49 protein-coding genes and 1 pseudogene (2 of these 50 running past the window's edge) are annotated in these 56,661 nt (G+C 74.4%); 26 read left to right on the top strand and 24 right to left on the bottom strand.

Annotated elements, in window-relative coordinates:
• Window positions 1-29 carry the beginning of an LVIVD repeat-containing protein gene (locus DEJ46_RS34625; RefSeq protein WP_190623306.1) on the bottom strand. Its footprint begins 1,402 nt before the window's first position, so 29 of the gene's 1,431 nt are visible here — the first part of the coding sequence; its start codon is at window positions 27-29; its stop codon lies off the left edge, out of view.
• A gap of 272 nt (window positions 30-301) precedes the next feature.
• Here DEJ46_RS34625 and DEJ46_RS34620 point away from each other — a divergent pair, with 272 nt between their 5' ends.
• On the top strand, window positions 302-952 hold the full coding sequence (locus DEJ46_RS34620; protein WP_150272707.1) for a DUF305 domain-containing protein: 651 nt from the start codon (window positions 302-304) through the stop codon (window positions 950-952).
• A gap of 4 nt (window positions 953-956) precedes the next feature.
• Here the strand turns inward: DEJ46_RS34620 and DEJ46_RS34615 are convergent, their stop codons facing one another.
• Window positions 957-1,316 carry an ArsR/SmtB family transcription factor gene (locus DEJ46_RS34615; RefSeq protein WP_150272705.1) on the bottom strand — a complete coding sequence of 120 codons (360 nt, stop codon included), beginning with the start codon at window positions 1,314-1,316 and terminating at the stop codon, window positions 957-959.
• 136 nt (window positions 1,317-1,452) lie between these two features.
• On the opposite strand from DEJ46_RS34615, the gene DEJ46_RS34610 reads away from it, so the two are divergent.
• Window positions 1,453-2,535: an NADH:flavin oxidoreductase/NADH oxidase gene (locus DEJ46_RS34610; protein WP_150272703.1), complete on the top strand. Its 1,083-nt coding sequence runs from the start codon at window positions 1,453-1,455 to the stop codon at window positions 2,533-2,535.
• A 172-nt stretch (window positions 2,536-2,707) separates the two neighbouring features.
• Window positions 2,708-3,790, top strand: coding sequence for a WD40/YVTN/BNR-like repeat-containing protein (locus tag DEJ46_RS34605; protein WP_150272701.1), 1,083 nt, complete (start codon window positions 2,708-2,710; stop codon window positions 3,788-3,790).
• 46 nt (window positions 3,791-3,836) lie between these two features.
• Here DEJ46_RS34605 and DEJ46_RS34600 read toward each other — a convergent pair whose 3' ends face one another.
• The gene (locus tag DEJ46_RS34600) at window positions 3,837-4,514 is read right to left on the bottom strand and encodes a uracil-DNA glycosylase (RefSeq protein WP_150272699.1); all 678 of its coding nucleotides are present in this window, start codon (window positions 4,512-4,514) and stop codon (window positions 3,837-3,839) included.
• Window positions 4,515-4,607: 93 nt separating this feature from the next.
• Here DEJ46_RS34600 and DEJ46_RS34595 point away from each other — a divergent pair, with 93 nt between their 5' ends.
• Both DEJ46_RS34595 and DEJ46_RS34590 read left to right on the top strand, forming a co-directional pair.
• Window positions 4,608-5,753 (top strand): N-acetylglucosamine kinase, encoded by a 1,146-nt coding sequence (locus DEJ46_RS34595; protein WP_150272697.1) that lies wholly within the window; start codon window positions 4,608-4,610, stop codon window positions 5,751-5,753.
• 50 nt (window positions 5,754-5,803) lie between these two features.
• Window positions 5,804-6,727, top strand: coding sequence for a sirohydrochlorin chelatase (locus DEJ46_RS34590; RefSeq protein WP_150272695.1), 924 nt, complete (start codon window positions 5,804-5,806; stop codon window positions 6,725-6,727).
• Window positions 6,728-6,824: 97 nt separating this feature from the next.
• On the opposite strand, the gene DEJ46_RS34585 is transcribed toward DEJ46_RS34590, so the two are convergent.
• The 4 genes from DEJ46_RS34585 to DEJ46_RS34570 all read right to left on the bottom strand — a co-directional run bounded on the left by DEJ46_RS34585 (window position 6,825) and on the right by DEJ46_RS34570 (window position 11,802).
• Entirely contained in the window at window positions 6,825-7,883 is a 1,059-nt protein-coding gene (locus DEJ46_RS34585) for a lactonase family protein (protein ID WP_150272693.1), read from the bottom strand.
• 246 nt (window positions 7,884-8,129) lie between these two features.
• Window positions 8,130-9,638 carry an FUSC family protein gene (locus DEJ46_RS34580; RefSeq protein ID WP_150275019.1) on the bottom strand — a complete coding sequence of 503 codons (1,509 nt, stop codon included), beginning with the start codon at window positions 9,636-9,638 and terminating at the stop codon, window positions 8,130-8,132.
• A gap of 314 nt (window positions 9,639-9,952) precedes the next feature.
• A complete protein-coding gene (locus tag DEJ46_RS34575; RefSeq protein ID WP_190623038.1) occupies window positions 9,953-10,885 on the bottom strand; it encodes an alpha/beta fold hydrolase in 933 nt (310 codons plus the stop codon).
• A gap of 254 nt (window positions 10,886-11,139) precedes the next feature.
• Entirely contained in the window at window positions 11,140-11,802 is a 663-nt protein-coding gene (locus tag DEJ46_RS34570; RefSeq protein ID WP_150272690.1) for a ThuA domain-containing protein, read from the bottom strand.
• 47 nt (window positions 11,803-11,849) lie between these two features.
• On the opposite strand from DEJ46_RS34570, the gene DEJ46_RS34565 reads away from it, so the two are divergent.
• A complete protein-coding gene (locus tag DEJ46_RS34565; RefSeq protein WP_223835531.1) occupies window positions 11,850-12,515 on the top strand; it encodes an alkyl sulfatase C-terminal domain-containing protein in 666 nt (221 codons plus the stop codon).
• A gap of 10 nt (window positions 12,516-12,525) precedes the next feature.
• On the opposite strand, the gene DEJ46_RS34560 is transcribed toward DEJ46_RS34565, so the two are convergent.
• A complete protein-coding gene (locus tag DEJ46_RS34560; protein WP_150272688.1) occupies window positions 12,526-13,143 on the bottom strand; it encodes a hypothetical protein in 618 nt (205 codons plus the stop codon).
• Window positions 13,144-13,325: 182 nt separating this feature from the next.
• Here DEJ46_RS34560 and DEJ46_RS34555 point away from each other — a divergent pair, with 182 nt between their 5' ends.
• The 5 genes from DEJ46_RS34555 to DEJ46_RS34535 all read left to right on the top strand — a co-directional run bounded on the left by DEJ46_RS34555 (window position 13,326) and on the right by DEJ46_RS34535 (window position 18,529).
• Complete coding sequence (locus tag DEJ46_RS34555) at window positions 13,326-14,285, top strand: serine/threonine dehydratase (protein ID WP_150272686.1); 960 nt, start codon at window positions 13,326-13,328, stop codon at window positions 14,283-14,285.
• A gap of 89 nt (window positions 14,286-14,374) precedes the next feature.
• Entirely contained in the window at window positions 14,375-15,457 is a 1,083-nt protein-coding gene (locus tag DEJ46_RS34550; protein WP_150275017.1) for a magnesium and cobalt transport protein CorA, read from the top strand.
• 117 nt (window positions 15,458-15,574) lie between these two features.
• Window positions 15,575-16,054, top strand: a complete 480-nt coding sequence (locus DEJ46_RS34545) for an Lrp/AsnC family transcriptional regulator (protein WP_150272684.1) — start codon at window positions 15,575-15,577, stop codon at window positions 16,052-16,054.
• A gap of 109 nt (window positions 16,055-16,163) precedes the next feature.
• Window positions 16,164-16,562 (top strand): molybdopterin-binding protein, encoded by a 399-nt coding sequence (locus DEJ46_RS34540; RefSeq protein WP_150272682.1) that lies wholly within the window; start codon window positions 16,164-16,166, stop codon window positions 16,560-16,562.
• A gap of 5 nt (window positions 16,563-16,567) precedes the next feature.
• Complete coding sequence (locus DEJ46_RS34535) at window positions 16,568-18,529, top strand: ABC transporter permease (RefSeq protein ID WP_150272681.1); 1,962 nt, start codon at window positions 16,568-16,570, stop codon at window positions 18,527-18,529.
• Window positions 18,530-18,585: 56 nt separating this feature from the next.
• On the opposite strand, the gene DEJ46_RS34530 is transcribed toward DEJ46_RS34535, so the two are convergent.
• Window positions 18,586-20,649 (bottom strand): SpoIIE family protein phosphatase, encoded by a 2,064-nt coding sequence (locus DEJ46_RS34530; RefSeq protein WP_150272679.1) that lies wholly within the window; start codon window positions 20,647-20,649, stop codon window positions 18,586-18,588.
• A gap of 298 nt (window positions 20,650-20,947) precedes the next feature.
• Between DEJ46_RS34530 and DEJ46_RS34525 the strand changes: the two genes are divergently transcribed.
• A complete protein-coding gene (locus DEJ46_RS34525) occupies window positions 20,948-22,750 on the top strand; it encodes a hypothetical protein (protein WP_150272676.1) in 1,803 nt (600 codons plus the stop codon).
• Window positions 22,751-22,803: 53 nt separating this feature from the next.
• Window positions 22,804-24,459, top strand: a complete 1,656-nt coding sequence (locus DEJ46_RS34520) for a serine/threonine-protein kinase (RefSeq protein ID WP_411757843.1) — start codon at window positions 22,804-22,806, stop codon at window positions 24,457-24,459.
• Here DEJ46_RS34520 and DEJ46_RS34515 read toward each other — a convergent pair.
• Window positions 24,441-27,386: a helix-turn-helix transcriptional regulator gene (locus tag DEJ46_RS34515; RefSeq protein ID WP_150272672.1), complete on the bottom strand. Its 2,946-nt coding sequence runs from the start codon at window positions 27,384-27,386 to the stop codon at window positions 24,441-24,443. The genes DEJ46_RS34520 and DEJ46_RS34515 overlap by 19 nt on opposite strands.
• Before the next feature lie 537 nt (window positions 27,387-27,923).
• Between DEJ46_RS34515 and DEJ46_RS34510 the strand changes: the two genes are divergently transcribed.
• The 6 genes from DEJ46_RS34510 to DEJ46_RS34485 all read left to right on the top strand — a co-directional run bounded on the left by DEJ46_RS34510 (window position 27,924) and on the right by DEJ46_RS34485 (window position 38,366).
• The gene (locus DEJ46_RS34510; protein ID WP_150272670.1) at window positions 27,924-29,642 is read left to right on the top strand and encodes an FAD-dependent monooxygenase; all 1,719 of its coding nucleotides are present in this window, start codon (window positions 27,924-27,926) and stop codon (window positions 29,640-29,642) included.
• A gap of 52 nt (window positions 29,643-29,694) precedes the next feature.
• Complete coding sequence (locus DEJ46_RS34505; protein WP_263411767.1) at window positions 29,695-31,380, top strand: flavin monoamine oxidase family protein; 1,686 nt, start codon at window positions 29,695-29,697, stop codon at window positions 31,378-31,380.
• Window positions 31,377-34,670 carry a ferritin-like domain-containing protein gene (locus tag DEJ46_RS34500; RefSeq protein WP_150272668.1) on the top strand — a complete coding sequence of 1,098 codons (3,294 nt, stop codon included), beginning with the start codon at window positions 31,377-31,379 and terminating at the stop codon, window positions 34,668-34,670. Before DEJ46_RS34505 ends, DEJ46_RS34500 begins: the two co-directional genes overlap by 4 nt.
• 4 nt (window positions 34,671-34,674) lie before the next feature.
• The gene (locus tag DEJ46_RS34495) at window positions 34,675-36,432 is read left to right on the top strand and encodes an FAD-dependent monooxygenase (RefSeq protein ID WP_150272666.1); all 1,758 of its coding nucleotides are present in this window, start codon (window positions 34,675-34,677) and stop codon (window positions 36,430-36,432) included.
• Window positions 36,429-37,730 carry a cytochrome P450 gene (locus DEJ46_RS34490; RefSeq protein ID WP_150272664.1) on the top strand — a complete coding sequence of 434 codons (1,302 nt, stop codon included), beginning with the start codon at window positions 36,429-36,431 and terminating at the stop codon, window positions 37,728-37,730. The genes DEJ46_RS34495 and DEJ46_RS34490 overlap by 4 nt, the downstream gene beginning before the upstream one ends.
• A gap of 99 nt (window positions 37,731-37,829) precedes the next feature.
• On the top strand, window positions 37,830-38,366 hold the full coding sequence (locus DEJ46_RS34485) for a carboxymuconolactone decarboxylase family protein (RefSeq protein WP_150272662.1): 537 nt from the start codon (window positions 37,830-37,832) through the stop codon (window positions 38,364-38,366).
• Here the strand turns inward: DEJ46_RS34485 and DEJ46_RS34480 are convergent.
• From DEJ46_RS34480 to DEJ46_RS40230, 7 genes are all read right to left on the bottom strand, one after another.
• A complete protein-coding gene (locus tag DEJ46_RS34480) occupies window positions 38,320-38,667 on the bottom strand; it encodes an ArsR/SmtB family transcription factor (protein ID WP_150272659.1) in 348 nt (115 codons plus the stop codon). The genes DEJ46_RS34485 and DEJ46_RS34480 overlap by 47 nt on opposite strands.
• Window positions 38,668-38,788: 121 nt before the next feature.
• Window positions 38,789-39,175: an STAS domain-containing protein gene (locus DEJ46_RS34475; RefSeq protein ID WP_150272657.1), complete on the bottom strand. Its 387-nt coding sequence runs from the start codon at window positions 39,173-39,175 to the stop codon at window positions 38,789-38,791.
• Window positions 39,176-39,282: 107 nt separating this feature from the next.
• Entirely contained in the window at window positions 39,283-39,864 is a 582-nt protein-coding gene (locus DEJ46_RS34470) for an isochorismatase family protein (RefSeq protein WP_150272655.1), read from the bottom strand.
• 51 nt (window positions 39,865-39,915) lie between these two features.
• On the bottom strand, window positions 39,916-40,803 hold the full coding sequence (locus DEJ46_RS34465) for a hypothetical protein (RefSeq protein WP_150272653.1): 888 nt from the start codon (window positions 40,801-40,803) through the stop codon (window positions 39,916-39,918).
• On the bottom strand, window positions 40,803-42,026 hold the full coding sequence (locus tag DEJ46_RS34460) for a DUF2306 domain-containing protein (RefSeq protein ID WP_223835325.1): 1,224 nt from the start codon (window positions 42,024-42,026) through the stop codon (window positions 40,803-40,805). Before DEJ46_RS34460 ends, DEJ46_RS34465 begins: the two co-directional genes overlap by 1 nt.
• 127 nt (window positions 42,027-42,153) lie before the next feature.
• Window positions 42,154-42,669, bottom strand: a complete 516-nt coding sequence (locus DEJ46_RS34455) for a PadR family transcriptional regulator (RefSeq protein ID WP_150272651.1) — start codon at window positions 42,667-42,669, stop codon at window positions 42,154-42,156.
• A gap of 51 nt (window positions 42,670-42,720) precedes the next feature.
• On the bottom strand, window positions 42,721-43,077 hold the full coding sequence (locus DEJ46_RS40230; RefSeq protein ID WP_317852205.1) for an ABC transporter permease: 357 nt from the start codon (window positions 43,075-43,077) through the stop codon (window positions 42,721-42,723).
• 36 nt (window positions 43,078-43,113) lie between these two features.
• Here DEJ46_RS40230 and DEJ46_RS40225 point away from each other — a divergent pair.
• Window positions 43,114-43,442 (top strand): annotated as a pseudogene (locus DEJ46_RS40225) (response regulator transcription factor); the annotation flags it as partial.
• On the opposite strand, the gene DEJ46_RS34445 reads toward DEJ46_RS40225, so the two are convergent.
• Window positions 43,391-43,777 carry an STAS domain-containing protein gene (locus DEJ46_RS34445; RefSeq protein WP_150272649.1) on the bottom strand — a complete coding sequence of 129 codons (387 nt, stop codon included), beginning with the start codon at window positions 43,775-43,777 and terminating at the stop codon, window positions 43,391-43,393. The pseudogene DEJ46_RS40225 and the gene DEJ46_RS34445 overlap by 52 nt on opposite strands.
• A 266-nt stretch (window positions 43,778-44,043) precedes the next feature.
• On the opposite strand from DEJ46_RS34445, the gene DEJ46_RS34440 reads away from it, so the two are divergent.
• Window positions 44,044-44,667, top strand: coding sequence for a GNAT family N-acetyltransferase (locus tag DEJ46_RS34440; RefSeq protein WP_150272647.1), 624 nt, complete (start codon window positions 44,044-44,046; stop codon window positions 44,665-44,667).
• Entirely contained in the window at window positions 44,664-45,584 is a 921-nt protein-coding gene (locus tag DEJ46_RS34435; RefSeq protein WP_150272645.1) for a PaaX family transcriptional regulator C-terminal domain-containing protein, read from the top strand. Before DEJ46_RS34440 ends, DEJ46_RS34435 begins: the two co-directional genes overlap by 4 nt.
• A gap of 25 nt (window positions 45,585-45,609) precedes the next feature.
• Here DEJ46_RS34435 and DEJ46_RS34430 read toward each other — a convergent pair whose 3' ends face one another.
• Window positions 45,610-47,025, bottom strand: coding sequence for an aminopeptidase P family protein (locus tag DEJ46_RS34430; protein ID WP_150272644.1), 1,416 nt, complete (start codon window positions 47,023-47,025; stop codon window positions 45,610-45,612).
• 196 nt (window positions 47,026-47,221) lie between these two features.
• On the opposite strand from DEJ46_RS34430, the gene DEJ46_RS34425 reads away from it, so the two are divergent.
• Window positions 47,222-48,205, top strand: a complete 984-nt coding sequence (locus tag DEJ46_RS34425) for a LuxR family transcriptional regulator (protein ID WP_190623034.1) — start codon at window positions 47,222-47,224, stop codon at window positions 48,203-48,205.
• Between the two features lie 24 nt (window positions 48,206-48,229).
• Here DEJ46_RS34425 and DEJ46_RS34420 read toward each other — a convergent pair whose 3' ends face one another.
• The 5 genes from DEJ46_RS34420 to DEJ46_RS34400 form a co-directional block, all read right to left on the bottom strand.
• Window positions 48,230-50,263 carry a prolyl oligopeptidase family serine peptidase gene (locus DEJ46_RS34420; RefSeq protein WP_150272640.1) on the bottom strand — a complete coding sequence of 678 codons (2,034 nt, stop codon included), beginning with the start codon at window positions 50,261-50,263 and terminating at the stop codon, window positions 48,230-48,232.
• Between the two features lie 4 nt (window positions 50,264-50,267).
• On the bottom strand, window positions 50,268-50,816 hold the full coding sequence (locus DEJ46_RS34415) for an FABP family protein (RefSeq protein WP_150272638.1): 549 nt from the start codon (window positions 50,814-50,816) through the stop codon (window positions 50,268-50,270).
• Between the two features lie 82 nt (window positions 50,817-50,898).
• Window positions 50,899-52,965, bottom strand: a complete 2,067-nt coding sequence (locus DEJ46_RS34410) for an iron ABC transporter permease (protein ID WP_150272637.1) — start codon at window positions 52,963-52,965, stop codon at window positions 50,899-50,901.
• 4 nt (window positions 52,966-52,969) lie between these two features.
• Window positions 52,970-53,947 (bottom strand): iron-siderophore ABC transporter substrate-binding protein, encoded by a 978-nt coding sequence (locus tag DEJ46_RS34405; RefSeq protein ID WP_150272635.1) that lies wholly within the window; start codon window positions 53,945-53,947, stop codon window positions 52,970-52,972.
• Window positions 53,944-54,744: an ABC transporter ATP-binding protein gene (locus DEJ46_RS34400; RefSeq protein ID WP_190623032.1), complete on the bottom strand. Its 801-nt coding sequence runs from the start codon at window positions 54,742-54,744 to the stop codon at window positions 53,944-53,946. Before DEJ46_RS34400 ends, DEJ46_RS34405 begins: the two co-directional genes overlap by 4 nt.
• Window positions 54,745-54,851: 107 nt before the next feature.
• Here DEJ46_RS34400 and DEJ46_RS40995 point away from each other — a divergent pair, with 107 nt between their 5' ends.
• From DEJ46_RS40995 to DEJ46_RS34390, 3 genes are all read left to right on the top strand, one after another.
• On the top strand, window positions 54,852-55,028 hold the full coding sequence (locus DEJ46_RS40995) for a putative leader peptide (protein WP_359683959.1): 177 nt from the start codon (window positions 54,852-54,854) through the stop codon (window positions 55,026-55,028).
• A gap of 122 nt (window positions 55,029-55,150) precedes the next feature.
• A complete protein-coding gene (locus tag DEJ46_RS34395) occupies window positions 55,151-56,296 on the top strand; it encodes an LLM class flavin-dependent oxidoreductase (protein WP_150272631.1) in 1,146 nt (381 codons plus the stop codon).
• A gap of 7 nt (window positions 56,297-56,303) precedes the next feature.
• Window positions 56,304-56,661 carry the 5' end (the start) of an NAD(P)-binding domain-containing protein gene (locus DEJ46_RS34390; RefSeq protein ID WP_150272630.1) on the top strand. 788 nt of this gene lie beyond the right edge of the window, so only the first 358 of its 1,146 coding nucleotides appear in the window; its start codon is at window positions 56,304-56,306; its stop codon lies beyond the right edge, outside the window.

Raw genomic sequence — 56,661 nt, 5'->3', positions numbered from 1 at the left:
GTGGCGACCGAGGGTCCGGCCGCCAGCATCGTGGCCAGCAGGCCGGCGGCGGCCGACGCCACACCCAGGCGTCTGATCCGTGCACGCGGGCTACGCGGGGTACGCGATATTCGCAACGAAGTCACTCCGTCCTCGCTGGTATCCGTTCAGCCTTGAACGGATGTTGGACCCCGGCAGTATGGTCCTTGGCGTGCGCATCTCAACAGATGGCAACACAGACGTAATGAAGGAATCTGATCGATCCCTCCGGGAAAAGTGCTAGGAACGGTCACTGTCCCCGCAAGAACATCTGGAGGTCGCGTTGTTGATCCGCCGTCACCGTGCCGTCGTCGCCGTGGCCCTGTCAGCCGTCGCCGTACTCGCCCTGGGCGCCTGCGAGTCGGGATCCGGCACGGCCGCACCGCGGGCCGAGGCCTCGGCCGGAGGCTCGGTGGTGGCCCCGGGGAAGCCCGGCGAGCCGGCCAAGCGGATATCGCCGGAGGAGGCCGCCAGGCTCCTCCCCGACGAGAGCCCGAACAGCGCCGACTTCACGTACGCGCAGATGATGATCGTCCACCACCGCCAGGCGCTGACCATGACGGAACTCGCCCCGCAGCGGGCGGGATCCCCGATGGTGAAGAAGGTGGCCGAGCGGATCGCGGCCGCGCAGCAGCCGGAGATCGCCGCGATGGAGGGCTGGCTGAAGAACAACGGCGGGCCGCGCGAGCAGAGCGGCCACGACCATCACTCGATGCCGGGCATGGCGACCGAGGCCCAGCTGAAGGAGCTGAAGGGCGCGAAGGGCGAGGCCTTCGACACGCTGTTCCTGAAGCTCATGATCACGCACCACGAGGGGGCCGTGACGATGGCGGCCGAGGTGCTGAGCGAGGGCAACAACGTCCTGGTCGAGGAGATGGCCAACGACGTGATCGCCCAGCAGACCTCGGAGATCAACCGGATGCGGTCGCTGTAGGGGCTCAAGCCCCTTCGGCGGCGTCCCGGCGGCCGGCCTGCGCCTCGGCCGCCGTCAGGACGGTGTCCAGGAGGCCGGGGAAGAGGGCGTCCAGGTCGTCCTTGCGCAGGGCGTTGAGCTTCGCCGTGCCCTGGTACATCTGCTGGATCACGCCACTCTCGCGCAGGACGCGGAAGTGGTGCGTCGTCGTGGACTTGGTGACCGGGAGGTCGAAGTACGAGCAGCTCAGCGCGTCGCCCTCGCGTGCCAGATCCCGCACGATGCGCAGTCGCACGGTGTCCGAGAGCGCGTGGAGCACCCCTTCCAGGCCGATCTGGTCCCGCGTGGGGTGTTCGAGCGCGCGAGGGCTGGCGGCGGTCGACATGGCGGCGGCTCCGCTTCATCCGGTGGGGCCTCATTGACGGAGCCCCATTGTACGAGAACTCTCGTAGTTTGACAGGTGCCGTACTACGATGAGTATCGTACGAGCATCCTTCGAGGCCCCCGAAACGGAGTCCGTCATGAGCGTCGCCCTGTTCCAGCCCTACACCCTGCGTTCGCTGACCGTGCCCAACCGGGTCTGGATGGCGCCGATGTGCCAGTACTCGGCCGAGATGACCGGGCCGAACGCGGGTGTGGCCGGAGACTGGCACTTCGCCCACTACGCCTCCCGGGCCACCGGCGGCGCCGGGCTCATCCTCGTCGAGGCGACCGCCGTCGCCCCCGAGGGCCGGATCAGCCCCGCGGACCTCGGCCTGTGGAACGACACCCAGACGGAGGGCCTGCGCCGGATCGCGGACTTCCTCAAGGAGCACGGCACCGTGCCCGGCATCCAGATCGGCCACGCCGGACGCAAGGCCTCGACCAACCGCCCCTGGCAGGGCCGCGGTCCCGTCGCGCCGGGCGGGCCCGGCTGGCAGCCCGTCGGCCCCAGCCCGGTCGCCTTCGACGAGGGGTACCCGGTGCCGACCGAGCTGACCGTCGAGCGGATCCGCGAGATCACCGGGCAGTTCGCGGACGCGGCCCGCCGCGCGCTGGACGCCGGCTTCGAGGTCGTCGAGGTGCACGGTGCCCACGGCTACCTCATCGGCGAGTTCCTCTCCCCGCACAGCAACCACCGCACCGACGAGTACGGCGGCTCCTTCGAGAACCGGACCCGGCTCGCCCTGGAGGTCGTCGACGCGGTGCGGTCCGTGTGGCCCGAGGAGCTGCCCGTCTTCTTCCGGATCTCCGCCACCGACTGGCTGGAGGAGCAGGGCTGGACGGCCGACGAGACCGTGCGGTTCGCGGCGCTGCTGCGCGAGCACGGCGTCGACCTCCTCGACGTCTCCAGCGGCGGGAACGGCGGCCCGGCGCGGATCCCCGTGGGTCCGGGCTACCAGGTGCCGTTCGCAGCCCGGGTCAGGGCGGAGACCGGACTGCCGGTGGCCGCCGTCGGCCTGATCACCGAGAGCGAGCAGGCCGAGAAGATCCTCGCCAACGGCGAGGCCGACGCGGTCCTCCTCGGCCGCGAGCTGCTCCGCGACGCCTCCTGGCCCCGCCGCGCGGCCCGCGAGCTCGGCGCGGAGACCCATGCCCCTGCGCAGTACGCCTGGGCGATCTGAGAGGCAGGGCAGGGGTCGTCCCCGGGCCCGGCGTCCGGGGTGGTCCCGGACCGTGTCCGGGGCCGCCCCGGGCCGGTGTCCCGGGGCCTCAGGTGTGTCCGGGGGCCGTTGTCAGTGGGCGGGTGCAGACTGGCCCGTATCCGCGACAACGGCGTCCTGGAGGTACCAAGCCATGCCTGACGTACTCCTCACCGTAGGCACCCGCAAGGGGCTCTTCATCGGCCACCGGCACGACGGCCGATGGGAGTTCGACGATCCGGCCTTCCCCGCGCAGGCCGTCTACTCGGTCGCGATCGACACCCGACGGCCGGTACCGCGGCTCCTCGTGGGCGGGGACAGCGCCCACTGGGGACCCTCCGTCTTCCACTCCGACGACCTCGGCAAGAACTGGACCGAGCCCGCGCGGCCCGCGGTGAAGTTCCCCGAGGACACGGGCGCCTCGCTGGAGCGCGTCTGGCAGCTGCACCCGGCGCCCGGGCACTCCCCCGACGTCGTCTACGCGGGGACGGAACCGGCGGCGCTGTTCCGCTCGGCGGACGGCGGGGAGTCCTTCGAGCTCGTCCGCCCGCTCTGGGAGCATCCCACCCGGGGCAAGTGGGTGCCCGGCGGAGGCGGCGAGGCCGTCCACACCGTCGTCACCGACCCCCGCGACCCGGACGCGCTCACCGTCGCGGTGTCGACCGCCGGGGTGTTCCGCTCCCGGGACGGCGGGGCCGCGTGGGCGCCGTCCAACCAAGGGGTGCCCGCGGTCTTCCTGCCCGACCCGAACCCCGAGTTCGGGCAGTGCGTCCACAAGATCGCCCAGGACGCGGCCGACAAGGACCGGCTGTACCTCCAGAACCACTGGGGCGTCTTCCGCAGCGACGACGGGGGCGGCAGCTGGTCCGACATCGGCGCCGGACTCCCCTCCGACTTCGGCTTCGCCGTCGCCGCCCACCCGCACCGCCCGGACACCGCCTACGTCTTCCCCATCACGGCGGACTCCGACCGTGTCCCGGCCGGCCGACGCTGCCGCGTCTACCGGACGAACGACGCCGGAGCCAGCTGGGAACCGCTGAGCCGGGGCCTGCCCGAGGGCGACCACTACGGCACGGTGCTGCGGGACGCGCTCTGCACCGACGACGCGGACCCGGCGGGCGTCTACTTCGGCAACCGCAACGGCGAGTTGTACGCGAGCGACGACGACGGGGAGAGCTGGAGACTCCTGGCGGAGCACCTGCCGGACGTCCTGTGCGTGCGGGCCGCGGTGATCTGACGGCCCGCTCCGGACGGCGGCCGGGCGCCCGCCCGCCGCGTACGGATCAGGGCAGGCGCCAGTCCACGGGCTGGGCGCCCTGCTCCAGGAGGAGTTCGTTGGCGCGGCTGAAGGGGCGGGAGCCGAAGAAGCCCCGGTCCGCCGACATCGGAGACGGGTGCGCCGACTCGATCGCCGGGAGGTCCCCGAGGAGCGGCCGGGCGTTCCGGGCGTCCCGTCCCCACAGGATGGACACCAGGGGCTTGCCCCGGGCGGCGAGGGCGCGGATGGCCTGCTCGGTCACCTCTTCCCAGCCCTTGCCGCGGTGGGCGGCCGGCTTGCGCGGGGCCGTGGTCAGGGCCCTGTTGAGGAGCAGGACGCCCTGACGGGTCCACGGGGTCAGGTCGCCGTTCGACGGCCGGGGCAGCCCGAGGTCGGTGTTCAGCTCGCGGTAGATGTTCTCCAGGCTGCCCGGCAGCGAGCGGATCTCGGGGGCGACCGCGAAGCTGAGGCCGATCGCCATCCCCGGTGTCGGGTAGGGGTCCTGACCCACGATCAGGACCCGCACGTCGTCGAATGGCTGCTGGAAGGCCCGCAGGACGTTCGGCCCGGACGGCAGGTACGTCCGGCCCGCGGCGATCTCCGCGCGCAGGAAGTCGCCCATCTCCGCCACACGGCCCGCGACGGGGCTCAGAGCCTCCGCCCAGCCGGGCTCCACCAGTTCGTTCAAGGGTCGCGCTGTCACGGTCCGTCACTCTACCGGCCTACAGTGACAACCCGGTCCGCCCGGACCGCCGCCCTCTAGACTCCCGTCACCCGCCCGCCCCTTGTCCCTCTCATGTCAGGACGGTGCACCGTGGATTCCGTGGATTCCGTCGATTCCGTGAACGAACCCGCCGAGGGGCTCGTCATCGGTGTGGACTCCGGTGGGTCCGGGCTGCGGATCGCGCTGGCCGCGGCCGCGGACGGCACGGTCCTCGGCACCCTCGCCACGCGGGAGCCGGTCGGGACCGGGCCGGGCGGCATCTCGGCGGCCCACTTCCTGGAGCAGGTCCTCCCCGCCGTCCGCGAGCTGCGCGAGCGCGCCGCGACGGGGGCGGCAGCCGGCCGGCCGGTCCGCGCGGTGGCCGTGGGCGCCGCGGGGATGGCGACCCTCGGGCGCGAGCTGCGGGCCGAACTGCCGGGCGCCTTCGCCGGGGCGTGGGGCGTACGACGGCTCGCGCTCGCGGCCGACGCCGTCACCGCGTACGCCGGGGCGCTCGGACAGCGGCCGGGTGCGGTCGTCGCGGGCGGCACGGGGATGATTGCGCTCGGTACGGATCTGGCGTCCTGGCGCCGGGCCGACGGCTGGGGGCACCTCCTCGGCGACTGTGGCAGCGGGGCCTGGATCGGCCGGGCGGGCCTGGAGGCGGCGATGCGCGCCCACGACGGGCGGCGCGGCGGTTCGGCGGCGCTCCTCGCCCGCGCCGAGAAGCTGTTCGGGCCGGCGGCGGGCCTGCCGGGCGTGCTCTACCCCCGTACGGACCGGCCCGCCGTACTCGCCTCGTTCGCCCCGGAGGTGGGGGCCTGCGCCGCAGCGGGCGACCCGGTCGCGGCGGAGGTCCTCGGCCGCGCCGCGGCGCATGTCGCGGACGCCGCCGAGGCCGTGTGCCCGGCCGCCCCGGGGGCCCTGGTCGCCCTGACGGGCGGTCTCTTCAGGATGGGCGACCCCCTGCTCGTACCCCTGCGGGCCGCGCTCGCGGAGCGGATCCCGCACGCCCGGACGGTCCCGCCCGCGGGCGATCCGCTGGCCGGGGCGGTCGCCCTCGCCTCGGCACTCGCCTCCGGCACGCTGCGCCTGCCGGAGGACCCGTCGCTGCTGCGCCTGTTCGACGGCATGACGGCGCAGCCGACGGCATCCGCCCAGGTCGGGCGTGGTGCGGAGGCACGAGAGGGGCCGGGAGCGGACACGGAGACCGGACATACAGGGACAGACGACGCGTGATCGCACCTCACCGAACAGCGTGTCCGACGAAACCAGTAGCATGCGGCGCCATGAGCTCCCCCACTGGGCCTGCTTCCGGCCTGCCTGTACGAATGCCTCGACCCCGCCAGTCCGGGCGGCACCGTCGCCCCGAACCCGCGGCGGCGCCCGAGGGCGCTCCCGCACTGGTTCTCGCCGTTCCCGGTGTGCCGTCGGCCGCCATACGCTCGCTGGCCGAAGAGGTCGTGAGCATCGCCCGCTCGGAGCTGCCCGGCCTGGAGGCCGTGATCGGCTTCCTGGACGGCGACGACATCGAGTACCCCGCGCTCGCGACGGTGCTGACGGCCGCCGAGGCGCTCCGCGCCCAGCGGTACGAGCTGGCCCTGGCCGCCGGCCGTGAGGTCGCCGCCCCGACCGGCCCCGCCGCCGTCGTGGTCCCGCTGCTCGCGGGCCCGGACAGCGCCCTGATGCGCCAGGTGCGCCAGGCCGTCATGGACAGCGGCAACACCGCCGAGCTGACCGAGGTCCTCGGCCCGCACCCGCTGCTGGCCGAGGCGCTGCACGTGCGCCTGTCGGAGGCCGGGCTCGCCCGTGCCGACCGCGCCCGGCTGTTCACGGTGGCGACGGCCGCCGACGGCATCATCCTGGCCACCGTCGGTGGCGAGGAGGCCGTGCAGGCCGCCGGGATCACCGGCATGCTGCTCGCCGCGCGCCTCGCGGTGCCGGTGATGGCCGCCGCGCTCGACCAGGAGGGTTCGATCACCTCCATCGCCGAGCAGCTGCGCGCCTCGGGCTCCGCCCAGCTGGCGCTCGCGCCGTACCTGATCGGCCCGGAGCTGGCCGAGGGCCTGCTCGACGAGGCCTCCAAGGAGGCCGGTTGCGCCGCTGCCGAGCCGCTGGGGGCCTACCCGGCGATCGGCAAGCTGGTGCTCTCGCAGTACACCTCGGCGCTGGGCATCCCGCCGCAGCAGCCGCAGGGCGCTCCGTCGCTCTGAGGCGCTACACGAGGGGAAAGGGCCCGCACCGGGAAGATCCGGTACGGGCCCTTTCTGGTGCGGCCCCGCCTCTCGTACGGCTCCGCTCGTGTACGGCTCAGCCGAAGACGACGCAGGAGGCCGCCGGGACGTCGATCGCGCCCGCCCGGGCCGGCACGCCGGTCTCCGGGTCGAGGTCGAACCAGGTGACGTCGCCGGAGCGCTCGTTGGCCGCGTACAGCCGCCGCCCGGAGGGGTCGAGGGTCAGGTCGCGGGGCCAGGTCCCTCCGCAGGGCACAGTGGCGACCAGGTCGGCCTTCGCGCCGTCCGGGCCGAGGGCGAGGACGGCGAGAGTGTCGTCGCCGCGGACGGCGGCCCACAGGAAGCGGCCGTCGGGGGACGCGACGACCTCGGAGGGGTAGCTGGGGCCAGGGGTGCCCTCGGGGACGACGGGGGTCTCGCCGAGCGGTTCGAGGACGCCCGCCGCCGCGTCCCAGCGGCAGACGGTGAGGGTGGGCTCCAGCTCGTTCAGGACGTAGGCGTGGGTGCCCGCCGGGTGGAAGGCGAGGTGGCGCGGGCCGGTGCCGGGGCGCAACGCGGTCTCGCCGTGGAGGGTGAACGCGCCCGTCGCGGGATCGAGGGCGCAGATCCGTACGGAGTCGGTGCCCAGGTCCACGCTGACGACCCAGCGGCCGGAGGGGTCGGGGAGCACCTGGTGGGCGTGGGGGCCGCTCTGACGGCCGGGGACGGTGCCGCGGCCCTCGTGCCGCAGGACGGCCGTGGCGGGGCGCGGGGTGCCGTCCTCGGCCAGCGGCAGGACGGTGACGCTGCCGGAGGTGTAGTTCGCCGTGACGAGGTGGCCGGCGGCGAGGGCGAGATGGGTGGGGCCCGCGCCGTCGACGGGCACGGGGTCGCCGAGCGGCCGGGGCGCGGGGCCGGTGACCTCGAAAGCGGCGACGGCGCCGGGCTCGGCCTCGGAGACCGCGTGAAGCACGGGGCCGGCGAGGGCGAGGAAGGAGGGGTCGACGACGGCGTCGCTGGCACCGGTGACGGTCAGCGCGCCCGTCTCCGGGTCGACGTCGGCGGCGAGGACGCCGCGACCGCCCGCCGAGGTGAACGACCCGATGTACGCGCGCGGCCCGCTCCGGCCCCCCTGCACCGCCCGTGTGTCGCCCATGACGCCTCCCCTGTCCCGGGGCCGGTCACGGACGACCGGCCGTCGTTCCGGCCGACGGTAGCAGGCGGTCTAGACCAACGGCGTCGAGTGCGGCCAGGACGGACGGGGGCCGGGTCGCCTCGGACCGGATCCGATCGTGCCGGTCCGGATCCGAGCTAGGGCAGGCCCCTGATCAGCGCCCCGCCGGGACCAGCAGGGCGCGCGGTGAGGTGCGGGCGGGGCCGTCGGATCGACGGGGGTGCCCTCTCAGGAACGGACCACCCACGCGCCGGGCGGAGTCCGCAGCGGAGCGTCCAGCTCCGTGAGAACGCGAGCGAGTCCCCTCGCATGGGCGAGAGCCGGCGCACCCGCGTGGGCATCGCCCTCGGTCCGGAGGTGCCCGTCCGGCTCCACCACAGTCCCTTCGCGAGAAGTGAGGGCCTCCACGGCGGCTTCGACGCGCCAGCAGGCGGCAGCCAGACGAGCGTCGTGGCTGGCGTCCGGGTCGGCGGCGACGGCAACCAGTCCGCGCACCTCGCGGGCCGCTTCGTCGAGGAGCACGAGGACGCGCCGCGCCCGCTGCTTCCTGCCCAGGAAGGGGGTCAACGGATGCACGAGCGGAGCCAGCGAGAGCCGCACGCGCCCGAGGAGCGCCTCCAGCTCGGCAGCGTGCGGCGCGGGGTCGGCGGCTTCCTCGCCGGCGAGACGGCGGACGGACGCCGAGGTGGCGGACCGGACGCAAAGGAGCGCTCGCTGGATCCACGCGTCGTTCGTCGTGTGCGTCCGGACGGGAAGGACCAGCGTCACGGCAAGGCCGGCGCACACGGCCCCGACACCGGTCTCGGCCACGCGCAGGAGGAGCAGCGCGCCGTCCAGCACGCCGAGCAGCCCGTAGAGCAGGCTGGCCATCACGGTGACCGCCAGGATCATCCAGCTGTACGAGACGGCGGCGGTGTAGAAGATCCCGAACACGCACACGGCGACCAGCAACGCCGTGACGACGGGCGCGCCACCCAACGGGATGGCGACGAGGAATCCGCCCGCGATGCCGGTGACGGTCCCGAGGACACGGCGGAAGCCCCGCACGAGCGTCTCCCCCCGTGAGGCGGTGTTGACGAAGATCCACCAGACGGTGCCGACGGCCCAGTACCAGCGCTCCTCCGAGAGGAACTGCCCGATGACGAGGGCCGCCCCCGAAGCGACGGCGACCTGTACGGCCTGGCGGGTGGTGGCCCGGGCGAGCCCAGCCCCGGGCAGGGGGGCGGGCGCCGCCGGCGGCGGAACCCGACGCTCGATGGGCCACAGCACGAAGCGCACGAGCGCGACCGCGCCCAGCGCGATGCCGATCGCCGCGTACAGCTCGGGGAGCTGGGCGGGGAGTGCGTGGAGGAACTGGGTCACGAAGAACTGCATGAAGGCGAAGATGCCGAGCGCGTGTCCGCGCGGCCCCCAGCGGCGCGCGTAGACGCCGGCGAAGATCACGAGCAGCCAGGCCGTGTCGCGCGCGAGCGGCATGCCGTGCAGAAGGGTCGCGAGGGCCAGCACGGGGAAGCCGACCGTCGGCAGAAGTGCGGTGGTGACGACCTGACGGCGCACCGTGGAGTCACCCACCGTGAAGAGCGCGAGCAGCGCGGCGAGTCCGGCGGTGATGGACGCGACGAGGGACAGGCCGAGCAGCTCGGCCAGGGCGACCGCGAGCGCGACGCCGAGGACGGCGCGGAGCGAGACCCTGAGCCGGACGCGCCCCGGATCCGGGGCCGTCACGTATTTCTGCAGCTTCTGCACGGCGGCCAATCCCGCCCCCCTTGTTCCTGTTCCTCGCCGCACATGAGGCTCCCCGGGGGTGGTGGGGGCTCGGACACGACGAAAGCACCGCGGGCCGGTCCGGCCTCGTCGCCGGACGGCGCTGCGCGGCGCCGAGAATGTGTGATGGCTACAAGGATAGACCGAAGGGGGTGCAGCGGCTCAACCGACAGGGGAAGGGCTGGGCCATTGGCCCAGCCCTCTGGTGTCACGAGTGACCGGACGGAGCCATTGGCTCACGCGGCCGGGGGTGGGGTCCTCCAGAACGTCGACCAGGCGGCCCTCGCTCAGGCGGGCATCCTTCCTGGCCCCCCTCCCGGCACCGGGCCGACGGCACGAGGTCCCGGGAAGGGGCTCGACGGGAGCTGCTCGACCCTCGTGCAGTAGGGCAGTCCGTGCAGCGGCTCGTCGGACAGGAAGCGGGTCACCAGGTCGGTGATCTCCGCCGGCCGTTCCAGGAAGAGCATGTGGTCGCTCTCCGCGACTTCCGCGAACCAGCCCGTGCCGCACGCCAGCGCCATGCGACGGCACTGCGCCGGGGTGGTGAAGGCGTCGTGCTCCCCCGTCACGGTCAGGGTCGGGGCCGACACCGGCACGCTCGTGTCGAGCTCCGCGTGCCGGAGCAGACGCAGCGTGTTGGTGCTCACCTGAACCACCTCGGCCTCGGAGAGGGCGGCCAGGCGCCGCAGGAGGAAGCGGCGGACGCGCGCGCCGTTGGTGATCCCGTCGAGGCGCCCCGGGTTCATCATGATGTCGACCGCGGCACGGGCGTACTCGTCCATCCTTCCGGCGTCGAGGAAGGCCAGCGCTCGGTGCATGGCCTGTCGGGAATGCTCGGGGATGGCCGCCATCGTGCCGACCAGGACCATGCGCCCCACCCGGTCGGGGTGGCGCTGGGCGATGCGGTACGCGATGGCACTTCCGTAGGAGCCACCCACCACGTTGACCTGCCGCAGACCGCTCTCGTCGAGTATGTGGCAGACAGCGTCCGCCAGTACGTCCACTCTCTTCCCCGGGGGCAGGGGGTCGGCAGCGCCCCAGCCGGGCGGGTCGACGGTGAAGACGTCCATGTTCGCCAGGAAGAGCTTCTCGCAGCGCCCCCAGGTCTCCTTGCTCTGGAAGGCGCCCCCGATCAGCAGCACCGGGCCCAGCCTCGGGGCGGCCGCCCGGACCAGGCGCGACTCGCAGCGCAGTCCGTCCCAGCGGTGCCGGCGCACCACCTCCGGCCGCTGTAACGGCTGCGACCCGACCGGAGGGGGCGGCGATGAGAGGCGCATGGCGGGGGTCCTTTCAGGTGGGCGAAGGAGCCGTACGGAAGGGGCGATGAACGCTGCCGCCGCCCGGACCCGGTCGCTCGACCGCCCGAGCCTTCCCGTTGGCACCTTTTGTCCTGCTCTCAGGACTCAACGAGCCTCGACGTGCAAGGGCACGCCGCCCGCCCGGCCCTGATCCGACCTGATCGGCAGGACACCCCCTAGCGGCGCGCGGCCCAGCGGAGGGCTCCGGCGAGGTGCGCCCGGAAGTCGGGGGAAGCGTACGACCCCGACGTGTGCCCCAGGGCGGTGAAGAAGAACCGGCCGCCGGCTTTGTCGTGGCACCAGGAGAGCGGATGGTCCGGGCCGTGCGTGCCCCCGGTGTACGTGGACTCGTCGGCGCGCAGCAGGACGTGGACGCCCGCCTCGCGCGGGGGCGAGGTGAAGTCGTACCACTCGTCCGTCCAGGCCCACCGCGCCGGCAGGTGCGCGGCCGCCGGATGCGTGGCGTCCTCCACCTGGACCAGGCCGGGCTGCAGGGGAGGATGACCCGCGAAGCGCGTGCCGAGGAGATCGCCGTAGAACGGCCAGTCCGGCTCGGCGTTGGCGGCGGCGTGTACGGCGAGGAGGCCGCCGCCTCGCCGTACGTATGCCTCCAGGGCCGCCCGGCCCGGGGCGGTGAGGACCGCTCCGGTGGTGGACAGGAGGACCACTGCCGCGCACCGCCCGAGCCGCTCGGCCGTGAAGGCTTCGGGGTCGTCCGTCACCTCCGCCTCGAAGCCGCTCTCCCGGGCCAGCTCGGCGAGGGCGTTCGCACCCGCGGGGATCGAGCCGTGGCGATAGCCGGCGGTGCGGGTGTACACGAGGACGTCCGTGGGCGGCACAAGGCTCCTTGGAATGGAAAGCGCTTTCTCGCCGACCTTAGCTCACCCTGCGCGGCGCGCCCAGGTGCGCGACGCCCACGCCTGGGCAGGCCGAGGAGGCCCGCCTCTGGGTGGATTCCCTCGGCGGCCGGGCCGCGGTCCGCGCCCGCGCCCGGCACTACGCCGACCGGGGCGAGCTGGGCTTCGCCGTCACCCTGCTCAACCGCGCCGTCTTCAGCGACCCCCGGGACAGCCGGGCCAGGCGCCGGCTCGCCGCGCTCTACACGCGCCGGGGGCAGGCCGTCGAGAACGCCGTGTGGCGGAACTTCCACCTCACAGGAGCCCAGGAGCTGCTCCACGGCATCACGCAGCACGCCACCGCCTCCCTCGGCCCCGACATGTATCTCGCCCTGACCGTCGGCCAGACCATCGACAGCCCCGCCGTCCGCGTCGACGGCCCGAAGGCCTGGTCGCTGCGGATCGCCATCGACCGGCACATCGGCGACGGCCCCTGGCACCTGCGTCTCGCGAACGGACTGCTCACCTGGACCAGGGATTCCAGGCCCGCCGCCGACGCGGGCCTGACCGTGACGATGACCAAGCCCCAGCTCATCGCCCTGCTCGCCGGAAAGGGCACCGACGGCATCACCATGGCCGGCGACCGCGCGCTCCTGCCCCAACTGCTCCCGGTCCTCGAAGCCCCCGAGCCGGAGTACCCGATCGTGACCCCGTGAGCAGGCCGGGTCAGCGTCCGTACATGCCGCGGCACAGGTCGGCGGCGCCCATCGGGGCGTCGATCTCCCGGGCCTGTCGGCAGAGGGCCCGCATCTCGGGGGCCTGACCGGTCACCGGCTGCCTCGGACGCGGCGAGGACGGACGCGATGCGGACTGCTGTGGGACGGACTGCTGTGACGGGCGGGACTTCGGGATCGGGACGGTCCTTCCGGCAGGCTTCTTCTTCCTCTCGGCCGGCGCCGGCGTCCGCCGCTCCGTCGTCGCACGCGGGTTCTTCCGCGGTGCGGCGGGGCGAGCGGGCGCCACCTCGACGGTTTGCCCCGGGAGGTTGTGGTGCCGGTGCCGGGCGGGCGCGCGTTCGGCAGGGAGGTGCTCGGCCGGTGCGGACTTCGCCGGTGGGTGGCCGGGGTGGGCGGGGTGGCCGGGGTCGGTGACGGCGAGGTTCTCCCTGGGCGGGGCCTGGGTGGGTTCCGGCCAATCCGGGAGGGCGGCGGGCGGGCGTTCGGCCGCGGGGGCGAGCTCGGCGGGCCGGGCCGGGGTGCTCGGGGCCGTTCCCCGGGGGACGGCCACGCAGCCGCTGGTGAGGAGCGCGGCGAGGAGAGCGACCAGCGCTCGGCGGGTGTTCATGGGGCTCACGCTGCCCGAGCCGTCCCGGGGCCCGCCCGACGCGCGGACCCGGTCCACCGTGACGAGTGACGTCCGACGCGCTGCGGGTGACGCGTGAGGAGCGGCCGTGGCGCCACGGTAGGTTCGGGGGACGTGCAGCGGGGTCGCCGAGCACCCCGGCCGATCACCCGCGGGAGCCCCACGTGCACACCCTCGTCTACGACGACATCACGACCGCCGCCGACCGCGTCGCCGGCCATGTCCGGCCGGTCGCCCTCGCGGGGCCCACGGAGCCCGGCGGTGTGCACCTCGCGCTGGAGCTGATGCAGCACACCGGCTCGTTCAAGGCGCGCGGCGCGCAGAACTTCCTCCTCGCCCACCGCGAGGCCGGCACCCTGCCCGACGCCGGGGTCACGATCGCCTCCGGCGGGAACGCCGGTCTCGCCTGCGCCTGGGCCGCCGCCCGGCAGGGCGTCCCCGCCACCGTCTTCCTGCCGGCCACCGCGCCCCACGTGAAGGTGGCCCGCCTCCGCGACTACGGCGCGGACGTCCGGCTCGTCGGTGCGGAGTACGCCGAGGCCCTCGCGGCCTGCGAGGAGTTCGCCCTGGCGACCGGGGCGCTCGCCTCACACGCGTACGACCATCCGCTGATCGCCGCCGGAGCGGGCACCCTGCTCGACGAGATCCGCCGCCAGGTCCCCGGTCTCGACACGGTCGTCGTCTCGGTCGGCGGCGGCGGTCTCTTCGCCGGGGTCGCCACCGCGGCCCGCCACCACGGCATCCGTACCGTCGCCGTCGAACCCGAGAACTGCCGCGCGCTGGACGCCGCCGTCCGGGCCGGCCGGCCGGTCGACGTCACCGTGGACTCCGTCGCCGCCGACTCCCTCGGCGCCCGCCGCGCCTCCGCCACCGCCGTACGGGCGGCCCAGCAGGACGGCGTGGACTCGGTGCTCGTGCCCGACGCCGCGATCGTCCGCGCCCGGCAGGCCCTGTGGGACGACCGCCGGCTGGCCGTCGAGCACGCCGCCGCCACCGCCCTGGCCGCCGTGGCCCGCCCCGGGCCGGACGTCCCGGACACCGCGTACCGCCCCGCGCCCGGCGAGACGGTCTGCGTGATCCTCTGCGGCGCGAACACCGACCCGACGGACCTCGTCGCCCCGTAGCGCGCTTCCGCCGTCGGCGGGCACTCGCGGACACGCCGCCGCCGGTGGCACACTGGCGCGTCGATCCGCCGAAGGAGCACGTCGTGTCCATGATCCAGCGCCTGCGCAGGGCCGTCCGTCTGACGTACCGGCGTGCCGTGGACCTCAGTCACCCGGCGCGCTCCCCGCTCGGCAGCGCGGTCGTCAACTGCGTGGTCTACATCGACGGCGTGCGGCGGAGCGGGCGCGGGTCGGCCGAGGAGGCCCTGCGGCAGGTCCGGAAGGCCGGCGACGGGTTCGTCTGGATCGGCCTGCACGAGCCGGACGAGAAGGAGTTCACGGGTCTCGCCGAGCTCTTCGGGCTCCACCCGCTGGCGGTGGAGGACGCGGTCAACGCCCATCAGCGACCCAAGGTGGAGGAGTACGACGGCGTGCTGTTCGCCGTCTTCAAGACCGTCCGCTACGTCGAGCACGAGGAACTCACCGCCACCAGCGAGGTCGTGGACTCGGGCGAACTGATGGCCTTCGTCGGGCCGGACTTCGTCATCACGATCCGGCACGGCGGCCACGGCTCGCTCGGCCCGCTGCGCGAGGCCCTGGAGGACCTGCCCGAGCAGCTGGCCAAGGGGCCCTCCGCCGTGCTGCACGCGATGGCGGACCACGTGGTGGACGACTACCTCGCCGTCGCGGACGCCGTGCAGGACGACCTCGACGCGATCGAGAGCGCGGTCTTCTCCGAGCAGGCGGACCGGCGCGACGCCGGGCGCATCTACCAGCTCAAGCGTGAACTCCTCGAACTCAAGCGGGCCGTGACGCCGCTGGGCCGGCCGCTCCAGCACCTCGCCACCCGCCCGATGCCGCTGATCGACCCGGACATCAGGGCGTACTTCCGCGACGTGACCGACCACCTCGCCCGGGTCTCGGAACAGGTCACGTCCTTCGACGCCCTCCTCGACTCGATCCTCCAGGCCCATCTCGCGCAGGTGACGGTCGCCCAGAACGAGGACATGCGCAAGATCACCGCCTGGGCCGCGATCGTCGCCGTCCCGACCATGGTCTGCGGCGTCTACGGCATGAACTTCGAGCACATGCCCGAGCTGCGCTGGACCTACGGCTACCCGCTGGTCCTGAGCGTCATCCTCGTCGCCTGCTTCGTCATCCACCGGGGCTTCCGGCGCAACGGCTGGCTCTGACCGCCGGCTCGCCGAGACTTCTGCCGGGCCCGTTTCGGCACGTCGTCGCAGGCCACGGCCTGGGTAGAGTCGGGAGCCCGGCCTCCGGACGCCGGGAGCTAAGGAGGCCGACCGACCATGGCGGTGGACGCACTCGACACCCGCATCCTGCGGCTCCTCATCGAGCAGCCGCGTACGAGCGTGCGGGAGTACGCGCGGATCCTGGGCGTGGCGCGAGGCACCGTCCAGGCGCGGATCGACCGCCTGGAGCGGGACGGAGTGATCACGGCGACCGGCCCCGTCCTCTCCCCCGCCGCCCTGGGGCACCCGGTGCTCGCCTTCGTCCACGTCGAGGTGACGCAGGGCCGCCTCGACGAGGTCGGCGACGCGCTCGCGCGCGTCCCCGAGATCGTGGAGGCCTTCTCGATCACCGGCGGCGGGGATCTCCTGACCCGGGTCGTGGCCCGTGACGCCGGGCACCTGGAGGACGTCATCCAGCGGCTGATCCGACTGCCCGGGGTCGTCCGCACCCGGACCGAGATCGCGCTGCGCGAGCGGGTGCCGCACCGGCTGCTGCCGCTGGTCGAGGCGATCGGGCACCGGTCCGGCACGGCATGAGCGAAGCCCGACCAGCACCTTGGTGATTCCTCCAAGGGGGCTGGCGAATGCGCCGAGATGCGCCTCCGTTCGTTGTAGACGACAGCGAGAACGGCCTAACGTGGCGCACATGCAGTCCTACACCATCGGGCAGGCGGCACGTCTCCTGGGCGTCAGCCCCGACACGGCCCGCCGCTGGGCCGACGCCGGCCGGGTCACCACCCATCGCGACGAGAACGGCCGGCGACTCATCGACGGCCGCGACCTCGCCGCCTTCTCGATCGAGATCGCCCAGAACGGCGTGGGCGAGGAGGACGACCCGTCCACCACCTCCGCACGGAACGCGTTCCCGGGGATCGTGACGGCCGTCAAGCTCGGCGACGTCGCCGCCCAGGTCGAGATCCAGGCGGGCCCGCACCGGCTGGTGTCCCTCCTCACCCGCGAGGCGGTCGAGGAGCTGGGCCTTGAAGTCGGCATGCGGGCCACCGCCCGGGTGAAGTCGACCAGCGTCCACATCGACCGCGTCTGAGCCCTGTGAAGCACCTCCGCGTCCGGCCCTCCGGTCACGGGCCGCGCACGCCCGTCGTCCTCGCCGTCCCCGCGCTGCTCGCCGTGGCGTTCCTGGTCCTGCCCCTCGTCGGCGTCCTGGCCCGTACCGACTGGGGCGCCTTCGGCGAGCACCTCTCGGCTCCCGGCACCGTCCAGGCCCTGAAGCTGTCGCTGCTCGTGTCCTTCTGGGCGCTCGGTCTGTCGCTGCTGCTCGGCGTCCCGCTGGCCTGGCTCCTCGCGCGGGTGCCGTTCCGCGGCAAGGCGCTCGTCCGCTCCCTCGTCCTGCTGCCCATGGTGCTGCCGCCGACCGTCGGCGGTGTGGCGCTGCTGCTCGCGTTCGGGCGGCGCGGACTCCTCGGGCCCTGGCTGGAGTCCACGTTCGGCGTCACGCTCCCCTTCCACACCTCGGGCGCGGTCGTCGCGGCGACCTTCGTGGCGATGCCGTTCCTCGTCATCAGCCTGGAGGGCGCGCTCGCGGGACTGCGCCCCCGGTACGAGGAGACGGCGGCGTCCCTGGGCGCCTCGCCGGTACGGGTCTTCTTCACCGTCACCCTGCCCATGGTCGCCCCCGGGCTGCTCGCGGGCGCCGCGCTCACCTGGGCGCGGGCACTGGGCGAGTTCGGCGCCACCATCACCTTCGCCGGGAACCTGCCCGGCAGCACGCAGACCCTGCCGCTCCAGGTGTACCTGCTGCTCCAGGAGGAGCCGGAGGCCGCGACCTCCGTCTCGCTGCTGCTCCTCGCCATCGCCATGGCCGTGCTCGTCGCGCTGCGCGGTCGCTGGACGGGCACGCCGGCGTCACCCCGACGGACCGCGCCCGCACCCGAGCCGGATTCCCCCCGCGAGCCGGAGCCCGGCTCATCCCCCGAAGCGCCGGAGGCCTCGCTCTCCGGCGGGGAGGCGGACGGCGGCCGCTGGGCGCTGCGGGCCGAGGTGGGCGGCTTCACCGAACTGGCCCTGGACGCCGGTCCCGGCACCACGATCGCCGTCGTCGGCCCCAACGGCGCCGGAAAGACGACCCTCCTCCGGGCCCTCCTCGGCCTCACCCCCCGCGCCCACGCCACGCTCCGGCTCGGCGACACCGATGTCACCGAACTGCCCCCGCACCGGCGTCGGGTGGCGTGGGTGCCGCAGGACGGCGCGCTGTTCCCGCACCTGTCCGCGCTCTCGAACACCGCGTACGGCCTGCGGGCCCACGGCGTGCCGCGCGCCGAGGCGCGGCGGGCCGCCCAGGCGTGGCTCGACCGGCTCGGCGTGGGCCACCTGGCGCACCGGCGCCCCTCTCAGCTCTCCGGCGGCCAGGCCCAGCGGGTCGCCCTCGCCCGCGCCCTGGCCGCCCGGCCCCGGCTGCTGCTCCTCGACGAGCCGCTCGCCGCGCTCGACCAGACCACCCGGGCCCATGTGCGGCACACTCTGCGCAGCCATCTCGCCGGGTTCGGCGGTGTCTGCCTGATCGTCACCCACGACCCCGTGGAGGCCGTCTCCCTCGCCGACCGGGTCCTCGTCCTGGAGGACGGACGCACCCTCCAGGACGCCTCCCCCGGCGAGGTGTCGCGCCACCCCCGGTCGCCCTGGGTCGCCCGGATGCTGGGCAGCAACGCATGGCCGGGCGCCGCGACCGCCGAAGGGCTCGCGCTCGACGGGGGCGGCTCCCTGGTCGCCGCCGAGCCGCCGCCGGCCGGCACGCGGGCGCTTGCGATCATCGCGCCCGAGGCGGTGGCGGTGCACCGCGAGAAGCCGGGCGGCAGTCCCCGTAACGTCTGGCCCGGAACCGTACGGGAGATCACCGCGAGCGGCAGTCGGCTGCGGGTCCTGGTGACCTCCGACCGGGCCCCCGACCTGGTCGCCGAGATCACCCCGCAGGCGGCGGCCGAGCTGGGGCTCGCGGACGGGGTACCGGTCTGGACCGGGGTCAAGGCGACCGAGGTGACCGTCGTGACGCTCTGACCGGCGGCGACACCGGCGACACGGGCGACACGGTGTCCAGCATGAAGTCGGCGACCTCAGCCCGTGGTCCGCGTACGGGCCATCAGGACCGCGACGTCGTCCTGGGCCGGTCCGGAGAGGAGCCGGCCGAGCACCTCGTCGCACAGCGTGTCCAGCGGCCGGTCCAGGCCCCGGAGTGCCCGGGCGAGCTGGCTCATCCCCTCGTCGAGGTCCCGGTCGCGGGCCTCGATGAGGCCGTCCGTGTACAGCACGAGCAGGCCGCCCTCGGGCAGGGCGACCTCCTCCGTGGCGAAGTCGCGGGCTCCGGTGCCCAGGGGGGTGCCGGGTGGGCCTTCGAGGAAAGTGATGGTGCCGTCCGGGGTGGCGAGCGCCGGGGGCGGGTGCCCGGCACGGGCGATGACCCAGCCTCCGGTCGCCGGGTCGTGGACCGCGTACACACAGGTGGCCATCTCGTCCTCACCGAGGTCGGCCACGACGGCGTCGAGCGAGCCGAGCATCCGGGCCGGGTCGATGTCGTGGCGGGCCAGGGTCCTCACGGCGGTGCGCAGTTGGCCCATGACGGCCGCGGCGTGGATGCCGTGGCCCATGACGTCGCCGATCACCAGGCCCGTCCTGCCGCCGGGGAGGGCGATGACGTCGAACCAGTCGCCGCCGACGTCATGGGCGCTCGCGGGGAGGTAGCGGCCGGTGAGTTCGAGTCCGGTGACGGCGGGCAGCGCGCTGTTGGTGAGGCTGCGCTGGAGCGTGATCGCCGCCTCCCGCTGTGTGGTGTAGAGGCGGGCGTTGTCGATGTTGAGGGCGGCGCGCGCGACGACCTCGTCGATGAGGACGCAGTCCTGCGTGTCGAAGGGCTCGCGGGTCCGCAGCCGCGTCACGGTGACCGCGCCGAGCACCTGGCCCCGGGCCACGAGGGGGACGAGGCGCGCCGAGCCGATGCGGGTCGCGAAGTAGGTGCGGAGCGCCTCGGTGCGCGGGTCGGTGAAGAGCGCCGGAAGGTCGGTGGTGAAGAGGTTCGTGGGTCTCCCGTCGGCGACGACCCGCTCGTACACGGAGTCCAGCGGGAGCTGGAAGGTCTGGCCGGGGGCGAGCACGGCGGTGGGGGCGGTCGGGTCGGGGAAGCCGGCGGCGAGGCGGCGCAGCACGCCGCGTGTGGAGGCGGCCGGGTCGTCGGGTTCGAGGACCGATTCCAGCATCTGTACGTCGGCGGAGTCGGCGAGCTGGGGCACGAGGAAGCGCACCACCTCCTGGGCCGTCTTCTCCAGGTCGAGGGTCGTGCCGATCCGCGCGCCGGCCTCGGCGAGCAGGGCGAAGCGGTGCCGGGCCCGCTCGACCTCGATGTGCGCCTCCTGGCTCTCGGTGATGTCGACGAGGGAGGCGATGAGGCCGAGGGGCTCCTCTGCGCGGTCGCTGAGGGGCGCGTACGAGCAGGACCAGATGTGGTCGCGGCCGGGGTCGGCGGGCGTGCGGCCGACCCTGCGGGCGTCGACGACGGCGGTTCCGCTGTCGAGCACCTGGCGCATCAGGGATTCGAGCGCGGCGGCGTTGACGCCGGGGACGACCTCGGTGAGGCGGCGGCCGACGTGGGCGGCGGCGGGGACGCCGTTCATCCGGGCGAGGGCGTCGTTGATGCGGAGGAAGCGCAGGTCGGGGCCGAGGAGGGCGAGGCCGATGGGCGACTGGGTGAAGAGGCTCTCCATCGCGGCGAGGTTCTCGCGCATGCGCAGGACCTCGGAGGTCTCCACCGCGATGAGCATGGCCCCGGGACGCCCCTGCGGGTCGGCGGCGGGCACGATCCACATCTCCATGGCGATGGTGTGGCCGTCCCGGTGGCGGACGGGCAGCGTGCCGACGATGGTCTCGCCCGACTGGACGCGCTCGGTGAGCCGGTCGGCGAGGTCGCGGTTCGCGTCGGGGACGAGGAGCGGTGTGGCAAGACGCCCGAGCACGTGCTCCGGCCGGTGGCCGAGCAGGTCCTGGGCGGCGAGGGACCACTCGACGATGCGGCCGTCGGCGTCCTCCCGCCAGAGGGCGATGGGCAGCAGCTCGCGGAGCACGCCCGCGTCCCCGACGGCCGCCCTGGGCGGCTTCGGAACCCTGCTCGACGACTGGTGAGTCTCCAACGCATCGACCTACGCATCGGCCTGGCCCCAAGGGGCGCAATCCCTACCGAATCACCCTAGCGGAGTCGTTGACCGCGGGCTCTGCGCAGTGCGTCCGTCCGATTCCCGGCGCGCTCCGGGAGGGAGCACGGCCGGGGGCGAGGGCGGGGAGCGAAGCGAAGGGGGTGGTGCTGCGGTGCTCTTCCGTAGTTCTACGGATGTGCCGGCGGGCGGCCGTCTGCGAGAGTCGTCGCGACCTCCCTGTACGCGCCTCCCCGTGCGCCGACGTTCCGCCCTTCCCGTTCCCGGAGTACCCCGCATGACCAGCCGCCCGTCCGACGCGCGTCCGTACGACCGGGGGCCCGGCGGCGGGCCCGAGGACCCGCACACCCTGCTCGACCGGGCCCGGCGGCTCTCCGCGGCCGGCGGACACCCGGCGGCCGGCGGGGCCTGGGAGCGGGCCGCGAAGGCCCTGCGGCGGGTCGGCGGGGCCATCACGCCCGGGGACCACGCCGACGCGCTGGACGCGACCGCCCTCGACTGCCGGGGCGGGGCACGGCCCGCCGCCGAGACCCTCTTCTCGCGCGCCGCCGACCTGCACGAACGGTCCGGTCTGCTCGGCAAGGGACTGATCTCACGGGCCCGGGCACTCGTCACCGGCCCGGAACCGGGCGCGACCGCCTGCGCCGGGCTCGTGGAGCTCTGCGAGCGGGCCGCCGCCCTGCACGCGGCCGGCCGGGCCACCGTCGCCCAGACCGCGACGGTCCTCCTGCTGCGCTCCCGAGCCCGCGCCGATCTCCTCGACACCGCGCCCGACCCGGCGGCGGAGGCCGCCGTCCTGCGCGAGGAGCTCGTCCGGCTCGTCACGTTCGCCGCGCCGTACCGCGCGGACCCCGCCGTCCTCGGCTCCCTCGCCGACTGCCGCGCGCTCCTCGGGCGGGTCAGCGCGCCCGAGGACCCGGGCGCGGCCCTCGCCCACCTGCGGGCGGCCCTCGCGGACCACGCCGCCTCGGGGCGTCCCTGGCCGCCCACGGAGACCGAGCTGCTGCTCGCCGGGGTGCTCCGGGCCGCCGGAGCACGGGCGGAGGCGGCGGCCGTGCTGCGTACCGCCGTCGGTTCCGGCGAGGAGAACGCCCTCCTGCGGGCCATCGACGGGGCGCGCCTCCGGCTCGCGCTCGCTCGGACGCTGGAGGAGGGCGAGGGCCTGGACCCGTTCGGCGGGCACGGGACGTCCGGTCGGCCCGGCGGCTCCGGCCCTCCCGGCGGCGAGGAGGTCGTGGCGCTCCTCACCGAGGCCGTCCGGCTGTGCGACCGCTCCGGCGAGGACCCCCTCCTGGGCGTCCTCGCCCGGCTGCGGCTCGGCTCCGCCCACGCGGCGCGCGGCCGGTGGCAGGAGGCCTCCACCGTCCTGGAGGAGGTCCTGGCCGGCCCGGCGCGGGACGGGGACCAGGCGGCCCGCCTACGGGCCAGGGCCTGGCTCGCCTACTGCGCGCTGCGCCGGGGCGAACCCGCGCGGGCCGCACGGCAGTACGCGCTCGCGGCCGCCGAGGCCCGGCTCCGGGCCGACCTCCGCCACGGCGCGGCCCTCAGCCACCGTGCCGCGCACGCCCTGGGCGCGGCCGGGGCGCCGGAGAAGGCGGCGCGGGCCTACGAACGCGCCGCCGACCTGTGGCGTTCCGCCCGCGACCACGGCGCGGCGGCCCGTTCCCTGCGCGCGCGGGCCCGGCACGTCCGGACGGCGTGGGGCGCCGCCAGGGCCGAAGTGGTCCTGGAGGAGGCTCTTCGGGAGGCCCAGCGCGGCCTGCGCGGCACTCCGGAGCCGGCGGAGCGCGACCGGCTGTGGGCCGAACTCGTGCTGATCCGCGAGGAACTGGGGGAACTGACGGACCTCCTCGCCCCGGGCGCCGTCGAGACCGGCGCCGTCGAGCCCGGTGCCGTCGACGCGGTTGCCGGTGCCATCGGCCCCCGTACCGCCGACCCCGGTCCGTGGCCCGGTCCGTGGTCGCCGCCGGATCCGTACGAGATGTCAGGGCGCTATCAGGTGAATGTGTACGGCGACGTGGGCGGGGGCCGCCCGGCGGCGGCCGCCGGGCGGAGGACCCGAGTACAGGGGTGCGTGTGAGCAGAGTGATCGACGGCCGCTTCGAGCTCGTGGAACGGCTGGGTGGCGGCGGCATGGGAACCGTCTGGCGCGCCCGTGACCTGGCTCTCCACCGTGACGTGGCCCTCAAGGAGGTACGCCCGCCGGACCCTGCGATGGCCGAGTACGACGTCGAGGGTGCCCGGACGCTGCGGGCACGGGTGCTCCGCGAGGCCCGGGCGCTGGCCCGGATCGACCATCCGGGTGTGGTGACGATCCACCACATCGTGGACGCGGGCGAGGGAACGTACCCCTGGCTCGTGATGGAGCTGGTCACCGGCGGCTCGCTCCAGGACCGCCTCGACCGGGGCCCGATGACGCCCGCCGAGGCCGCGGTGCTCGGACGCCGCCTGCTCGCCGCCCTGTCGGCCGCGCACGAGCGGGACATCGAGCACCGTGACGTGAAGCCGGCCAACGTCCTGCTGCGGCCGGACGGGCGGCCGGTCCTCACCGACTTCGGCATCGCCGCGATCCGCGAGTCCACCGTCCTCACGGCCTCGGGTTCGATCATCGGCTCGCCCGACTACATGGCGCCCGAGCGGATCCGGGGCGGATCGAGCGGCCCCGCCGCCGACCTGTGGTCCCTGGGCATGCTGCTGTACGTGGCGGTGGAAGGCCACCACCCGCTGCGCCGGGAGAACACCCTGGCGACTCTGGCGGCCGTGCTCTCCGACGACGTGCCACCGCCCGTGCGGGCCGGCGGACTCACCACCGTCCTGACGCGGCTGCTGGTTCGGGATCCGTGCACCCGGCCCGACACTGCGGAACTCGGCCGCGCCCTGGCCGCCGCCGCGGCCGGGGAGGAGGGCACCGACTGGGAGGTGACCGCCCGGGAAGGAACCGCCGGGGAGGGGACCGCGACCTCGTTCCGGCTCGCGCCTCCGTCCGTACCCGTACCGGCACCCGTGTCTCCTGTGTCCCCCTCGGATTCCGTGCCGGACAGGACGCCCGCGCCCGAGGCGGCGTCGGCCGCCGGCGCGGTGAGCGGGGCGGAACCGGTCACCGCGGCGGCGCCCTCCGGGGGCGGGCGGCGGCGGGGGCGGGCCGGCCGGTTCTTCGGCAGCGCTCTCGTCGTGGTCCTCGCCGTCGGGATCCCCGTCGGCGCCACGTTCTGGGACTGGCGGCCCGGCGAGGCGGGCAACGGTCCGAGCAGTGCCACGCCCTCGCAGCAGGGACCGACCGCGCAGCGACCCCGCCCCTCGGCTGCGGCGCCGGAGAGGACCTCGGCCCCGAAGGAGCGGAATCTGCTCACCCCGGCCGGGATCAGGGCCGCCGTCGCCGCGGTGCACGCCGCCACGGACGGCGCGAAGGTCACCGGCTTCGTCGTCTACCCGGACTACGCCGTCGCCGAGTCGCTGGTCAAGGGCAGCACGGAGCGCTACGACCGGTACGTCTACCGGGGCGAGGACGTGGCGGTCCGTCAGGGCCCCGGCGGCACCGCCTTCCCCGGCACGGTCCCGACCGACCTGGACGCGTTCGACTGGGACGCCCTGCCCGCGCTCCTGAAGCGGGCCGACAAGGACCTGGGCGTCGAACGGCCCACCAGCCGGTACCTCGTCGTCACCCCGGGCTCGACGCTGCTCGGGAGCGGTGCGGGCTTCAGCATCTACCTCTCCGACACGTACGGCGTCGCCTACCTCAAGGCCGACCAGAAGGGCCGGGTGACCTCCACCTATCCGCGCGAGAACTGACCTTCCCCCACTCCGGTCCTGACCACCAGGGAGGCGAGGCCCGCCCGGGTCTCCACACCGGTCTTCCGGTAGACCCGGGCGACATGGCTCTCGACCGTGCGGGGGCTCAGGGAGAGCCGGTCGGCCACCGCCTGGTTGGTCAGTCCTTCGGCCACGAGGACCGATATCTCGCGCTCGCGCGGGGTGAGCACCGAGAGCCGGCCGTCGGGCGCGCCGCCGTCAGGAGGCACCGGTCTGGTCCGGTCGGCCAGGTCGACCAGCATGCGGGCGCCGCCGTCGGCCGCCAGGCGGCGGCCCCTGCGCCAGAGGGCGGCGGCCCGGGCCCCGTCGCCCGCGGCCCGTACGTGCGGGGCGGCGAGGAGCAGGCTGTGGGCCTCGCGCAGCCCGGCGCCCGCGCGGGCGCTCTCCCGCGCGGCCTCGGTGAACGCCTCGGCCGCCGCGGCCGATTCGCCCCGGTGGGCCAGCACCCGCCCCCACGCGCGCTGCGCGGCCCCGCGCTGGACGGCGAGGCCGAGCCGGGCCGCCTCCGTGAGGGCCCGGCGGGCCACGCGCTCTGCCTCCGGGAGGTCGCCGGCCGCGAGGGCCGCCCCTGCGAGGAGTTCGAGATAGCCCGGGCGCAGGGAGGGCTGGAGGCGGGACAGGTCCCGGTCGCCGCCCGCCCGCAGGAGCGCCCCCCGTACCCGGTGCGGGTCCTGACCGAGGGGCACGCTGTGGGCGAGCATGCAACGGGCCTGCGTGGCCCACCAGCTCTGGGCGGTGCCCACGGTGGCCGCGGCCTCCTCCGCGGCGGCCAGCCCCTCGGGGTCGCCGAGCGGCAGGGCGTGGAGGAGGACGGTGGCGCGGATCGCCCGGCTGAAGCCGAGGAGTTCGGCGCCGCCCAGGGGGCGGGCGACGGTGAGGGACTCCTCGGCCAGGTCGAGCGCGGCACCGACCCGGCCCGTGAGGAAGTGGACGTACGCCGAGCAGAGGAGGAGCTGGGAGAGCGCGAAGGGCCGTCCGGTGCGGCGGGCCACGGCGATGCCCCGCGCGGTGTGGCGCTCGGCCGCTCCGTACTCCTCCAGGAAGGCCTCGGTCCAGCCCAGGCGCACCAGCGACTCGACGTGGTCGGCCAGTTCGCCGTCCGTGAAGGTGTCGGTGAGGGCCGCGGCCTCCTTCGCGCGGGCGCGGGCGGTGACGGTCTCGCCCTCATAGGCCTCGCCGAGCGCGGAGAGGGTGAGGGCCTCCGCCGTGGCGGCCTCGTCGCGGCGGAGGCGCGCCTCGTCTAGGGCCCGGGCGACCTCCTCGCGGACCTCGGGGTAGCGGGTGGCGAAGAGGGCCCTGGCGCCCCACTCGACGACGAGTCCGGTCCGCAGGCCGTCCCTGGGCCCGGGGCTGCGCGCCAGTTCACGGCGGAGCAGCGCGTCCGCCTCGGGGTAGCGGCCGAGATGCCGCTCCATGAACGCGCAGAGGAGGACGGCGGAGGTCCGGATCCCTGCCGTGTGCTCGCTCCCCCGCGTGCCCTCGGGGTCTTCCGTACGGGCGGGGTCCGGGCGGCACGTGTCGATGAGGTGGTGGAGCACGTCGCGGCTCTCCGCGACGCGTCCCGCCGCGCCGAGGGCCTGGGCCCGCCGGAGCGTCAGCTCGTGCCGGCCCGCGAGGTGTCCGGGGGTGTCGGGGATGTGGTCGAGGGCGGCCGCGAGCCAGTGGGCGGCGCGCGCGGGGTCGACACTGCCCGATCGCTCGGCGGCCTCGACGAGCACGGCCGCCGTCTCGGGGTCCGGGCCGACCGCGGCGCCGACGAGGTGCGGGGCCTGGGCGGTCGCGGGCGCGCCTGCCCGGGCGAGTGCGGCCGCCGCCCGCCGGTGCAGCTCGCGGCGGCGCCACGGGTCGAGGGCTTCGCGGATCAGTTCCGGGACGGCCGGGTGGCGGGGGCCGAGTGTCCGGCAGTCCTGGTCGGGCCGGACGAGGTCGCGGGCGGACAGCGCGCGCAGGGCTGCGTCGACCTCTTCCTGGCCGTCGCCGGGCCCGCAGCCTCTCCCGTCGGTCGCGACGGCCGTGACCAGTTCGGAGGTGACACGGCCGCCGAGGACGGCTGCCGCCTCGACGACCGCCCGCTCCAGCGGGCCGAGCGGCGACAGTTCATCGAGGAGGACCGCCACGGGTCCGGTGCCGGGGGCCTCGTCACGCCGGTGGCGGGTGTGGGCAAGGGCCCGGAAATAGAGGGGGTTGCCGCCGCTGGCCGCGTACAGCCCGGGGACCTCTTCGGGCGGCACCTCGGGGGCGAGGCCCTCGGCGCAGTCGTCGGGGTCCAGCGGGCCGAGGTCCAGCCGCGCAAGGGCGCCGGAGTCGGCCGCCCGGGCGAGGGAGGAGGCGGCTGCGGGCGGGGTCTGGCGCTCGCGGCGGGCCATGACGACCAGGACGGGAGCGTGCGGCGGGTGGCGCAGGAGATGGTCGAGGAGGGCCACGGTCGGCGGGTCCGCACGGTGGAGGTCGTCGAGGAGGAGGACGAGCCCGGGCGCCGGAACACACCCCAGCGCGGCGCCGATCCGCCGTACGGATTCGGCGTGCCCCTGCCGCCCCGCCACCACGTCCGGGCCGCTCGCCTCCTCGACGAGACGGGCCAGCTCGGCCAGGGCCGGGACGGTGGCCCGCTTCTCCTGGCCGAGGTCGGCGAACGCGTCCAGGAAGGCCTGGAAGGGCGTGCCGCCGTCTCCTTCGGCACCACCGGCCCGGCCGTGCAGGACGGTCGCTCCGACGCTCCTGGCCCGTACCGCGAACTCGGTCAGGAGCCGGGTCTTGCCGATGCCGGGCTCGCCCGTGAGGTCCACGGCCACCGGGCCCACGCGCTCTCCGCGGCAGCCCAGCAGCCCGTTCAGCCGGTCCAGTTCCCAGGATCGCCCGGCGAGAGGCGCTCGGCCGGCGCACCCCCGGTCCGCGAAAGTGTCCACGTACAGTCCCCCTCGTGCGGTCGTGCGATCGTGCCGTCGAGCCGCCGTGCGGTCGTGCTCTTTCCCCGCTGTCAGTTGTACGGCACGTCACCGACAGGCCCGTCGGCCGGAGGCTGGTTCGGTGGCCGCACGGCGCGCGTCGGCGGGGTGACGGACACCGGTCGGCCGGGGTGGTGCGGAGAGTTCCCGTCCGGGCTGTCCAGAACTTGCCAGGCGCCTCCGCCGGGACGGGGCGGGCCGCGCGCCCGGTTCCCGCCCGACGTGGCGTCCCTCTGTCAACTCGGGAGCGGAGGACCACAGTCCGAAGGGCTCGATCCGGCCAGGGACCGATGGCTCCGCGCGGGCAGGTCACGGCGGTGGATCAGCGCGTGCGGCTTGATCCCATCCTTCGTCACTCAAACGGACCAGATGATGCACAGGTGGTCACACTCCCTGGTGGCAGTGATCCCCGCGCCCCTGTACACGCCCTGTTGAAGGTGATCTTCCGCCAGCACGCTGAACACCGGGAACGGCGAGCGGAGAGCGGGGGTGGCCCGGTTGGACACAGGCGACGGCGATGTGGCGTCCGCGGACGAGGGAGTCGGGGCGCCGGCCGGTGACGGGGTCGGCGAAGGCACCGGCGACGTGGACGTTTGCGTGGTCGGGGCGGGCCCGGTCGGCCTGACCCTCGCCATCGGCCTGCGCCGGCTCGGGGTCGGTGTCCGGATCGTCGACAGGGCACCCGCGACCAAGCGCGAGGCGCGGGCCCTGGTTCTGTGGGCGCGGGCCAGGGAGGCGCTCGACGCCCTGGGCGTCGGCGAGACGCTCCGGCGCCACGGGGTGGAGCTGGCGTCGGTGACCGTCCACGCCCGCGACCGGGCCCTCGGCGAACTCACCACCGGCTGGGCGCGGTCGGCGCACGCCCGGCCGCTCAACATCGAGCAGCACGACATCGAGCGCCTCCTCTCGGAGGAGCTGGCCCGGCTCGGCACCCGGGTCGAGTGGAACACGGAGCTGACGGACGTCAAGGTCCACGACGACCGGGCCGAGTTCACCCTGCGGCACGAGAACGGCACGGTGGAGTCCGCGGTCGCCCCGTGGATCGTCGGCTGCGAGGGCACGGCCAGCGTGGTCAGGGACCGGCTGGGCATCCCCTTCGAGGGGCGCCGCCGCACGGGCCTCCAGGTCGTCCAGGGCAACGCCCGCCCGACCTGGCAGCTGGGCGAGGAGCCGGGCCGGGGCCACATCTTCCTGGCCCCGCACCGCTCCCTGCTCGTCTTCCCGCTGCCCGGCGGAGGATTCCGCTTCTTCTGCTTCCGCGACGACCCCGACCCCACGCTGACCGCCGCGCCCACCATCGGCGAACTCCGGGACCTGGTCGCGGAGACCGCCCTGATGCCCGGACTGCGCCTGGAGCCCACCGAGCATCTGTGGCTCAACCGGGCCCGCTTCAGCGACCGGGTCGCCGCCCGGCTCCGCTCGGGGCGCGGGCTGCTCGCCGGGGACGCGGCGCATGCCTGGGCGCCGGTCGGCGGCCACGGCATGAACGTCGGCATCCTCGGCGCCCACAACCTCGCCTGGAAGCTGGCCGCCGTGCACCACGGGCAGGCCGGCGAGTCGCTCCTCGACACGTACAGCGACGAGCAGAGGCTCCTGGCCGTGCGGTACATCCGCGAGATGCGGTTCAACTTCATGGAGCTGCCGCTCCCGCCGCTCGGCTTCCGGGCGTTCACGGCCACCGTGCCCGCGGCTCTCGCCCGGCGCGGCGTCCAGCGCCGTCTCGACCTGCGGCTGAGCGACCTGGGCCGGAGCCACGGGGACAGCGTGCTGTCCCGGCACCGGCCCGGCCGCCGGCACCGCGCCGGTCCGCGCGCGGGCGACCGGATGCCGGACGTCGCCCTCGCCGCCGGGGCCGGCGTCCAAGGCACCGCGGCCGTCCGGCTGCACACCCTGCTCGGGTACGAGCGGTGGACGCTGGTCCTGCACGCCGCTCGGGCCGACGCCGGGGTGCTCGACCTCCTGCGCGAGGCCTGCGAGGGGTTCCCGGCCCCGGTCCGCGTCCTCCCTGTGACGCCCTGGGACGCCGCCGAGGCCAGACGGCTCGGGCACCCGGACGACCTGCGGCTCGTCCGGCCCGACGGATACGTCGGCCTGGTCGCCCCGCTGGCCCGTACCGCCCTCCTCCGCTCCTACCTCGTGGCACTCGCCGCCCAGGGACGGACACCCGCCCGGCGGCCGCAGGAACACCACCCGCACGACCCGCACCGTCCGAAGTGATCCGCAGTGCTCCGCAGTGATCCGCATTGATTCGAGGGGGAGTCGGACCGACATGCAGACCGCAACCGTCACGCAGGCCACCGCCGTGACGCAGCCCGCCACCGCGCCACGTACCGCCGAGCCGCAGGCCGGCGCCGCGGCCGTGACGCAGCCCGCCGCCGGCACCCGGCCCGGCCGCGTGCCGGCGCCCCTCCCCCGCGCCCGCCGCCGCACCCGCGCCAACAGCACGGTCGGTGTCGTGGGCGCCGGAATGGCCGGTCTGGTCGCCGCGTACGAGCTGGAGCGGCTCGGGTTCCGGGTCGAGATCATCGAGGGCAGTCGCAGGCTGGGGGGCCGCGTCCACACGCACCGGTTCGGCGCGTCCGAGGGCGCGCCGTTCGTGGAGCTCGGCGCGATGCGCATCCCGACCGCGCACCACCGCACGATGCGGTACGTCGAGCACCTCGGCCTCGCCGACCAGATCCGCCCGTTCACCACCCTCCTGTCCGAGGAGAACGCCTTCCTGGCGACCAGCACCGGTCACGTCCGGCTGCGGGACGCGCCCCGCGCGCTGATCGCCGACGTCCGCGCCTCGCTGCCCGGCGCCGACTACCGCGAGGAGACGGTGGTGTTCGGCGCGTGGCTGGCGGCCGTGGTCGACGCGGTCGCCCCGCCGGCGCTGCGGGAGGGGCTGCGCGCCGATCTCGCCCGCAACCTCCTCGACCTCGTCGAGGACGTCGACGTGTCCCCGCACCTGCTCGGCAGCGCCAAGGACCGGATCGACGTGCACGGGCTGTTCGCCGCCCACCCGGGGATCCGGGCCGGCTGCGGCACCCGGCTGAACAGCTTCCTCGACGACATCCTCACCGAGACCAGCCCCGAACTGGTACGGCTGGCCTGCGGCATGGACCAGCTGGTGCAGCGGCTCGCCGCCCGTGTGCGCGGCCCCATCTGGTTCGGGCAGCGGGTGTCCGGCTTCGACGTGTCCGCCGACCACGTCCTCGTACGGATCGGGGGCGGACCGGGAGCGACCGTACGACGCTGCGACTACGTGCTGTGCACCGTGCCGTTCTCCGTGCTGCGGGGCCTCACGCTGACCGGCTTCGACGAGGACAAGCTCGCGGTCGTCCGGGAGGTCGACTACTGCCCGGCGACGAAGGTCGCGGTCCACTGCCGCGAGCCGTTCTGGGAGCGCGAGGGGATCCGGGGCGGCGCCTCCTTCAGCGGGGGCCGCATCCGGCAGACGTACTATCCGCCCTCGGCCGACGAGGAGGCCGAGAGCACCGAGGGCCCCGACGGGACCGGCAGGACCGGCAGGACCGAAACTGCCGGGGCCCCGGATCCCGCCCAGGGCGCGGCCCTCCTCGCCAGCTACACGATCGGCGAGGACGCCGACCATCTCGGCCGCATGCCGCCGCCGCTGCGGCACCGGACGGTCGTCGAGGAGCTGGGCCGGATGCATCCGCAGCTGCTGCGGCGCGGGATGGTGCGGGGCGTCGCGAGCCTCGCGTGGGGCGAGCATCCGTGGTCGGAGGGCGGCTGCACGATCCGCTGGGGGCAGGACCCCGCCGCCTGCGAGGAGCAGCGCAGGCGGGCCGTGCGGCCGCAGCGCCGGATGTTCTTCGCCGGGGAGCACTGCGCGACCGAGCCCGCGTGGATCGAGGGGGCGGTCGAGTCGGCCCTTGAGGCCGTGGACCTGATCGCCCGGCACGCGCCGGGCCGGGGCGTGGCACCGCGGGCCGGGCTGGAGGCGGCATGAGCGTGTTCGACCTGCCGCGGCTGTACTTCGGCGGCACCGCCGTGACCCGGCTGCCCACGGGGCCGCGCGGCGGACTCGTGGACCTGGCGCGCAACACGGCCCTGCGGGGTGCGGGTGCGGCGAGCGGATCCGAACGCCCTTCGGCGGTGGGCCCGTTCGGGGAGGACGGGCCCGCCGAGGCCTACCACGAGCACCTGGCCGAGCACGGCGCGCGCGGCGGGCACTTCTCCGGGAACGGCCATCTCGTCCTGGACGCCCGCGTGACCGGGGTGGAGCGGGCGGACGGGGCCGTCGGGACGGCCGATCCGGTCGTCGGGCGGTCCGTCGACCTGTGGGGCCACTGCAACCCGTACCTGGGCACGACGGTGAACCGGGCCCGGGTCTTCGACGTCGATCCCGCCTCCGCGTGGACGACGACCCTGATGGGCGGCCAGTTCGCGTTCGGCCGGGAGGGGCGCTCGCACGACGCGGGCTATCTGTGCGTCGGGGACATGGCGGGGTTCATGCCGCCCCGGTGGCACGGCTTCGCGCCGGTGTGCCGGACGCTCCACCAGTTCGCGATCGCTTCCGGCGAGGGGCTCGACTGGCCGGCCGGGGCGGTGGACTCCCCCGCCGTCCGCGCCCTGCGGGCCGCCGTGGAGGAGTGCGAAGGCGGCGGGATCGTGGTCCAGTTCACCCTGGAACGACCGGCCGCGCCCACCGCGTCCCTTGAGGGCGTACCGACGGACGGTACGGAGCCTGAGGACGCGCCGGGGGTGTGGCGGCTGCGGGGCACCATCGCGCCCTGGCGGCCCGACGAGCCCCGCACGCACCCGGCGGGGCGCCTGCTCGTCCCGTACGGGAGGGAGGCCCGGGCCGGCGGGGGGGCGGGGCCGTGCACCGTGCGGGTCTCCCCGGACACGGTGGCGTTCAACTGGCCCTTCGCACACGGCCTCGACGCCACCGGCGCGGTGGTACGGAGCGGGGGGCCCGCCCTGGAGCTGCGGACCGCCCGCTCGGACCTGCCGGTCGCCGTCCTGCCGGACGGAGCGCCCGAGGGAGGCCGGGTGGTGACCGTACCGACCGTGTCGGCGGAAGGCGCGCGGCGGGCCGCGGAGGAAGGGCTCGCCTTGGTGCGCGCGGAGACTGGCGACGGGGAGGGGAGGGAACGGAGTGCCAGGCGGGAAGGGCGGGACGGGCCGAACGGGCGCACGGTGCTGCTGCGGGAGCGCGAGACCGTCGTCCTGACCGACGAGGCCTGCCAGATCCTGGAGCATCCCGACCCGGAGCACGGCGACGAGCACGCCGTCGAGGTCCCGGTGCGGACCTTCCTGCGGGGTGTGCCGGCCGCGCTCGACGAGGTCGTCGTCCGGCAGTTCCCCAACCCCCGCGCCCTCCCGCTGGATCCGGTGGCCTCGGCCCCGACGGCCCGCTGCGGGGACGTCGAGATCGTCCGGCTCCGGGCAGGCCGGACCGCCGGGGAGAAGCCCGACGGTTCCGAGCCGTCCTCCTCGTGCGGTTTCGCCACCGATGCACGCGGGCGCGGCTGGTTCACCGTCTCCGGCGCGCGCGCCGGCACGGCACGGCTGCTGCTCGCGGCCGGTCCCGAGGAGCTGCCGCCGCACGACCCTCGGGCGCCCGGCTCCGCCGAGGCCTGCTACGACCACGAGGACGCCCTCGGCTTCTGGTCCTGGGCGGGCTCCGCCGCCGTCCGCGTCCTGCCCGACGACTGGCAGCTGGACGCGGTGCTCCAGCAGGACGTGACCTTCGAGCTGCTGCACCGCGAGGTGTTCGCGTACTACGAGCAGCTGTTCCCGTTCATGCGCGACGAGGTGTTCAGCCTGGCCGACCGCTGCAAGGTGGAGACGTACGCGAAGCTCATCTGGCAGATGTGCGATCCCGCGAACAAGGACCGGACGTACTACATGCCGCCGACCCGCGACCTGTCCCTTCCCAAGGCGCGGCTGCTTCTGAAGTACCTGCGCGCGCAGAGCACGGCGGCGGCCGTGCCCCCGGCCGCCGTCCCGTCACCGGTCCGTTCCCATCCACAGATCACGACCCGGGCCCAGCTGCGGTCGGCGCTCTGGCAGGCCGTCACGGTGGAGCTCGCCACCTCGCTCCAGTACCTCTACGCGGGGTACTCGGTGCCCACGCACGGCACCGGGTTCGAGTACGTGCGCAGCGGGGTGTGGACCCCGCGCCAGCTGCGGCTGGCCTGCGGGGACGGCGGGGAGACCCTGGCCAAGGGCATCCGGGACAGCCTCTTCGACGTGGCCCGGGAGGAGATGATGCACTTCCTGGTCGTCAACAACATCCTGATGGCGATGGGCGAGCCCTTCCACGTCCCGGAGATCGACTTCGGCACTCCGGGCAGGCTGCCGCTGCCGCTGGACTTCGCGCTCGAACCGCTGCACCTGGGCAGCCTCCAGCGGTTCATCGCCATCGAGCGGCCCGAGCGGCTCACGGGCGGCGCCGCGGTGAAGGGCGGGCCAGGGGCGACGGGCGCGCCCGGCCGGTTCGGTTCGCCGAGCGAGCTGTACGCGGGCATCCGGGAGGGCCTGACCCGGGTCCCCGACGTGTTCCCGGTGGACCGGGGGCGCGGCGGGGGCGAGCACCACCTCTTCATCGGCGGCACGGTCAACTCCGTCCATCCTGACTACCAGTTGGAGGTGGACGACCTGTCGAGCGCGCTCTTCGCCGTCGACTTCGTGACGGAGCAGGGCGAAGGCGGGGTCCTCGACACGGAGAAGGCCGGATCCGAGTCCCACCACGAGACGTTCGTGCGCCTCGCCGAGCTGCTGATGACGGAGCGCGCCGACGGGCCGCAGGGCGAAGGGGCGCCCTGGCACCCGGCGTATCCGTCGCTGCGCAATCCGACGCTCGACCACGGTCACCCCGGGCGGGCGCCGGTGAGCGATCCGCATGCCCGGCAGGTGATGCGGCTCTTCAACCGCTGCTACTTCATGATGCTCCAGCTGATCGTGCAGCACTTCGGGGAGAGCCCGGACGCGAGCCTGCGCCGCTCGAAACTGATGAACGCCGCCATCGACGTGATGACGGGGATGATGCGCCCGCTGGCCGAGCAGCTGATGCCGCTGGAGTCGGGATGGCGGGGGCGGACGGCCGGCCCCTCCTTCGAGCTGGAGGAGCCGCCCGCCTACGTCGCGCGGCCCGACGTGGCCCGGCGCGGGTTCGCGATGCGCTTCCGGCATCTCGCGGCGATGGCCCGGGAGTGCGAGGGCGTGCAGGACAGGGTGCCGGAGCTGATGACCTGGTACGCGGAGCGCTTCGCACAGGAAGGCAGGGGCTGAGACCGTGTCGGACAGCAGGAGCAGGAGCGGCGGCGAGAGTACGAGCAGGGGTACGGGGACACCTCGGACGGCGGGCCGGTCCGCCGTCGAGGAGACCGAGGTACTGATCGTGGGCGGCGGGCCCGTCGGACTCGCGCTCGCCCTCGACCTCACCCACCGGGGCGTGGACTTCGTCCTGGTGGAGGCCGGGGACGGGCGGGTCATCCACCCGAGGGTCTCCACCGTCGGCCCGCGCGCCATGGAGGCGTTCCGGCGCTGGGGCGTCGCGGACGCGATCCGTGGCGCGGGCTGGCCGCCGGACCACACGCTCGACATCGCGTGGGTGACCGCCGTCGGCGGGTACGAGCTGCACCGGCTGCGGCTCGGCACGGCCGGTGAGCGTCCCCCGCCCTCGTACACGCCGGAACCCGAGTCGATCTGCCCGCAGCACTGGCTGGCCCCCCTGCTCACCGCGCACCTGGGGGTCCGGCCGGCGGGACCGGTCCGGCTCGGCACGCGCCTGGTCGGGCTCGCCCCCAAGCCCGACCGGGTCAGCGCGGCCCTCGTGGACGGGGCGGGGGTGCGGACGACGGTGCACGCCCGGTACCTGGTGGGCTGCGACGGGGCCTCCTCTCCCGTGCGCAAGGCCTGCGGTATCGCCGCGCCCGAGCGGCACCGCACCCGCACCCTGCGCAACATCCTCTTCCGCGCCCCCGGGCTGGGAGCCGTGCTCGGCCCGCGCGCGGCGCTCGTCCACTTCGTCACGGAGCCGGGCGGGCTGCGCTATCCGCTGAGGGCGATGGACGGCCGGGAGTTGTACCGGCTGACGTGTCCCGCCGGGCCCGCCGACGCCGAGCGCGTCGTGCGGCGGGCGATCACGCCGGACGTGCCGGTGGAGGTGGTCTCGGACACCACCTGGCACCTGACGCACCGGGTGGCGTCGGTGTACCGCGAGGGACGGGTCTTCCTCGCCGGGGACGCGGCGCACACGCTGTCGCCGTCGGGCGGCTTCGGGCTCGCGACGGGTGTGGGCGACGCGGCCGACCTCGGGTGGAAGCTGGCGGCGGAGCTGGCCGGCTGGGCGGGGTCCGGGCTGCTCGGCACGTACGAGAGCGAGCGGCGGCCGGTCGCCGTCAGCAGCCTGGAGGAGAGCCACCGCAACCTGCGGCGGACCGTCGACCGACGGCTCTCGGCCGCGCTGCGCGACGCGACGGAGGACGGAGAGCGGGCACGCGCCGAACTGGGCCGGGAGATCGCGGACTCGGATCCGCTCAGGGAGTTCGACGCACCGGACCAGCACTTCGCGCACCGGTACATGTCGACGGCGATCGTGGACGAGGAAGAGGGAGCCGGCCCTGTGGCGGACGGGGCAGACCGGGTCGAGGGGGTCGACGGAGCAAGCGGGGTGGACGGGCCGGTCTGGAACCGGACGACGCTGCCCGGGGTCCGGGCGCCCCACGAGTGGCTCGGACCCGGCCGGTCGACACTCGACCTGTACGGCGGGGAGTTCGTCCTGCTCTGCTTCGACCCGAGAGGCGGAACCGGAGCGGGAGCGAGCGGCGGCACCCGTGCCGGAGGCCGCTCCCCCGACGGTCTCCTCCGCGCCTTCGCCGACCGCCGGGTCCCCCTTCGCGTACGGCACTGTCGCGACCCCCGGGTGGCGCGGCGGTACGAGCGGCCGTTCGTGCTGGTGCGCCCGGACGGGCACGTGGCGTGGCGTGGGGTCGCCCCGCCGGCCGATCCGCTGCGGATCGTCGATGTGGTGCGCGGGGCCGGCGGATGAGCGGGGCCGGTACGGGAGCGGGCGACGCGCCGGAACCCTTCGACCCGGCGCGGCTGAACCTCGCCGACCCCTACCCCGTCTACCGGCGCTACCGCGAGGCCGACCCGGTGCACGCCGTACGGGGCGGGCGGGACGCGCACGGCCGTGCGGCGCCCACGACCTGGTACCTCTTCGGCCACACGGAGGTGGCGCACGTCCTGGCGGGCCGGGGCTTCGGCCGGTCCTCCCCGCTGACGGCGCGGGCGGCGCCGGTCCCGGACGGGTACGTCACGCTGCGGCGGGTCGTCGAGAACTGGCTCGTCTTCCTCGACCCGCCCCGGCACACGCGGTTGCGCGCCCGGGTGACGCCGCCGCTCGGGGCCGGCGCGGTGGCGGCGCTGCGTCCGCGCGTGCGGGAGATCGCGGAGGAGCTCGTCGCGCCGCTCGCGCGGCGGTCGGTGGTGGAGCTCGTCGAGGGGTTCGCGGCCCCGTATCCGCTGCTGGTGATCGGTGGACTGCTCGGGGTGGAGGCCGAGCGGTGGCCGTGGTTCCGTGCGCAGGCGCTGGCTCTCCAGCAGGCGGGCGGGACGCGGGGCGACCGGACGCCGGCCGCCCTGGAGGGGGCCGAGCGGGCGGCTGCGGAGCTGGACGGGTACTTCCACCGGGAGCTGGCGGCACGGCGTACCGAGGGCCGTGGGGATCTCCTCTCGGCGTTGGCCCGGGCCGGGGCGGATGATCCGTCGCTGAGCGGCTCGGAGCTGGCGGCGACCTGTACGCATCTGCTGACCGCCGGGCACGAGACGACGACGGGTCTGCTCGGCAAGGCGGTGCTCGCGCTGCTCGCTCGCCCGGAGGTGCGGGAGGAACTCCGCTCCGATCCGGGGCTGTTGCCGAACGCCGTGGACGAGTTCCTGCGGCACGACCCGCCCGTGCAGATGGTGACGAGATGGGCTCAGCGGGACGTGGAGCTCGCGGGCCGGACCGTCCGCCGGGGCGACCGCCTGCAGTTGGTCCTGGGCTCGGCGCACCGGGACCCGGACCGCTTCCCGGACCCCGACGTCCTCGACATCCACCGGGACAGCGGCCGCCATTGCGCGTTCGGCCTGGGCATCCACTACTGCGCGGGGGCGGCGCTCGCGCGGGCGGAGGCGGAGATCGGGCTCGGCGTCCTGCTCGACCGGCTGCCCGCGCTCGCCCCGGGCGTCCGGCCCGGGGTCGAGGTGGAGTACGCCCCCGACTGGGTGTTCCACGGCCCGTCCCGCCTGACACTGACGCTGCCTTCGCCCTCTGAGGTCCGTGAGGTTCCTGAGATCCCCTGAAACCCTCTCAAACTGGCCCCCTCACGTCCCGGGAGGCGTCGGGGAACTCCCGCACCCCTCTCCTCGTTATACCCCCCACGGGTATAACGAGGAGGTTCCGTGACCACGAGAAGGCTGACCGCGCTCGCCCCCGAGCAGGCACCGGGACGGGCACGCGAGGTGCTCACCGACATCGCCGAACGGCACGGTTCGGTCGGCGAGATGGTGTCGACGATGGCGCACTCGCCCGCGCTGCTCGACGGCTATCTGAGCCTGTCCCGGGCGATGAAACGGGTGAAGATCCCCCGCGCCCTCAGCGAGAAGTTGTCGCTCGCCGTGCAGGAGTGGATCGGCTGCGGCACCTGCCGCGAGGCGCACCGCTCGGCCGGGCGCGCGGCGGGGCTGAGCGAGACGGACATCGAACTGGCCCGCCAGGGCACGTCGACCGATCCACGCGAGGCGGCGCTCATCGGCCTCGCGCTCCGGGTCCTCGCCGAACCGGGCTCGCTGTCCGACGACGACGTCGCCGAGGTACGGGCGCACGGCTGGAGCGACCGGGTGATCGCGGAGGTGGTCGGGGTGGTCACGCTGAACCTGCTGACCGGGGCCTTCAATCTGCTCGCGGGCATCCAGCCGGAGCCCGGTCCGGAGGCGTGACCGCCTGTCCCGCGAGGGCGTCGCCGGTCAGGATCGAGCGGGCCACCAGGAGGAGTTCCGTGACCCGCGAGCCGGTCAGCGCGTAGTACACGGCCACGCCCTCGCGCCGGGCGACGACAAGGTTCGCCCGGCGCAGCACGGCCAACTGCTGGGAGAGGTACGCCGCTTCGACTCCGGTGTCGCGCAGCATCTCGGCGACCGCGTGCTCACGCTCGCCCAGCAGCTCCAGGACGCGGATCCGGACGGGGTGTCCCAGTGTCTTGAAGAACTCCGCCTTCGACTGGTAGAGCGGCGCGCTCATCGCACCCACCCCGCGCCTCGCGTCGAACCAGCACAGTGCACCATGCCCCCATCCTCGCGTTTTCCGGGGTGCGCGGGCTAGCGATCTCCGGAGTCGGGCCGCGCGGAACGCCGGGCCCGGCTCACTCGCTCGGCCACGCGTCGCTGCGCCAGGCGCGCTGTTCCGCACCTGCGCCGCGATGGGCGGCGAACGCCGCGTCGAGGTCGCAGTGGACCGGGATCTCCGGGCCGTCTCCCGCGGGGGCGAGGGAGCCGTCGGAGGGGATCGCGGCGACTTCGAGGCTCCGGCCCGCGGCCCGGAGCCGGTGGGCCGCCTCCGTGACGGCGTGCTGACCGCCCGTGGACCAGCCGCGCAGCCGGCTCAGGTCGAGGACGACAGGTCCCGTACCGCGCGCGACCGCCCAGCCGACGGCACCGGTGAACCGCCCGAGCGCGTCGGCGCCGAGGAACCCGGCCAGGGACAGCACGCCCAGCTCCTGCTGGACCGTGTAACGCCATTCGATGGTCATGCGCGTCGTCTTCCCTGTCGTTCGGCGGTGGCGCCGGGTGCGGCGGCGGGAGGGCGTGGGGGCCGGACCAGGATGGAACGAATTGCAGGATTGTGCAATATCCCATCTCACGGAGCGGATGGGGCCGCCGAGAAGGTGACGTCGGCCGCGCGGACGGTGACCTCCGCGTCGCTTCCGAGAGCGTAGGCCGCGACGCGGGAGACCGTCGCGGCCGGGACGGCCTCGTAGACGCCCGGTACCGCCGGGCAGTCCTGGGTGGCGTGGGCGTCGTACGGCACGACGACGCGGTAGCCGCGGTCCAGGGCCGTACGGGCCGTCGCCTGAACGCACATCTCGGACATCACGCCACAGACGGCAATGGACCGGACCCCGGCACCGGTGAGCACCTCGCCCAGCGAGGTCTCCTCGAAGCCGTCGTCCCAGGGCTTGCGGATCACCAGCTCCCGGGGGCCGGGCAGGACGGGGTGGTGGAGTTCCCAGCCCGGCGTGTGGGGCTCGTCCTCCGCTCCGGGCGGCCCGTCGTTCTGGAGGTGGACGACGAGCGCCCCGTCCCTCCGGGCCCGGGCGATCAGGTCCGTCGTCCGCTCGACGAGCAGGCCGGCCGCCGGCACGGCCCCGTCACCGACGACGAAGGCGGACTGCACGTCCACGACGATCAGGGCGTCCACGGGCCGCGTGTGCTGGGTCATCCCGTCATCATCACTCCCACGGACCACACGGCTCCACGCTATTTCGGCCGATCACCCGCTGTTCACGGCCTTACCTCCGGCACCGGCCCGGGCCAGGAGCAGGCGGCCGGCGGCGCCGGTCGTGAACAGGCCGGCGACGAGGGCGAGGAGCGAGACGCCCGGGCCGGACGTCCAGTCGACGGACCGGGCGTGGACGGCGAGCAGGACGGCGACGGCCAGTGCCACCGCCGGCACGGCCGTGAGGGCCGGACGGATACGGGCCAGGTCGTCCTCGACGAGAGAGCCGAGGACGCCGACGCCGAGCGCGAGCGCCCACACCCCGAGGCCCTGCGCGTCGGCGCGGTTCACCGTCCACGGCACGAGCGGGCCCCAGAAGGCGGGGAAGGCGAGGAGGCCCGCGCCGATGCCGAGCCAACCGGAGCCGAGGACCGCGAGGAGCGGTTTCGACCAGCCGGGCAGCGGGGCGACACGCGGGCGCTCGGCCGCCCCGGGCGGCGGAGCCGGCCTGCCGTACTGCGCGACGAGGCACACGACGGCGGCGAGTGCGAGCACTCCGAGGACGGCGACCCAGCCGAGGCTGAAGAGGGCGAGGAACAACGGGCCGCCGTGGACGGCCTGGAGAGTGCCGCCGTTCAGCAGACTCACCGCGAAGAGGCCGACCAGGACGATCGCCAGCGGCAGGACGAGGCTGCGCGCCTCCTCCCAGACGCGGACCCGGCCGAGGGTGAACAGCGCGGGCGCGACCCCGGCCATCGCGGCCCCCAGAAGACCGGGGCTGAGCGGCTCCGGGGACACCCAGGCGCCCGCAGCGTGTCCGGCGAGGCTCGTGACGGCGAGCAGGGCCCCGACGGTGAGGCTGATGCCGCCCACGACGCCGCTCAGGATCACCACGGCGGGCGAGAGCTCCCTCCCGTCGACCGCACCCGCCCCCGCCCCCATCAGCGGTCGCCTTCCCGCGAGACGGCCACGACGGACACCGCATCAGGGGTGGCCACCGCCGCCTCCTGTGCGGTCGACCGGCCGGCCGACGCCCGCTGCCGCTTGAGGAGTTCGCGACCGTACAGCACGCGCAGGCTCACCACGGTGACTGCCGCGTAGGCGAGCATGCCGCAGCCGATGCCGACGCCGGCGATCAGGGCCGTGAGCCGGTCGAGGCCCATGGTCCGCTCCAGTACGGGCACGGCCACCGCCGAGAACGCGGGCGCCAGGCACAGGGCCGCCAGGTGCAGGCGCCACTCCTCGCGCGCCCAGTCGGCACCCCGCACGCGCGCGCGTGCCGCCCGCACCGCGATGACCGCGTAGGTCACGGCGTACGGGACGACATGGGCGAGGAGCAGCCTGCGCCCTCCCGTCCCCTGGCCGAGGAAGGCGGCCGTGATCCAGGTCAGTCCGGTGGCGCCCGCGAGGTGGGCGGCGACCAGGACCGGCCCCGGGCACCAGGTGCCGGTCAGACCGGGGACGGTGGTGCGCCGGTCGAGCGCGCGGGTGGCGAGCAGGGCGCCGAAGGAGACGAGGGAACCGAGGTGCATGATCGCGACGCGGTTGACGTCCTGGATCGAGAGCCCGGGATAGAGGGAGGGCAGGATGCCCCATTCGAGGCGGAGCAGCGGAGCCGTCATCAGGAAGCCGTAGCAGAGCAGCATCCAGCGCTGGTGCAGGTCCGGGAAGCCGCGGACGGCGGCGAGGACGCCGAGGGTCACGCTGCCGACCGTGCCGACCAGGATCGTGGCGAGGACGATCCAGAAAGCGGCGCCGCTGAACGCCTGCTCCGGCGGGGTGCGGACGAGGTAGAGGGCGGCGCCGGCCATGGACACGTACACGGTGACGGCGAAGACGGTGCCCGCGATCCGGTGCAGCCGGACGCGCCGACGCACGGCCGAGAGCAGTTGCACGGGACCGAGCAGCATCAGCAGGCCGCCGAGGACGGAGTGCACGATCAGCGGGGCCAGGCTGCGGCTGTACGGGCCGATCCGGTCGCGCACCGCCTCGGCCACGAACTCCGGGGAGACGGACTTGCCGAGGAGCCACTCGCCGATGGCGGGCGCCCCGGGGCTCGCGTAGGGCCAGAGTTCGGTCATCGCGATCGGCGCGTACGCCAGACAGACCACCGTGACCGCGAGGGCGGACGCCCTTCCCCGTCTCGTGCTTGTCGGACGCCCCACGGCGGTTCCCCCTCCGAACGCGAACACGCGATAGTCCCGTCTGGACTATGGAGGAAGGTAGGGCGGGACACGGCCGGGGTCAACCGGTCGGTAACAAAGTCGGCGGCGGGGCCGGGCCGTTGGCCGCTCAGGGCTCGCGGGTTTCCACCCACTGCCAGAAGTCCACCATCATCCGCTCGTACCGGATGCCGAACTCCAGCGCCTCGCGCTGCCCGCGCGTCAGCAACTCCCCGACCCCCTCGGCCAGTTCCTCGTACTCGCCGAGGGTGCGCCGGTGTTCCTCGACCTGGACCGGGGCGTGGACGCGCGGGCTGGCGCCGAACCACAGTTTGAGGATGCCGCGCTCGCGGGCCTCGACGGGGACGAAGGAGGAGTCGGCGAGCCAGCTCCGCAGAGCCTCCGCCCCCTCCTCCGTCAGCTTCATCAGCCGCCGGTTCCGGCCACCGGACTGCCGGACCTCCGAAAGGAGACCCGCCCGCAGGAGCCGGTCGCACTGGGCGTAGACCTGCGCGTGGGGCATCGACCAGAAGGGGGCCACGGTTCGCGCGGCCTCGACCTTCACGTCGTACGGACTCGCCTCGCCCAGGTGGTCGATGATGCCGAGCACGAGGAAGGAAGGCGTGGTCAACCGGACTTCAGACATGCCGCGACGGTATCGCGGGCAGCGCGCCCGCCCCCGCGAGCCGGCGTCCGGTCACTCCGCCCGCAGGGCGTGCGCCGTGCCGGTGCGGGCCGCCCGGCCCGCCGGGAGCAGCGCGCCCGCGGTCGCGATCACGACCCCGGCGACGGCCAGGAGCGCGAGCAGCGGCGCCCCGTACACGTCGATGCCGGCCGACGGGATCGTGGTGCCGACCGCGCGGCCCATCGCGGGTATCACCCAGCGGTGCAGGGCCACGCCCGGCGGGACGCCGGCCGCGCCCGCCACGATGCCGATGCCGGCGGCCGAGGTGCGGACCTGGGCGACCGCCTGACGCGGGGTCACGCCCAGGGCCTTGCAGACGCCCAGGTCACGGGCCCGGTCGGGGGTGTCGAGGATCACCGTGTTGAACACCCCCAGGGGGCCACCACGACCAGCATCACCGTCAGCCGGCTCGTCCGCTCCCGGGACGCCCCGCCGGCCCCGGCGATCAGCGCCGGCTCGTGGAGCGCTTCGCCGGGGCCGGTGAGCGGACGGCTCCGCTGCACCGCGACCTCGCCACGCTCACCCCGCGCGAGCTGGAGGTCCTCGAAGCGCTGGCGCGCGGGCACACCAACGCCGAACTGGCCGCGCGGTTCCGGCTGAGCGAGGCGACGGTGAAGACGCACGTCGCCCGCATCCTGTCGAAGCTCCGTCTCCGCGACCGCGCCCAGGCGGTCATCGCCGCCTACGAGACCGGGCTCGCCACCCCGGGCCCGGAGGGCCGGACGGCCGACTGATCCGCCGGCGCCGCCTCGGGCCGCAGGAGCTCGCCCAGCGCCGCCAGACGGATGAGCCGGAGGATCCACGGCTGGTCGCAGATCAGCCGCCAGCGAGCTCCCCGCGCCTGGACCTTCCCTGCACAGTGGGCGAGCAGGCCGAGACCGGTGGCGTCGCAGAAGGTGAGACGACGGATGTCGACGGTCAGGGCATCGGACTCCCTGACGAGGGCGTCGAGCTCGGGCCTCAGGTGCCGCACCAGAACGAGATCGAGCTCGCCGTCGAGCACGGCGACGGTGAGTCCACCGGTCGACCGGACGACGAGGTGCGGGTCGTGACGAGGAATCAGCTGCATCGGACGCTCCACAGGGTGGGTCCATGTGTCCCGTCGAGCGTGGCCGCGTCCGTGCCGGGAGGGACGTTTCGCCTCGACCCCTGTCACCTGAACCGGTGAATTCGCGGGCCGCTCGGAGCCGTCCGGACACGTTTATCCGAACACATGGCCGAGAATGTGAATCTATCGTTTGACAAACGGTCGCATCGCAAGCGAACGTTACGAGGGTGATAGTGCGGCTGCGGGCTCACCGCCCCGGCCCGTGACGGACGGGACGAGGTGTGCCGATGGACACGACGACGGTGGTGCGGCGGGGCGTACCGGAGGGCGGCGCGGCGCGCGTCGCCGCCCTCTACTGGGAGGCGTTCGGACGTAAGCTCGGCGCCGCGCTCGATCCGCCCGACAAGGCCCGTGCCTTCCTCGCCGCCCACCTGCACCACGACCGCGCCGTCACCGCCCTCGTCGGCGGCGATGTGGCCGGGGTGGCCGGCTACCGGCTCGACGGGCGGGGCCTGTTGGGCGGCGGGGCGGGAGACGTCCTGTCGGCGTACGGCGTATTGCGCGGGCTGCACCGGGTGGCCCTGCTGGCGCTCCTCGAACGGAGACCCACGTCCGGCGAGCTGGTGATGGACGGCATCGCCGTCGCCCCCGGACACCGCGGCGCGGGCATCGGCACGATGCTGCTGCGCGAGATCGCGGCCGTGGCCGCCGAGGCCGGCTGCCGCCGGATCCGGCTCGACGTCATCGACGTGAACCCACGGGCCCGTGCCCTCTACGAGCGGCACGGCTTCGCCGCGGTCCGCACCGAGCGAACGCCTTACCTGCGCGACCTGATGGGCTTCGGCGCCGTCACCACCATGCACCGGCCGGTCACGCCGGCCGACGCGTCCCCCGGCCGGGAGGCCCGATGACCCGCACCGACACCAAGGCCGGCACCGACACCACCGCCGAAGGCAGCACCGCCGAAGGCAGCACCGTCAACGTCCCGACCCGCACCCTCGTCCACGCCCTCGTCCGCGAGGACGGCACCGTGGACGCCGGCGAGCTCTACACGGTGGCCGGCCTCCTCGGCATGACCGACCAGCAGGTGCGGCTCTGCGTGAAGCGGCTCGTCGCCGAGGGACGGTTCACCCACGAGGGCCGCGGCCGCAAGGCGGTCCTCCGCTCCGTCGCCGACGCCGCCACCGGCGCGCTCGCCCCGGACGCCGCCCATGTCCGCCTCGCCTACCGGCAGGACCACGGGCTCGCCCCCTGGGACGGCGTGTGGCACCTCTTCGCCTTCGCCGTCCCCGAGTCCGAGCGTGCCGCCCGCGACGCGCTCCGCGACACCCTGCTCCACCTGGGCGCCGCCCCGCTCCAGGGCGGTCTGTACGCGTGCGCCCACCCGATCGAGCCGCTCGTCGAGGCGCGGGCCGAACACCTCGGTGTCGTCGCCTCGCTGACCTGTCTGACCAGCACCGACCTCCGCGTCGGCGGGGTCGCCGGAGCGCCGGCCCTCGCCGCCTCGCTCTGGCCCCTGGACGAGATCGCCGCCCGTCACGACACCCTCGCCGCCTTCGCCCGCTCCTGTCTCGACCGCCTCGACCGCGCCGAACCCCTCGCGTCCGCCGAGCGGCTGAGCCTCGCGGTCCGGCTGGCCGCGGCCTTCTCGTACGCGATGACACCGGACCCGCTGCTGCCCGCCGAGCTCCTCCCCCGCGCCTGGCCGGGCACTCGGGCCCGGCACCTCATGGCGACCTGCTGGACCGCGCTCGCGAACCACCCCGCACCGGAAGGCAGCACCCCCCTCCCGCGCCTCTTCGCCCTCTACGAGGACCCGGAGACATAGCGGGAAGGAGGTGGGCGCGAGCCGGTCAGCCCGCGAACTCGGCCATCCACGCCTCGACCTCGTCCGAGGAGCGCGGCAGACCGGCGGACAGGTTCTCGTTGCCGTTCTCGGTGACGACGAGGTCGTCCTCGATCCGGACGCCGATGCCGCGCCACTCCTCGGGCACGGTCAGGTCGTCCGGCTGGAAGTACAGGCCCGGCTCGACGGTGAGGACCATGCCCGGCTCCAGGAGGCCGTCGACGTACTCCTCGTTCCGCGCGTGGGCGCAGTCGTGGACGTCCAGGCCCAGCATGTGGCCGGTGCCGGCCATCGTGAAGCGGCGCTGGAGGCCGAGCTCGTACGCCCGGTCGACGGGGCCCTCGATGAAGCCCCACTCGACCAGCTTCGCCGTCATGCTGCGCTGGGACGCCTCGTGGAAGTCGCGGTACCGGGCGCCCGGCTTGACGGCGGCGATGCCGGCCTCCTGGGCCTCGTAGACCGCGTCGTACACCTTGCGCTGCACGTCGTTGAAGGTGCCGCTGATCGGGAGGGTGCGGGTGACGTCGGCGGTGTAGAGGGAGTTGGTCTCCACGCCGGCGTCGAGCAGGAGCAGCTCGCCGGGGCGGACCGGGCCGTCGTTGTCCGTCCAGTGCATGATCGTGGCGTGCTCGCCGGCGGCGCAGATCGAGCCGTAGCCGAGGGCGTTGCCCTCCAGGCGGGCACGGCGGAAGAAGGTGCCCTCGATCCACCGCTCGGAGGTCGCGATCGCCCAGGACAGCTCGGAGACGCAGTCGGTGAATCCGCGCACGGTGGAGTCCACCGCCTTGCGCATCTCGCCGATCTCCCAGTCGTCCTTGACGAGCCGGAGGTCGCTGAGGGCCTCCTCCAGCTCGTAGTCGCGCTCCTCGTCGGTGGTGACGGCGGCCTCCAGGGCCGGGTCGTGGCCGCGCACGATCCGGGTGGGGACCTCGGAGGAGGCGGCGGCCAGGTCCGCGGCGATCGTGCGGACGTCGCGACAGGGCAGCCCGAGGACGCTCTCGGCCTCGGCCAGGGAGCGGCGCCGGCCCATCCACAGCTCGGCCGAGTAGCCGATCCAGAACTCGTCGTTGTCGCGGCTGTCCCGGGGCAGCTGGTAGCAGTAGGCGTCGTGGCCGCCGTCCGCGCGGGGTTCGAGCACGAGGGCGCCGTCGCGGGCCTGGTCGCCGGTCATGTGCACGTAGCCGGTGTACGGGCGGAAGGGGTAGGTGTCGTCGTTCGAGCGGGTCTTCAGGTTGCCGGACGGGATCACCAGGCGCTCGCCCGGGAAGAGCGCCGAGAGGGCCGCGCGGCGGGCGGCCGCGTACGGAGCCTGCTCGTCGGCCTCCAGGCCGTGGCGCTCGGTGTCCGCCCACCCCGTCCGCATCAGGGCGGAGAGCTCCGCGGAGACGCCGTCGTAGAGCCCGTTCTTTCGACGCTTCGCCATGCGATGCACCTTCTTCTCGGTTCTTGTCGGTTCTTCCCGGAGAGGTCCTCCGTGAGCCACCGGGTCATCGGCGGCTCACGGACAGTACTGCGCGCGGAGCCCACCGGGTGCCCAGGACCGCCAGTGGCACAGATCGGCCATCCGCCGCCTCTCCGCTGGGTGCGGAGCGGCGGCCGGGCCGTCGATAATGCGGCCCATGGCGAATGCGAAGCTCGGCGAGGCCCTCCGGCTCCTGGGGATCGGTGACGACGCGGTCCGGGTCTACCTGCGGCTCCTGGAGCTGGCGCCCGCGCCGCTGAGCGCGGTCGGCTCGGCGGCCGGCGTGGAGGGTGGCGCGCTCTCGGCGGCGTACGGCGCCCTCGTCGACGCCGGTCTCGCGAGCGCCGCCGCGGAGGGCGGGGACGTCGTGGCGCCCGTGCCGCCCGCCGCGGGCCTGGAGATCCTCGGCCGGCACCGGGCGGCCGAGCTCGACGAGTCCCGGATCACCGTCGGGAGCGCGTTCGAGTCGTTCCGGCGGCAGCGGCTCGCCGGTGACACCGACCATCTCGTGGAGGTCGTCACGGGCGACGCCGTCGGCCTGCGGATGCGTCAGGCCTGGGCCAGTGCCCGCCGGCAGATCCGCCAGCTCGACTCCCCGCCGTACTTCCCGCTGCCCGAGGCCACCGAGGACGCGCTGGCGACCCTGGCCCGCGGGGTGACGCAGCGCGTCGTGTACTCGCGGGAGTCGCTGGAGCTGCCGGGCAATCTGGAATCGGCCATCGAGCCCTGCGTGGAGGCGGGAGAGCAGGCGCGGGTGCTGCCGTCGGTACCGGTCAAGCTGGTGATCATCGACGACGCGTACGCGCTCGTCTCCCTGTCGATCAGGGAGGCGGACGTCCACAACACGATGCTCGTCGTCCAGCCCTGCGGGCTGCTCTCCGCGCTCGTGGCACTCTTCGAGCAGGCCTGGCAGAACGCTCTGCCCTTCCACGGCCACACCGCCCGCCCGGGTGGCCTGCCGCCCTCCGACCGGCGCCTGCTGTGGCTGCTCGCGGGCGGCGCGAGCGACGACGTGATCGCCCGGGAGCTCGGCGTCAGCCGCCGCACGCTGTTCCGCCGGATCCAGATCCTCATGGCCCGGCTCGGCGCCTCCAGCCGCTTCCAGATGGCCCTCCAGGCCCAGCGTCACGGCTGGTTGTGACACCGGGCCCGAGGGGGACGTCGGTCAGTCGGCGGCCGGGCCGGCCAGCCGCTGCCACAGGAAGGTGTGCACGAGGGCGCTGTTGTGCGCGGCCTGCTCGTTGTCTCCGGCGCCCGCGTGTCCGCCGCCGGTGTTCTCGTGGAACAGCACCGGATGGCCGAGTTCCCGCAGCCGCGCCGCCGTCTTGCGCGCGTGCCCGGGGTGGACGCGGTCGTCGCGGGTCGAGGTCATCAGGAGCACCGGCGGGTAGTCCGCGTCCGCGGTGAGGCGGTGGTACGGGGAGATGTCGAGGAGGTGCGGGAGATCGGCCTCGTCGTCGGGGTCCCCGTACTCGGCGATCCAGGAGGCGCCGGCGAGGAGCCGGTGGAAGCGGGTCATGTCGAGCAGCGGCACCTGCGCGACGATCGCCCCGAAGAGCTCGGGGTGGCGGGTGAGCATCGCACCCATGAGCAGGCCGCCGTTGCTGCCCCCGGAGGCGCCGAGCATGGCCGGGGTGGTGACGCCCCGGGTGACCAGGTCCCCGGCGACGGCCGCGAAGTCCTCGAAGGCGCGCGGCCGGTCGGCGCGCAGGGCGGCCTGGTGCCAGTCCGGTCCGTACTCGCCGCCGCCCCGGATGTTCGCGATCACGTACGTGCCGCCGCGCTCCAGCCACGCCCGGCCGGTCACGGAGGCGTACGACGGTGTGAGGGAGACCTCGAAGCCGCCGTAGCCGTAGAGCAGGGTGGGGCCGGGGCCGGTGGCGGCGTGGTCGGGGCCGATGACGAAGTACGGCACGCTCGTCCCGTCCGGGGAGGACGCGAAGTGCTGCCGCACGGTGAGGCCCGACGCGTCGAAGCGGTCCGGGGCCTGCTTGAGGAGTTCCGTGTCGCCGCCGATCACCCCGCGGTGGAGGGTCGAGGGCTGGAGGAAGCCCGACAGGTCGAGGAAGTACTCGTCGGAGACGTCGGGGTCGGTGTCGACGACGCTGACGGCGGACAGCTCCGGTACGCCGACGAGCGGTTCGCGGGTCCAGCCGCCCTCGGGGGCGGGGGTGAGGACCTCGATGCGGGTGCTGACGTCGCGCATCGTCTCCAGGATCAGGTGGTGGCGGGTCCACGCGTGCCCGGCCAGGGCCGTCCGCTCGTCCGGGGTGAAGAGCACCTCGGGGGTGCGGTCGCCGGCGAGGAAGGCGTCGAAGTCGAAGGCGAGGAGGGAGCCGGTCGGCTGCCCGAGCCACTCGGACTTCAGGGTGACGATCAGATGCCGGCGGTGGGCGTACGCGACGGCGTCCTCGGGGACGTCGATCCTGACGAGCGTGGAGTCGGGCCGCAGGAGGTACGTCTCGCTGCGGAAGAAGTCGAGGGCGCGGCCCACGAAGTCCCGTTCGAAACCGGGGGTGTCGTCCCGGTAGCCCCAGGCCGACACGTCGCCCTGCCCGGCCTCGAAGACGAGCTCGGCCTCCTCCACCGGGGTGCCCCGCCGCCATCTGCGGACCTGGCGCGGGTAGCCGGAGTCGGTGAGCGAGCCGGGCCCGGTGTCCGTACCGATGAAGAGGGTGTCGTCGTCGATCCAGCCGGTCCGGGTCTTCGCCTCCGCGATCCGGAAGCCGTCCTCGACGAAGCGCCGGGTGCCGAGGTCGAACTCCCGGACCACCACGGCGTCCCCGCCGTCGCGCGACAGCCTCACCAGCGCACGGTCGTGCTCGGGGCGGCGGACGCGGGCCCCGTCCCAGACCCACTTCTCGCCCTCGGCCTCGGCGAGCGCGTCGACGTCGAGGAGGACCTCCCACTCGGGGGCGTCCTTGCGGTACTGCTCCAGGGTGGTGCGGCGCCACACGCCCCGCAGGTGCTCGGCGTCGCGCCAGAAGTTGTAGAGGTGGGCGCCGCGGCGGACGGTGTACGGGATGCGGTCCGCGGCGTCCATGACGTCACGCACCCGCTCCTTGAGCGCGGCGAAACCGGGGTCGGCGGCCAGGGCGTCGGCCGCCTCGGCGTTCCGCTCGGCGACCCAGGCGAGCGCGCGCTCACCGGACACCTCTTCCAGCCACAGGTACGGGTCGTCCTCGGTCGCACGCCGCATGGATTCAGTTCCCGTTCTCGCGTCGGAGCTGTGCCGAAAGGTGGTACTGGAGGGGCTGACCGACCGCCGCGAGGTCGTGGCGGAAGTCGAGCGTGTCCTCGTCGGTGAGGGTGTAGCGGCGGCGGGTGGCGGTGACCTCCTTGGCCGTGGGGGTGAGCGCCACCTGATGGGTGGTGAGGTCGGCCCCGCCGTCGGCCGCGCCGCCGACCAGGATCTCCGCGATGCCGGTCGGCTGGGTGATCAGTGCCTCGACGCGCCCGTCGGGCTGCATCCGCCACCAGCCGCTCTCGCGCGCGGCGGGCCGCTGCGGGGTGCCGTCGGCGTCGACGATCCAGGCGCGGGCCTCGTAGTGGAGGAAGGGGCGCCCGTCGTGGCTGAAGGTGACCTCCTGCTCGTACGCGAACTCCTCGGCGAGCGTCGGGTACGAGCCGTGGCCCCGGCCGGTCCAGGTGCCCAGGAGACCGGTGACCGGCGCGAGGAGCGGGTGCGGAGCGGGCGCCGCGTCCGCGCGCAGGGCGTCGGGGTAGGGGTGCTTCCGGTCGCGGTCGAACATGAGGTGCGCTCCTGGGTCGGGACCTGTGCCGGATGGCAGCTTAGGGGGTGTCCCGAGGACACCCCCTCATACCTGTCCGTGGCTATCCCCGGCTGCGTACCAGCAGGTACAGGAAGTACGGGGTGCCGATCACGGCCGTCATGAGACCGGCGCCGAGCTGGGCCGGTGCGATGACGGTGCGGCCCACCAGGTCCGCGGCGCAGACGAGGACGGCGCCGAGGAGCACGGCGACCGGGACGACGCGGGCGTGCTGCCGGCCGACGAGGGCGCGGGCCGCGTGCGGTGCCACGAGTCCCACGAAGCCGATCGTGCCCGCGGCGGCCACGGCGGTGGCGGTGAGCAGGACGGCGAGGGCGAGGAAGCCGAGGCGGGCGCGGCCCAGGCCGAGGCCGAGGAGGCGCGGGGTGTCCTCGTCGAGGGAGACGAGGTCGAGTTCGGTACGCCGGGCGAAGGCGACGGCCGCGCCCACCGCGAGGACGGCGACGAGAGGCACCACGTCGGGCATGGACCGCCCGTAGGTGGAGCCCGAGAGCCAGGTGAGGGCCTTCGTCGCGTTGAACGGGTCGGTGAGGATGATCAGGAGGCTGATCAGGGCGGCGGCAGCGGTGGCGACACCGAAGCCGACGAGGACGAGCCGGTTCTGCTGGAACCCGCCCCGGGCGGCGAGCCCGAAGACGAGGACCGAGCTCACGACGGCTCCTGCGAACGCGGCGCCCGCCATGCCCCACGAGCCGGCCATGGGCACGGTCGTGACGAGGAGCACGGCGCTGAGCGCGGCGCCGCCGGAGATGCCGAGGATGCTGGGTTCGGCGAGGGGGTTGCGGGTGACGGCCTGGACGACCGTGCCCGCCAGGGCGAGCGCGGCTCCCGCGAAGAGGGCGGCGAGGACGCGGGGCACCCGGGTGTCGAGGACGAAGGTGACGGTCCGGCCGGCCTGGCCCTGGACCCAGTTCACGATGTCGCCGAGGAGCAGTTTGCTGTCGCCGAGCAGGACGCCCGCGACGGTGACGCCGATCGCCACGGCCACCAGGACGGCGGTGACGGTGAGGAAGCGGGCCCGGCTCCTGATGCGGAGCTGCTCGGTGGCGGCGGCTCCGGTCGTGTCCCGGACGCGGGTGGCCATGACGATCAGGAAGACGGCGCCGACGAGGCTGGTGACGACACCGGTCGGCACGGAGACCACCACGTCCGACGGTACGAGGGCGCGCAGCAGGACGTCGGAGCCGAGCACGAGGGCGGCGCCGGTGAGTCCGGCGGCGGGCAGGAAGCCGCGCGACTTGGTGAACCCGCGGAAGGTGCGGGCGAGGGGCCGGACGAGCGCGGGGGCGCAGAGGCCGACATAGCCGACGGGTCCGGCGAGGGTGACGGCTGCCGTGGAGAGCAGGGCGGCGAGGACGACGGCGGTGATCCGGGTGGCCCGGACGGGCACGCCGACGCCGCGGGCGGCGTCGTCGCCGAGGGCGAGGGCGTCGACCCTGCGGGCGAGGAGCAGCAGGCCGACGAGGCCGACGACGGCGATCGGGGCCATCTGCAGGACGCCGTCGAAGCCGCTCTGGCTGATGCTGCCCTGGTTCCACTGGTAAAGGCCCTCGGTCTGCCGGGGGAACAGCAGGAGCAGGCCCTCGGTGACGGCGGTGAGGCCGAGGGTGAGGGCGCTGCCCGCGAGGACCAGACGGACCGTTCCGGCGCCCAGGCCCGAGAGGACGAGGACGACGGCCGCTGCCGCGAGTCCGCCGGCGAAGGCGAAGGCCGAGGAGGCGAGGAGCGGCAGAGAGAGACCGAAGGCGGCGGTGAGGCCGAGCGCGAAGTAGGAGCCCGCGTTGACGGCGAGGGTGTCGGGCGAGGCCAGGACGTTGCGGCTGACGGCCTGGAGGGCGGCGCCCGCCATGCCGAGGACGGCGCCGACCAGGAGGCCGGCGGTCATCCTCGGCAGGCGGGAGGCGATGACGACGGACGCGTCGGCCGGATCGGCCTGGCCCGTGAACGCCTTCCACACCTCGGGCGCGCCGACCGCGGCGGTGCCCTGGGTGATGTCGACGAGCGCGAGGCCCGCGACGAGAAGGACCAGGGCGGCCGTCACCGGGGCCGCGCCCGTCCGGGACGTGGCCGTCGGCGGACGGGTGGCGGGGGTGGTTGCGGTGACGGCCATGGTGTTACTTCGTCAGGGCGGTGACGACGGAGTCGACGTACTTGCTCATCGACTGGGGGCCGCCGAACATCCAGATGCCGTCGGGCAGTCGGTGCACGTTGCCCTTCTTGACGAACGGCAGGGACGTCCAGACCTTGTCCTTGGCGAGGACGCCGGTGAAGGGGGTGCTGGAGGCGTCGCCGTCGTTGCCGACGTAGGCGAACTGGACGTCACCGAGCTTGGTGAGGCCCTCGACGTCGGTGGCACCGAGACCGTAGGCCGGGTCGCCCTTGACGGTCCAGGCGTTCTTCAGACCGAGCTTCTCGTTGACCGCACCGATCAGCGAGCCGCTGGTGTAGGGGCGGATCGAGACCTGGTTGGACATGACGTAGCCGTCGGCGAAGGCGTACTTCGTGCCGGCGAGACCGGCGTCGGCGAGCTTCTTCTTGCCCTCGTCGAGCTTCGCCTGGAACTGCTTCTTCAGCTCCTCGGACTTCTGCGTGGTGCCGGTGGCCTTGGCGATGGCGTCGAGGTCGGCGTTCATGCGGCCGATCGGGTCGGCGGCGTCGGCGGCCTTCAGCGTCAGGACCGGGGCGACCTTGCGCAGCTGCTTCACGGCGGCCGGCGGCAGGTCGGTGGTGGCGACGATGAGGTCGGGCTTGAGGGAGGCGACGGTCTCGACGCTGGGCTCGCCGCGGGTGCCGATGTCCTTGGGCTCGTTCTTGAGCGGGACGGCGGTGTCCCAGGTCTTGTAGCCCTTGACGTCGGCGACGCCCACCGGGTCGACGCCCAGGGTGATCAGGTGCTCGACGACGTTCCACTCGGTGCCGACGACCTTCTTGGCGGGGCCGTCGAGCTCGACCTTCTCGCCCGTGGAGTCGGTGAGGGTGATGGGCTCGGCGGACTTCTTCGCGTCGTCGGCGGCCGGCTCGGTGGTGCCGCAGGCCGTGAGGGCGAGGGCCGCGGTGGTGGCGATCGCCGTGGTGAGGAGGAGGCGCTTCATGAGGTGGTGCTGAGCCTTTCGCTTCGCGAGTGGTGCCGACCGATGGCGCGCGTGCGCAGCCGTCCGGTCAGGGGGTCGGTGTCTACGTCGATGCGGATGCCGTACGTGGCGGTCAGCCGCTCGGGAGTCAGTACGTCCTCGGGGTCGCCGTCCGCGACGATCCGACCCGCTTCGAGCAGGACGATCCGGTCGCCGACGGCCGCGGCCTGGTCGAGGTCGTGGAGGACGGCGCCGACGGCGATGCCGTGGTCGTCCGCCAGATCGCGCATGAGGTCGAGGAGTTCGACCTGGTAGCGCAGATCGAGGTAGGTCGTGGGTTCGTCGAGCAGCAGCACGCCCGTCTGCTGCGCGAGGCAGCCGGCGAGCCAGACGCGCTGGAGCTGGCCGCCGGAGAGGTGTTCGGCGCCGCGCTCCGCGAGTTCCGTGACGCCCGTCATGGCGAGCGCGCGGTCCACCGCCTCCCGGCCGCCCGGGTCGGCCTTGCCCCAGCGTCCTCGGTAGGGGTAGCGGCCGAACTCGACCACGTCCCGCACGGTCAGGCCGCTGGGGGTGGGGCGGCCCTGCGTGAGCAGAGCCACGTGGCGCGAGAACTCACGGGGGCTCAGGGCGAGGGCGTCGGTGTCCCCGTCGAGGACGAGGGTGGCGGTGCGCGGCTGCTGGAGGCGCGCGATGGTGCGCAGCAGCGTCGACTTGCCGCTGCCGTTCGGGCCGACGAGGACGGTCACTTCGCCCGGGCGCAGCGTCATCGCCGCGTCGTGGACGACGTCGACGCCGTCGTACGCCACGGTGACACCCATGGCCGAGAGTTCATGACCGTGGGGGCCCGGGGCCGCGGAGGTCTGTTCACCTGCTTGCACGACCCGAAGGTTAGCCTAACCTTAGCTGGCGGCAAAAGGGGTCCGGCATGCGACCACAAGGCGAATTCCGGCCAAGCCGTCCGGTCCACGCCTCAAGGCGGTCGTTGACCCCCCTCCACCGCGGCGGCTACGTTCGCGCCATGTTGCGTTCAGCCCTGCTCACGACGCGCGGTCACATCGACCTGCTGCGAGTGGCCTCCGCCGCGTGTCGCCGCGGCCGCTGACGCCTCCTCACCCCCACCCCTCCCCGCTCTCCCTCCCCTTCGCCCCGTTCGTCGTGCGCGCGTGCCCGCTCCGCGCCCACGACCGCCGAGGCGCACCTTCGCGCCGACGGAAAGGCCTCCTGATGACCGTCCACCTGCACTGGTTCCTTCCGACCGGCGGCGACGGCCGGACCCTCGTCGACCGGCACGCCTACGCGGACGGCGGGATCACCCGGGACGGGACCGTCCCGGGGCTCCGCGCCCCCGACATCGACTACCTCATCCAAATAGCCAAAGCCGCCGAGCAGTTGGGCTTTGAAGCGGTACTGACCCCGACCGGGACGTGGTGCGAGGACGCGTGGCTGACCACGGTCGCGCTCGCCCAGCACACCGAACGCCTCAAGTTCCTGGTGGCGTTCCGGCCGGGGGTGATCTCCCCCGTCCTCGCGGCGCAGATGGCGGCCACGTACCAGCGGATCACCCGGGGCCGGCTGCTGCTCAACGTGGTGACCGGGGGCGACTCCGCCGAGCAGCGCCGCTTCGGCGACCGCCTCGACCACGACCGGCGCTACGCGCGCACGGCCGAGTTCCTGTCGGTCGTGCGGGGCGCGTGGAGCGGGCGGCCGTACGACTTCGACGGGCAGCACTTCCGCATCGAGGGCGGGCTGACCGCCCTGCCGCCGGACCCCCTGCCGGAGGTCTTCTTCGGCGGCTCGTCCGCCGCCGCGGGTCCGGTCGCGGCGCAGCACGCGGACGTGTACCTGACCTGGGGCGAGCCGCCGTGGCAGGTGAAGGAGAAGATCGACTGGATCCGGCGCCTCGCGGAGGAGCGCGGCCGGACGGTCCGCTTCGGGATCCGGCTGCACACGGTCTCGCGCGACTCGGCGCGGGAGGCGTGGGCCACGGCCGACCGGCTGCTCGCCGACCTCGACGACGGGACGGTCGCCTCGGCCCAGCGGCTCCTCGGCCGCACCGAGTCCGTGGGCCAGCAGCGCATGCTGGCCCTCCACGGGGGCGGCTCGCTCGACCGGGACAAGCTGGAGATCTCGCCGAACCTGTGGGCGGGGGTCGGTCTCGTCCGGGGCGGGGCCGGCACCGCGCTCGTCGGCAGCCACACCGATATCGCGGACCGGATCGAGGAGTACCACGACCTGGGCGTGGAGCACTTCGTCCTGTCGGGCTACCCGCACCTGGAGGAGGCGTACTGGTTCGGCGAGGGCGTGACGCCGGAGCTGGTGGCGCGCGGGCTCGTCGCCCGGCGGGAAGATCTCCGGCCCCCGCAGAGTTAGTAGAACCGTGAACGAATTTGCTGGAGCAGAGGCGCAGGTCACCACCGTGGACGTCGTCGTCATCGGCGCCGGGCAGGCGGGCCTCTCGGCCGCCTTCCACCTGCGACGCGCCGGCCTGGAACCGGACCGGGACTTCGTGGTGCTCGACCACTCCCCGCACGCGGGCGGCGCCTGGCAGTTCCGTTGGCCGTCCCTCACGTACGGCAAGGTGCACGGAATGTACGCGCTGCCCGGCCTGGAGCTGACCGGCGCCGACCCCGCGCGGCCGTCCTCGGAGGTGATCGGCGCGTACTTCGACACGTACGAGCGGACCTTCGACCTGCGCGTCCACCGGCCTGTCGACGTCACCGCCGTCCGCGACGGAG

This window comes from Streptomyces venezuelae, assembly GCF_008642375.1.
Taxonomy (GTDB): domain Bacteria; phylum Actinomycetota; class Actinomycetes; order Streptomycetales; family Streptomycetaceae; genus Streptomyces; species Streptomyces venezuelae_G.
The sequence above is the reverse complement of the archived record's forward strand: the minus strand, read 5'-3'. Positions and strand labels throughout refer to the sequence as shown.

Bases quoted from the DNA above. Each gene is read 5' to 3' on its own strand.
- DEJ46_RS34470 (WP_150272655.1), bottom strand. From the start codon at position 39,864: ATGACCCAGCACACGCGGCCCGTGGACGCCCTGATCGTCGTGGACGTG.
- DEJ46_RS34405 (WP_150272635.1), bottom strand. From the start codon at position 53,947: ATGAAGCGCCTCCTCCTCACCACGGCGATCGCCACCACCGCGGCCCTC.
- DEJ46_RS34435 (WP_150272645.1), top strand. From the start codon at position 44,664: ATGACCCGCACCGACACCAAGGCCGGCACCGACACCACCGCCGAAGGC.
- DEJ46_RS34605 (WP_150272701.1), top strand. From the start codon at position 2,708: ATGCCTGACGTACTCCTCACCGTAGGCACCCGCAAGGGGCTCTTCATC.
- DEJ46_RS34490 (WP_150272664.1), top strand. From the start codon at position 36,429: ATGAGCGGGGCCGGTACGGGAGCGGGCGACGCGCCGGAACCCTTCGAC.
- DEJ46_RS34480 (WP_150272659.1), bottom strand. From the start codon at position 38,667: ATGAGCGCGCCGCTCTACCAGTCGAAGGCGGAGTTCTTCAAGACACTG.
- DEJ46_RS34420 (WP_150272640.1), bottom strand. From the start codon at position 50,263: ATGCGGCGTGCGACCGAGGACGACCCGTACCTGTGGCTGGAAGAGGTG.
- DEJ46_RS34540 (WP_150272682.1), top strand. From the start codon at position 16,164: ATGCAGTCCTACACCATCGGGCAGGCGGCACGTCTCCTGGGCGTCAGC.
- DEJ46_RS34440 (WP_150272647.1), top strand. From the start codon at position 44,044: ATGGACACGACGACGGTGGTGCGGCGGGGCGTACCGGAGGGCGGCGCG.
- DEJ46_RS34395 (WP_150272631.1), top strand. From the start codon at position 55,151: ATGACCGTCCACCTGCACTGGTTCCTTCCGACCGGCGGCGACGGCCGG.
- DEJ46_RS34445 (WP_150272649.1), bottom strand. From the start codon at position 43,777: ATGCAGCTGATTCCTCGTCACGACCCGCACCTCGTCGTCCGGTCGACC.
- DEJ46_RS34455 (WP_150272651.1), bottom strand. From the start codon at position 42,669: ATGTCTGAAGTCCGGTTGACCACGCCTTCCTTCCTCGTGCTCGGCATC.
- DEJ46_RS40995 (WP_359683959.1), top strand. From the start codon at position 54,852: ATGCGACCACAAGGCGAATTCCGGCCAAGCCGTCCGGTCCACGCCTCA.
- DEJ46_RS34505 (WP_263411767.1), top strand. From the start codon at position 29,695: ATGCAGACCGCAACCGTCACGCAGGCCACCGCCGTGACGCAGCCCGCC.
- DEJ46_RS34400 (WP_190623032.1), bottom strand. From the start codon at position 54,744: ATGGGTGTCACCGTGGCGTACGACGGCGTCGACGTCGTCCACGACGCG.
- DEJ46_RS34615 (WP_150272705.1), bottom strand. From the start codon at position 1,316: ATGTCGACCGCCGCCAGCCCTCGCGCGCTCGAACACCCCACGCGGGAC.
- DEJ46_RS34590 (WP_150272695.1), top strand. From the start codon at position 5,804: ATGAGCTCCCCCACTGGGCCTGCTTCCGGCCTGCCTGTACGAATGCCT.
- DEJ46_RS34560 (WP_150272688.1), bottom strand. From the start codon at position 13,143: ATGAACACCCGCCGAGCGCTGGTCGCTCTCCTCGCCGCGCTCCTCACC.
- DEJ46_RS34550 (WP_150275017.1), top strand. From the start codon at position 14,375: ATGATCCAGCGCCTGCGCAGGGCCGTCCGTCTGACGTACCGGCGTGCC.
- DEJ46_RS34500 (WP_150272668.1), top strand. From the start codon at position 31,377: ATGAGCGTGTTCGACCTGCCGCGGCTGTACTTCGGCGGCACCGCCGTG.
- DEJ46_RS34430 (WP_150272644.1), bottom strand. From the start codon at position 47,025: ATGGCGAAGCGTCGAAAGAACGGGCTCTACGACGGCGTCTCCGCGGAG.
- DEJ46_RS34425 (WP_190623034.1), top strand. From the start codon at position 47,222: ATGGCGAATGCGAAGCTCGGCGAGGCCCTCCGGCTCCTGGGGATCGGT.
- DEJ46_RS34415 (WP_150272638.1), bottom strand. From the start codon at position 50,816: ATGTTCGACCGCGACCGGAAGCACCCCTACCCCGACGCCCTGCGCGCG.
- DEJ46_RS34595 (WP_150272697.1), top strand. From the start codon at position 4,608: ATGTCAGGACGGTGCACCGTGGATTCCGTGGATTCCGTCGATTCCGTG.
- DEJ46_RS34610 (WP_150272703.1), top strand. From the start codon at position 1,453: ATGAGCGTCGCCCTGTTCCAGCCCTACACCCTGCGTTCGCTGACCGTG.
- DEJ46_RS34545 (WP_150272684.1), top strand. From the start codon at position 15,575: ATGGCGGTGGACGCACTCGACACCCGCATCCTGCGGCTCCTCATCGAG.
- DEJ46_RS34585 (WP_150272693.1), bottom strand. From the start codon at position 7,883: ATGGGCGACACACGGGCGGTGCAGGGGGGCCGGAGCGGGCCGCGCGCG.
- DEJ46_RS34465 (WP_150272653.1), bottom strand. From the start codon at position 40,803: ATGGGGGCGGGGGCGGGTGCGGTCGACGGGAGGGAGCTCTCGCCCGCC.
- DEJ46_RS34475 (WP_150272657.1), bottom strand. From the start codon at position 39,175: ATGACCATCGAATGGCGTTACACGGTCCAGCAGGAGCTGGGCGTGCTG.
- DEJ46_RS34525 (WP_150272676.1), top strand. From the start codon at position 20,948: ATGACCAGCCGCCCGTCCGACGCGCGTCCGTACGACCGGGGGCCCGGC.
- DEJ46_RS34410 (WP_150272637.1), bottom strand. From the start codon at position 52,965: ATGGCCGTCACCGCAACCACCCCCGCCACCCGTCCGCCGACGGCCACG.
- DEJ46_RS34520 (WP_411757843.1), top strand. From the start codon at position 22,804: ATGGGAACCGTCTGGCGCGCCCGTGACCTGGCTCTCCACCGTGACGTG.